This window comes from Kosakonia oryzendophytica (assembly GCF_027886705.1).
In the GTDB taxonomy this organism is placed as follows: Bacteria; Pseudomonadota; Gammaproteobacteria; order Enterobacterales; family Enterobacteriaceae; genus Kosakonia; species Kosakonia oryzendophytica.
In genome coordinates this window covers 1-57671 of record NZ_CP115659.1, presented here as the reverse complement: position 1 = coordinate 57671, position 57671 = coordinate 1, and the positions used below count along the sequence as shown (strand labels likewise).

Here is a 57671-nt window from a genome sequence, read left to right as displayed (position 1 = left end):
GCACAATCAGCGGGATATCGCGTAAATCATCAACATTGATTTCACTGCGGTTGGCCAGTGGGTGCTTATCGGAAATCGCCAGCACCACATCTTCGTAAAACAGAAACTCGCTATGCAACGCGCTGTCCATCTGGCTTTGCGGGCGAATAAAAATCAGATCCAACCTGCCGGTTTTCAGCTTTGGCAGCAAACGTGACGATTTATCTTCCAGAAAACTCAGTTCCACGCCAGGCCAGCGCTCGCGAAAATGGTGCAATACATGGGGAATAAGGCTGACCGCCGCACTGTCGATCGCGCCAATCCGCAGTTTTCCTGCGTTCTGCCGCGCCAGCGTCTGAAAGCGTTTTTCGATATCGTCTGCACGCGCCACCAGTTCCCGCGCTTCCGGTAAAAACAGCGCGCCGTGGGGCGTGAGGGAGACATTGCGCGTCGAGCGCGATAATAACCGCGTGCCGAGATCTTCTTCCAGCAGCTTAATATAGCGGCCCAGCGCAGAAGGCAGCATTTCCATTTTTTGCGCCGCGTGACCAAAATGCAGCTCGTCCGCCACGGCAATAAAGCACCTGAGCTGGTGAAGTTCCACCGGCACGCCCTCACGATATAGGTTGGATTTTATCGCTCTATAATAATCGCTCTCCTGGCGGGATCACACATTACGCCTGTGAATATGTGACGCGGTTAAACTGCGCCATACCGGCTTATTTAACAAAATAATGGGAAAACGGTTATCACCGGGATAACCGTTTTGTATCTGATGGGATTATATTGTGGCACCGTTGATCATATACCACGGTTTTTGGCCAGGGCAGTTATGGATGCCCCACTCCCGCACGGGTTGCAGCTCTGTGCGGCCAGATTCATGAACAACAACTTTGTAGACTTTTAAATACCGCTCAGCCAGGCGTGAGTACTCTGGCCGTTCAACATTGACATAGTAATAAGCGCCCGGTTCCGGTTTAAAGGTGACATAGCGCTCATTCACACGCGCCTGGTTCGTCAGGATCCCGCCGCTGCCATCCCGTCCGGCATAAATAATGCGCACGCTGATAAACTTCTCGGCGCTCACCCAGTATTCATCACGGTTTTGCGTCATATCCGCGACGTAAGGCACACCAATTCGCTTGTGATCGCCCATGAAAGAGCCGGAACCAATAAACCCGTTTTTATTGGAATAGAGATTAATACAGCGGTCGGTTTCCGGGTAAATACGTGCCTCGGTATTATTCAGATCGAACGCCACGCCCACGCGATTCGGGCCGGTATAATCTTTGATACTCTGGTTATATTCTTTCACCATTTCATAAGTTGAGCAGCCGCTGAGTAACAGCACGGCCGCTAACGCCACCATCGCTTTCATTTTTAAAACTCCTTGTAAAAACAAGATGATGTGATGGGATAAGAATAAACTCAATACGGGCAGGGAAAAGACAAAGTTGTTGCTGGCATTGCAGTTAGAGCGGGATTAAATGTCGGGAGTTTGAGGTAAGATTTAACCATGAAAAATAAGCATCCGTGACCAAAGCAGCGGTAGTGGCAGATACCTGCCCATAGCGTTAATGCCATGAGCAGTGCAATGAATGATCACTCGCTATGTCGTGCGTTATCAGTTCAGCGGTGTCAGAGCGCTCAGTTTAACAAACCCTCGTTTGTTGCTCAGATGCCCTTTTTCCGCTTCATCGTACACTGCAACATAGATCCACGCGTTATCGACGGTTCTGATTTTAGCCAGCGTTTCATTACTGTTGACCGAAGCCAAATCTGGCGCTGTTTCACTGGCCTCGCTTTTCAGGGATAACGTCTTTTCACCCTCTTTCAGCTGATATAACACGAGATAAGGCGTACCTGATCCACAGCCGCCAAAATCCTGAGCGATCATATCGTCTGCGTTTTTTGCAGTATTCTCCGGCTGGAATGACAGCAGATCGGCTTTATAGTTATCTGCGTTGCATTCCCTATATTTAATCACCGCAGGCACTTTCATCGTACCAGGTTGGTTAACGTACCACTCTTTAAAGGTAAAGAAGTTATCCGGGATATTCTTGAAGTTCTTTTTGATAAATGCGATCTTCTGCGCTTCACTGCCGTTCACAGTAATATCAATTACTTTGTTATCTTTCTTTTTATTACCCAAGGCAAAATAGCGAAATTCTAACTCTGGCGTATTGACCGTTGCATCAGCATTCCAGTTCGGTTGCCAGTAAGCCTGGAGTATACCGTTTTTTATCTCCTCCGTCGCAATCGCGCGAAGAGAGAACACAGCGAGAAAAAGAAAGAATATCAAGCTGGCGTATTTTTTCATTTTTTGTATAAGATAAAACATCAATCCTCCAAACAGTAAATTCTGCAACCTTTTTTCTATCTTACTAACATTTTCTATTTTAATGTTCTGCCACATATTCACTCTTTATTGATCAAAAAAGAAATGATTTTTAAATAATAGATCATACCGATATACTTATGATTAATATCGTAGTATGCTACTACCTTTGTATCATCACCGATCCAAGAAATAATTTCCTATTTTTTCAAGGACATACCAAGATTAATTGCGAACCAAATCTAAGGTCGGGTAATTTAGTCAATAAAATTATTTTAATGTTTTGACTATAATGAAAATTAGATTGAGTTATTTTTATCAAAAAGACCTACAGGATTTTTTGTATAGAATGAAATGCACAGGGAAAAAATGATAATTTTGGAATAACTCTAACTTCGCCTATAAATAAGTTACTGCCAGTTTTGTGTAGCATCTAAAATCTAATTAAACATGGCTTAACCCTGACAGGGTTATCAGCCTTATCTATACCTACTGCAGCCAGTACATACACAATCCAGTTATTCTCCACAATAACGATCATCTTGCTGCATTAAGGGTTCCAGTTCTTTTTCCCATATACGTTTTTGATATAGTTGCCATTCATTAGGCTCATTTCTACTATGCAAACAATTACGAACAGCCTGAATGGCGGTATTAAAATCAGAGCTACTTAATTCCGTAAAGCTAATCTGATCTAAAACTAGCATTTCCATTACGATATCATGAATGTGGCTATATTTCCCTACCAGTGCTTCATCAAGTAATGCTTCTAAAGCATCAGATTCAGTCCTGTTTAAGGTTGTATGTAAATCCTTATCTTGGGGATAGCCTATAAAAAAAGTAGCACCCATACCTTACCTCATTATAACTATTTTATCTTGTTGTGATTTAGGTAATGTTTTGATGAAGTCAGTAAATATTTTTTGATTCTCTGAATTCAACACACTGAAATCAACAGGAACAATATCAGCTTTATTTAAATGATCAATTATCTGCTGCTGCCCATTAGGTAATTTACCAGGAGCCTTAGACATTGTCATGTTCTTCTCAAAAAATTTATTAATCCCATTAACCTCTTTCTGAGACAAATTCTTTGTTGTATACATTAAATCTACAGTTTTTCCTGCATTGGATCCACTTGTGATAATAAAGTCTGCATTCTTGCCAATTGAGGCAGTCTCTGTTATCCGTTCCATTGTACCCAGAACAGTTTCCAGTCTTGCAGCTGCAGCGGCTTCAGCAGGGTTGTATTGGTTATTACCTGTAATATCTAAAGTATTTAAACGACTTTGACCTTCCAATGGGGTGGCATTTATTTTTACTTCATAAATCCCATCACTATTCTTTATCAGTGGTGGTTCAACACTTCCAGTTTTTGTAACCTGCCCTTCTTTAGACACCGCAACATTAATAACTTCGCCAGTCTTGGCCGATTTAAAGACTAGTGTTGTAGCCCCTCCCAGCCCTACGCCAGCATAGACTATTTCCGAATATTCTGGCGAAACACCCAGTGTTTCCAGTAGTTCTGCACCTGCGGTTTTGGTTGGTCTGCCAGAAGCTAAAGTCTGGGAGCCTGCTTGTAAGTTATCATAGCCTGAAGCTGCTACAATCACACCAGCGGCGCAAGTGACAATCCCTGCGCAACTGGCTCCGCCCCCAATCATTTCAGCAGCACCGCCTGCCGCCTGAAGAAGCCCTGCGCCCCGGGTGGTCAATTGGTATTCGCCATTGACGTATGAAGCGCCGTCCAGAATGGCATTAACGTCAGTGTACTGGAATAGCGCCACGGAAATAGTGACATTTTCTCCGGTTAATGGATCCTTATAGCTAACCGCAAATTTTTCATTAGCCAATTGTTCACGAAGGGCTGCATATTCCGGCTTGCTGCCAGTTTTTTCGAGATTTTCGTAGTAGGCTTTTTCTGCTGTTCCCTCCGCAAATTCAGCAGAGCATTTGAGGAGCGCACAGGCTGCTGCGTCAATTTCTTGTTTTGTCGCCACACCTTCTTTAGCCAGCCTGTCAATAACGGTTTTTTCCATGTGATTGGCTAAAGTATTATTCTCAACCTCAACCCGCGCCGCATTCCCTGCGCTGACCATGCCGTTGGTGTTGCCGGTTGCCACACCGCCGCCGACTGCCCCCACTGCCGACACCAGGTTGAGGATCACCATCTTCTCATCCGGGTTTAATTGATCTGCATCTTTGCCATACAGCGCCTGAGCAAATTGTTTCGCCCCGGCGGAGGCGATAAACCCGCCGATGGCACCTGCGGTGGCATTACCGCCCTGTGCTTTGGCAAGCGCGGCGGAAATCACCGTATGTAGCGCTATACGTGCCGCTTCGTTTTTGCCTGCGGCCTCTTTCACCAGTTTCGCCAGCACCGGTGCTGCGCCCGCCGCCATACCGCTCTGCACATTGCCGCCAAGCACACCCGCCAGTAACCCGGTCATCGCCGAACTTGCGGTCCAGAACGGGCTGCCGATGCCGTACTCCTTATCCACCTCTTTAAATTCAGCCGACGCGGTGACTTTGTCGTTGATCTCCTCATCGCTCAGCCCGTTCAGCTCGCCGCGCGCCGCCATCTCGTCACGCACTTTCTTCTTCGCAGCGTCCAGCTTGCTGTCCATATACGCCGTCATTGCCTGCGTACCCAGCGACGTCGCCTGCTGCTGAATCTCTAGCTTGTCTTTGATGGCCTGCTTGTCGAAGTTGTTTTCCAGCGCGTTGTGCGCATTTGCCGTATCACGGCTCAGGTTTGCCACATCCTGCTGCTGGTTCGCCTTGTCGCGAATGATGATGTCGCCTGCAGCAATCGCGCTGTGCGTGGTGTTGCTGGCGCTTTCCGACACGCTCGCCATCGTCATCGACGGCAGCCCGCCTGGCATCGCTTTGTACTCGCCTTTCTGGTTCTCTTTCGCGGTATCGTTGGTAGGGGTTTTGAGATCCCCGGTTTTCTCCACTTTCTCCACACCACCAGAGACGCTCAGGCCGAACTGGCTACCGCTGGACTCAGCCTTGTTATGAATATCGCTCCAACCCAGCGTATCGGTGCTGAGACGGTTTTTCGCTGCATCCGCATTCGAGGCAATCACTGCGCCGTCCAGTTGCGTGTGGCTGCCAACGTTGATATCAAAGCCGCCCTTACCGGCAAAAATCCCGCTCTGATCGATGACCGACTGGTAGTCGTTCTTCATCTTACCGTTGCTGACGCTCACGCTGCCCTGCACCGAGGAACCGGCACAAATAGGCGGCACGCAGATGCTGACGTTCACACCCGTGGAGCTGGATTTACTGTCGTATTCGGCTTTGTCCTGCTGGCTGCTGATGGTCAGGTTACGGCCCACATCGGCAATCACCCGGTCGCCATGAAGCTCCGCGCCCTGCAACGTGGTATCGCGCCCGCTATTGACGTTCAGCGTCTCATCCGCGTGGATCTGGCTATTGTGATTAACCAGGCTGCTGCCGTTCTCTTTGCTCTGCGAACGGCTGGCACCGATATCCACTGAGAAACCGTTTTGCTGACCAATCGCCGAGAAGCTCACGCCCAGGGAGTACTGACTGCCACTGCTGCTGCTCTTCTGTTTATCCGTGTCCTGCGCTGCCGTCAGCGTGATGTCGCGTCCGGCATCCAGCACCACGTTTTTACCGGTGATAGTGATGCCCTGGGCAGTGATATCCTGATCGGCTTTGACGATCACCGATTCACCAGCAACCAGGTTGCTGCCCTGCTGTTGCTGGCTGCGGTAATCGTGTTTCTCTTTCGAGGAGCCAGCAGAAACCCCCACGCTCACCCGCACCATTGACGAGTCATAGGCTTCTTTCGCCACGTTAACGGCGGTGGTCAGTCCGGCCTGTGCGGCATAGATCCCCGTCAGGCGTGGGTCGCGCCCCTCTTCTGCCGAGCGTGCAGCATTCTCCAGCGCCTGTGCCGCGGAGACGACCCAACCAGATGTCGATGCTGTCGCGGCGTATTGCGTCGAAGAGGACTCGCTCTGGGTATGCAGACGGTCTTCGCTGACATCCAGGCGCACATTCTCGCCACTGATCGCCAGCGACTTACCGGCGCTGATGTCCGCACCATTCACCGATACATCTTTTTTCGCCTGCAGCGCCACATCACCATCTTTGCTGGCAATCTGGCTACGCAGCGTGCTCTGCTGGTTGCTGTCGAGCTGCGAGGCATGTTTTGAGCTGCTGTAGCCGACTTTGCCGCTATAACCGTCGCCGCCGAGGGCGCCGACCATGCTCTGGCTGCCGCTCTGCTTGTCATAGACGGTGTTATTGCCGGTGGTGACGTTGATATCGCCGTTTTTCGCCGACAACAGCAGGTCGTTAATTGACGCCAAAGAGCTACCAGAAACATTCACATGCCCATTCTGGCTGGTGATGTAGATGTCCTTCGCAGAAATCTCGCTGCCGGTCTGCGTGGTGGTCTGCCTGTCCCCCTTGCTGCTGGATTTCTCCATGCCGAACGGCAGAATTTTAGCGCCGTGGTTCGGCCCACCACTCACGGTACGGATAGCAGAACCGATGGTGGGTGCTTGCGTTGTGATGCTCCAGCTACTGCTGCTGGCGCTGGTGCTCAGGCGTTCTTTGTCAGTTGAGGTGGCGATATCGACATTGTTTTTCGCATCGATAATCACCGCTTCGCCCGCGCCGAGGCGGCTGCCACCAATCAGCACATCGCCCGGGCTTTTTGCTCCGGTGGCATCCAACTGGATATTACCTGCCGCTGTCAGGTTGCTGCCGGTGGCGAACTCACCATAATAATGGGATTCGCTTTTTGACGACGAACGCCCGTAGCTGATCGGTAACGAGGTGCCGCTACCAAGATCGGCAAAGGTCGCTGCGGCTTCACCTGCCAGTGTTTTCCCCTGTGTGATGCCACTGCCACCCATCTTGATGATGTCACGCACGTTGCGCACCGCATCGATAATCGGGTTGGAGAGGGAGATGCCCACGCCACTGCTCTTGCTGGACTGTTTCACCGTCTCCTGCACCACATCCTTACCAGGGATAATTGCAATATCGCTGGCGGTGATGTCGATATGGCCGGTTTTACGTTCGGTATCGCCCTGTTTACGCGCTGCGACCACATCGGCGGCGCTCAGCGTCGCCTGGTTACCGGCCTTGATAATCACATTGCCGCCGGTGGTGCCGATCACGCTGCGTGCATCGCTTTGTGCGACTTCGCTGCCCTTACGCGACACCTGAGAAGACTGCGAACCAATGGTGATGCCCAGACCACCGCCAAAGACGCCACTTTTCTTCGTCTTCTTCATGCTGTAGTGAGAAGACTCTTCCGTCGCCGCTTCAACGGTGACATCGTTGCCCGCTTTCAGGGCAATATCCCCTTCAGCAGCCACAGCGGATCCTTTCACCAGCAGGTTATTACCGGCGTTCAGCGAGACGTTATCACCGCTCAGCAGCGTGCCTTTTTCGTTGGTCTGACTGTTTTCTTTGATGGTGTGGGTGGTGGTTTTTTTCAGGAAACCTTTTTTGGTTTTGGTTTCTTCAAAGTATGAATAGTCGCTTTCGGTGGCGGTGTTCAGGTTAATATCACGCCCGGCAGAAACGCCGACGTCACCTTTTGCCAGAACCTGCGCTGCGTCTGCGTTCATGTCGCGACCGGCCACGATGACCGTGTTGGTGCCGCTGCTGATTTCGCTGCCCTGCTGGCGAACCTTCTCGTTAATGACCGTTTTCTTACTGGCTTTGTAGCTGTCGCCCTGGGTGCTCGCTTCCGCCAGCAGATTGACGTCGCGGCCTGCCTGCAAGCCGACCTGCTGCTCTGCCGCCAGCCCGGCGGCCTGCGAATTGATGTCCTGGCCTGCGGTCAGCGTCAGGTTATTACCCGCGCTGACGGTAGTGCGATCAAGGCCAGTGCTATGGTTTTCGCTTTTACCGTTGCGGCTGTTCTGACTGGTCTTCTCTGCGTTCAGGTTCAGGTCATTCCCGGCTGCGAGCTGCGCGTTTTTCCCGGCGCTGACATCACTGGCGCTAAGCGTCAGATCGTTACCCGCCCGCATCGTAAGATTGCCACCTGCAGTAATGGCGCTGCCCTGGTAAGAAACATCGGCATTGCTGGTCGCAGTTGTGCGAGCATAGCCCGAAGTGAAGCCTGACTGAGCATAAGCATCGTTTTTCTGGATGGCGTTAACGGCGATATTGCCCGTAGCATCCATCAGCAGATCGCCCCCTGATTTCAGCGCGGAGCCGGTCAGGGTGATATCTTTGCCCGCCGTCAGCGACAGACCATCCTGTGCGGTAATGCTGGCGATACTGCCCAGTGTTGTGTCCTTGATGCTGACCGAACCCCGTTTACTTTTCGCATCCAGCGAGTACTGGTCGGCAAGGGTGAGGTTATTGATGCTGCCATCGAGGCTCTCAAGTACTACCGTTTTACCGCTGATGGCAGCGCTGACGTTGTTGATATCGCCAATCGCGCTGAGATCGACATTGCCGCCCGCTTTGATCAGCGCGTCGTGGGTGTTGGTGATCGCCCCGGCGCTTTCAACGCTGAGGTCGTTTTTCGCCAGCAATGTACTGCCGCTGTTGGTGACACTGCCGCCTTCCAGGCTGACATTGTTCCCGGCTATCACGCTGCCGTTGTTTACCGTCACGTCTTTTGGCGACAGGTAGACTTTGGGGATCATCACCGTTTCGCCATTAATCGTGGCGGCTTCCCACCACAAAATGCTGTGATCCAGTGATGCAATTTGATCGGCCGAAAGCGCCACGCCAAATTGCAGCCCCAGTGACTGTTGGGCATTGGCAGCGTTATCCATCAGGTAACGCATCTGGTCGAGGTCGGAACCGATACCGTTAAGGTAACGGCTGCCGGTCTGGTTCAGCACCACATTACTGACATAACGGGTATCGAATGCTGCATCACCGAGGAAGCGGTAGTCGTAGTCCGGGTTCAGTTTGATGCGGCTCAGCATGTACGAGGAGCCGAGGAATTTTTTCTCGTCGGTATAGGCGCTGTTAGTTTCACGCGGGGCGGCTGAGGGGCTGATACCCAGCAGTTTGTTGAGATCACCAAACAGGTTCGGGTCAAGCTGTCCGAGACCGTCGAGTTTCGGGTTAACAGTGATGAGGTACGGGCTTTTCGGGTTATCCGACACCACAAAATAACCGCTGTTGCCGGACGGCAGCGGATAGGCGCTGGTATCAACGGATTTGCTTTGGTGCTGGCCAGGTACGGTGTTTTTCAGCACCGCATTAGTCACGCCTGCGCTGGCGAGGCTGCCGAGATTGGCCTTGTCTTTTTGCTGTGCGCCAATGCCGCTCAGCACGCCGCCGCCGTTAATCTGTTGCAGGGCGTTGTGCAGTTGATCCTGCCACTGCGGAGAGTTCACTGCTGCCGGGCCGTTTGCCAAGGCCTGTTTTGCCACGCTACCGCCAATACGTTGATTGCTCAGAGTATTCAGTGACGGGGCAGTGAGGGTTCCTGTGACACCACCAGAGTGAGCCGTGGTGTTCGTATTACTGATATTGTTGCTGAAATTGGCAGTGACATTGCCACCCGCCTGAATGACTGAGCGGTAAAGCTGGCCCAGTGTTGTCTGTATTTCGTGCCCGATCAGGGTATAAACAATATCTGTTTCATACTCCGAATACTTGCTTCTTTTGTTATCTAACCCGCCGTCAGGAATAGCATATTCGGCATAGGTTACTTTTTTCCCCGTGCCATATTGATAAACAAGAACGTCCGCGGAGGTACTGCTTTGCCAGCTCTGGTTATTAAGCTGTGTCCCCTGTAACAACAGATCATTTGTACTAAGGATGTCACTGGCTTTGTTGTCCAGCACACCTGCCGAAATCACCGCATTCCGGCCTGATGTGATACGCGCACTTCCGCCATTACTGCTTACATCCGTCCGAGTTTCACTTAAAACAAATTTTTGCGTGCCATACCCTTTGAACGGCGCATAGTGATATGCCGTTACTATCCATGAAGTACATCCGCCATCCGCTCCCGCACAGCCCCCGCCTTTTTCCTCATAGGTTTTGGTGGTGTAATACCCATAGCTTCCCGCAGGAAGCAGAGAATAAGGAACACGGAGGATGGATTGCCCAACGCCCGGAATAACCTGAGCCGAGCTTGTTACAGTATTTGCTGTCAACCCATCCCTCTGGTTCAACAGATGCCCGGTCTTAATGGTGATATCGCCGTTTGTCGTCTCAATATTGCCGGAGGTATTGATCACCTCGCCGTTGGCATTACCGGCCGCATCCCGTTGCAGCCACAGGTTATTGCCCGCCAGCATATCGCCGCGCTGGTTGGTGATGCTGTTGGCATACAGCGCCAGGTTGTTTGCCGCATACAGCAGCGCGGTGTTGATAATTGCGCCCGGCGCGCTCAGCGTCAGGCTGCCTGTCGTGCCGGCAAAACCGTTTACGGTGATATTCCCCCGGCTGGCCAGCGTAATATCGCCGCCACCCTGAAGGGCGCTGTTGCCGTTCAGCACAATGGCGCTGCCGCTTAATGTGCTCGCGCCGCTGCCGGTGGTGATTTGCCCGCTACTGGTCAGTTGTCCGCCCGCGCTCAGGTTCACCGCCTGGCCCTGCATCACGCTCTGGTTATCTATCGCACCGTTGCTGGTGACGCTCAGGGTTTTGCCTGCCGCCAGCGTGGTTTTTGCGGTAAAGGCGTTCGTCAGTTGCAGCGTCAGGTTACCCAGCGCCACCACCTGACCCAGTGCATTCAAACCAGCCGCGCCCACAAACAGGTCGCCGCCGCTGAACAGCTTACCGCCGGTGGACTGCTCCACCTGCGTGGCGTTCACCGTCAGCTGGTTCTTACCGAGCAGTGTGCCGTTGTTGGTCAGTTGCCGGTAACTGAGCGCCAGGGTATTCGCCTGAGTGGTGCCCTGGTTCGTGAAGCTGTCGCCGGTAAGGGTCATCTGGTCGGCCAGCAGCGTGCCGGTGCCGCCGTTACGTGCAGCGTTGAGGATGAGATTAGTGGCCTGCAGCCAGCCCGCGCCGGTGTACTGCGGGGTGGTCAGCGTCAGTTGCCCGCCGGAGAGCAGCCTGCCCTCGTTGCGCGCCAGGGTGGTGCTGTCGACGCGGATGTCCCCCGCGCCCTGAATCAGCCCGTAGTTAAACAGCGACGGCGTGGTCAGGGTCAGCCCCTGCGTACTCACCAGTTCACCGCCTGCGCTGTTGGTCAGTGAATTCGCCGTGACCGTCAGCCCGTTCCCCTGGATGTTGCCGGCGTTGCCGAGCGTGTCCGCATTCAGGGTCAGCGCGCCGTTACTGGCCAGCGAACCGCCCGCCAGTTGGGTCGCATTACCCGTCAGGGCGACCGTCAGTCCGTCACTGCCGCTGACGGCTCCGCTGTTGGTCAGCGCGTCTGCGCGCAGGGTCAGGTTTTTCGCCGCCCACTGCCCCTGATTACTCAGCGACAATGCCTGCAGGGCCGCCGTGCCCAGGGCGGTGATTTTGCTGCCCGTGGCTGAATTCAGGTTGCCGGTAAGCTGAAGGTTCAGGTCGCCCGCGCTCCGGATTGCGCCGCGGTTATCCAGCGACTGTGCCGCCAGCAGAATCGCGTTGCCCTGCCAGATCCCGCCGTTGTCCACCGCCCCGGCGGTGATACTGAGCGTGCCCTGCGTTAACAGTGAACCGGTCTCGCCGTTGATCAGCGTCAGTTGCGGAGCGGCCATCGCCATCCGCGCCATCAGTCTGGCGGCAGGTTGTGCGGCGTCCAGCGTCAGGTTGTCCAGCCCGGTCAGCGTGCCGTTGTTGGTAATGCCTGCCTCATGCGCCGTCAGGGTTTTCCCCTGTACCGCACCGTTATTTTCCAGCGTCTGTCCGCTCAGCGTGACATCGCCTTCGCTGAGGAGCTGCCCGCTGTTACGCAGCGTCTGCGCCTGAATATCCGCCGTGCCCCGGCTACTGAGCGAACCCGGCAGCGTCAGTGTACCGCCCACGGTGGCGGTGAAATCCCCCAGGCTCAGCAACGAGCCGCCGAGCATCCAGTCATCTGCCGTAACGCTGACCTTTCCGCCCTGCAATGTACCCTGTGTGGACAGTTGTCCGGCATGCAGCGTGAAATCGCCGCCGCTCAGCGTGCGCGAACCGCTGGCGGTGGTGAGGGTGCCGGCGTTCAGCGTCAGGCCCTGCGTACCCTGCCACAGTCCGTTGTTTGTCAGTGTCGCAGCGCTGAAAGCCAGCTCACCGCCGGAGAGCCATTTGCCCGTCTCCGCGTTGATAAAGGTGTCCGCGGTGGCCTGCGCCTGTTGCGTTCCCTGGATCAGGCCGCTGTTGGTAACGGTGTGGCCGGTAACCGAGACGCTGCCTGCGGCAATCTGGCCGCGGTTGCTCAGCGTGTCGGCACGAAGTGTGAAGCCGTCATTCACAGACAGCAGACCCTGGTTGTCCAGCGAGGTCAGATCCAGGTTCAGGTCACCACCGCTGACAAGCTGCCCGGTGCTGCCGTTGACCAGCGCCTGCGTGTTCAGGATCAGGCTGTCGTTGCCCTGTAAAATGCCGTTACTGGTAAGACGCGGCGCGCTAATGCGCAGGTCTTTCGCCGCCAGCGTGCCGTCATTCAGTACCTCTGTGGCGGTGATATCCGCCAGATGCTGGCTCAGCATACTGCCCTGGTTACTCACCGCTGTGCCGCGCAGCGCCAGGCTGTCACCGCTGACCATCTGCCCGCTGCTGGTCAGGCTGTCGCCGTCCCACGTCAGGTTTTCCGTTCCCTGTAACAGGCCGCTGTTGCGTAAATCGCCGTGCAGGGCGAGCACCTTCGCCATCAGCGACCCGCTGTTCTGGCTTCCGGCCACCCGCAGCGTCAGCGCCTGCCGGCTCAGCAGTCTGCCCTGGTTGGTCAGATTCCCGCTGACACTGGCGTTCAGCCCGTTTTCACCGAGTGCATTCCCGGTGTTGACCCACTCTCCGGTGGCGAGGTCAAGCGTGTCGCCCTGCAATTGTCCGGCGTTGGTCAGGCTATCGTTTTTCAGCACCAGGCTGCCCGCGCTCAGCAGTAAACCACCCTGCTGGTTGGTAAGCTGTGTGCCGGTGGCGGTCAGCAGGTCTGTGCCCTGCAATGTCCCGCTGTTGGTCAGTGCGGCGACATTCAGCGCCAGCCTGTCTGCAGCAATCAAGCCGCCGTTCTCCAGCGTCTGCCCGCTCAATGTCAGTGCACCTGCACTGCGCAGATTACCGCTGTTAGCGGTGGTCTGCGCCGCCAGCGTCAGCGTCTCATCACCCTGAATATCCCCCGGGTTGTGCAGCGTGTCGGCCGTGATATCCACGGTTTTCGCGGCCAGCAGGCCGCTGTTAGTGATATTGTCCGCCGTCAGGCTCAGCCCGTTATCCGCCAGCAGCCGCCCGCTGTTGCTCAGACTGGCGTAATCGCTGAACAGGTTCACACCGTTGATTTCGCCACCGTTGGCCAGTGTGCTGCCGCTCAGGCGTAACGCACCGTCGCTGGTGATCAGGCCATCGTTATTCAGTTCAGGAAGGGTGAGCGTGAAATCACCGGCAGAGTAAAGCGTGCCGCTGGCGAGGTTATCCAGCTGCCCGGTTTGCAGGTTCAGCGAACGGGTGCCCTGCAACAGGCCGCTGTTGATGATCTGCTGCCCGCTCAGATTCAGACTGTCCGCTACCAGCGTGCCGCTGTTGGTGAACGCATCTGGCGTGGTCATCGTCACCGCAGATGCCGCCGTTTTACCGCTGTGGCGCAGCGTTTTCGCACTGACGCTGAGCGTGCCTTTTGCCGCCTGCGTGCCGTTCAGTGTGGCGTTGTCTGCCGCCAGGGTCATGTCCGCGCCGGAAATCAGCGAGCCCTGCTGGTTAATGTCGCTGGCATTCAGATGGACATTCCCCGCCGCATTCGCCTGGCTGGCGGTATCGGTGGCAATCTGCTTCCCGGAAACCGCCATCTCCCCGCCGCTGGTCAGCGAACTGCCCGTCAGCGTGGTATTGCCACTGCCGCTGAGCGTCAGTTTACCGTCCGCCGCCAGCGTGGCGCCGTTCAGCGCCACGTCCTGCGTGCTGTTAACCGCGATGTCGCCACCCGCCTTGTGGCTGCCGCTGAGCGTCACACCGTCGCCCTTCGCCGTGAGTGAACCGCCGGCGAGGCTGTTTTTCACGGTCATTCTGCCGTTTGCATCCAGCGTGATGTCGCCCTGCCGCGCCGTCAGGTTGCCGAGGTTGACCCCCACCCCTTTTTCCGTCGAGACCAGGTGAATACGGTTGGCGTACATCCCGCCCAGCGCGCCGGTATCGACCGCCACCACGGGTGCTGCCCCCTCTCCGGCACCCGCCGTCGCTTTCCCGGCGGCATCCACCCGGTTCGCCCCGGTGGTGACGGTCAAATCCTTCGCATGAATCGCGGCATTCACTTCGGTGGCGCGGGCAATCAGCGACAGCGCATCGCTGCCGCTGGCATCCAGCCCCTTCCCTTCCACGGTAATCGTGCCTTTTGTCACCTCCAGCGCCGCCAGGTTGCCCGCCGCGTCAAACTGCGGTTTACCGGTGGTCAGGGTGGCATTCGGCGTATTGATAAAGCCGCAGCCGTTACAGGTGATGCCGTACGGGTTGGCAACCATCACGTTGGCGGCTTTCCCCGCCACCTCGGTGTAACCCTGCAGCTGTGAGCGGCTGCCGCCGGTCACTTCGTTGATGATGCCTCTGGCCTCCTGCCCGGCGCGCAGGTTCGGGTTGTTCTGGATAAGCCCGCCAAGCTGCGTCTGGTTCAGTTGCCCGGTGGCGTTATTGAGGATGAGCCCCTCCGGGCCGACGTTGTACTCGTTAAACCGGTTATGCGAGATACCCGCACCATTCGGTGCGGCAATGTTCACTACCGGCACACCGTTGGCGGCTTTGTCCATGGTCGCCGGGCCGGCCGGCGTGATGGCCGCCGCGAAGGACGGGGCCACCGGCTGCCAGACCAGCAGGCCGATGATAAACCAGCTGAGTGCACGCTGAGAGAAACGAACCGGTTTATCGGTATTCATCCTTGTCTTCCTTTAAAAAGTGACAGCCACACGCCAGTTAACACTGACGTGGTCCGGTCCGAGCCAGTCGGGATAGTGCAGCGGCGTGCCGGCAGAAATCTGGCTGGCGAACCCGCGTCCGGCGCTGCCGAGGCCTGCCGACGCCCCCCACACGGTGCCGCTGGCATAGTGGTCCAGGCGGTCTTTTTCCAGCCAGCCGCCGTCCAGCGCCACGGTGGCGCTGATTTGCCCGAGTACCGGCAGGGTGAAGAGGGCGTAATTCAGTTCGTTGCGCCAGTAACCGCCGTTGTCGCCGGAGATGTACTGCTCCTTAAAACCGCGCACCGAGCTTTCGCCACCGAGCGTCAGGCGCTCGCTGCCGTAGAGCCGGTCCGGCGACCACTGCCCGTACAGGCTGGTCAGCCACAGCAGGTCGCGGGTGACCGGGCGCTGGAAACTGGCGCTCAGGCTCCATTTGCGAAACTGCGCGCGCGGCACATCGCCGGTTTTGTCTTCGTCAGTTTCGGCGTTAAACCACGGCGTGCCGTGGCTGTATGTCGGGTTAATGGTCGCCACCCCGCCGAGGATTTTCTGCGTGTGGCTGACGCCCAGCTGCAGGCTGGAGAGGTTGCGGGTGCTGCTGGTCAGCGGTGCGTCGTTCAGCCAGTTGCGCGATGAGCGCTGCGTGATGCCGGCACTGAGCGCGGTTTTGATGTCGCCGTTACGGAACACCACGCGGGAAAGGTTCAGGCGGTGGGTCTTCGTGTCACCGGTGGAAATCCACGGGTAGCCCATATTGATGAGGGTGGTACGGTAGTTGCTCCAGACGTAGCTGTAATCCAGCAGGCTGTAGCCCCAGGGGACGCTGACCCCGGTCTGGAAACTCTGCGCGTCATAACCGGTGGCGAAATCACTGCTGCGCCCGCCGCCGACAAACCATTTATCCGCCACGCCCAGCAGGTTATTTCCGCCAAGCGAGCCGTTTAACTGATTTTCACCGGTACTTTTCTGCCCGCTGTTATCCAGCGACATGCTGGCATTGAACGGGAATTCCGGCGTGGCGGTTAAATTCACCGTGGAATAACCGGGTTCGCTGTCCGGCACAATTTCAATCTGCACCGGCTGACTGCGCAGGCGGTTAATCTGCTCCATGCCCTGCTCAATATCCCGGAGATTAAGGACTTTTCCTTCCAGCCCCGGAAACACCATCTTCAGCATCCGCGGGGAGTCACCGTCGAGGCGGATATGGCGTAATTTCCCCTCCAGCACCACGAGGCGTAATTCCCCCTGCGATAAATCCTGCTCCGTGAGAAAAGCCCGGCTGGTAATATAGCCCCGGCTGATATACCAGTCAGAAATGGCGGCGGTGAGTTCCGTTATTTTCGCCATATTCAGGCACCGGTTCAGCCAGGGCGCGGTCAGTTTTTGCTGCGCCTTTGCGCTGATAAGGGTGACGCCGGAAAGGGTGATGGTGTGAACGGTAAAACAGGGGCCACCGGGCTGAGGGGCTGGCGCGCTCTGGCCTGCACGCGGCAGCGGGATGCTGCGCTCCAGTTCGTCGCGCTGTTGCTGGTTCTGCAGCAGCAGTTGTTCCTGCTGCTGACGCACGGCGTCGCGATCGGCCGGAGACAAAGGCGCGGCCTGCGCCGTTGTCGCCAGGAATAAAAATAAAACCAGATAACGCACGCGTTCATCCATGAGAAAAAAAGTCCTGACCCAATAAATAAATTTGGGTTAAGTGGTTATTAATTATTGGTTTTGAGTATATTCCTATGGAACAAATTACAAAGCAATATACTGATAAGGAAAACGGCTATTTCTCATAAAAATTTAGGATTAATTCAGGATATATCCTCATTCATATAGACGATGAGAATAATAAAGGTTTTTCACAAGGCAATAAAAAAGCCTCCATAGGGAGGCCTTAGTGCCACGTTATTACCTGACGCTAACGTTTACGAACATCGGGAATAATTAAATCCCCGCGCACCCGGTACGAACCCAGCACGCTTTGGGTTTTCTCATTCAACCAGGCAACGATTTTCGCGGCCATCGCATCCATCGAATATTCAATGGCCGGGATCGTTGGAATACCCGGTAAATGCAGCGAACCGGCAAGGCTAAACACCATAATGTCGCCAGGGACGGTTTTATTAAACGCCTGCAACTGAGGAATAACCCGCTGCGCTTCCTGCTCGTCTGCTACCAGTAATGCGTTGAAATTCAACGTCGTGGCGTTATTAAGTAACACCTGAAGCGCTACCGATGAAGAGGTATCATCCATAAACACCAGGTTGCGGTTAAACGGCAGGAAATTGTTTTCCAGCGCCAGCTTATAACCCAATAAAACCTGATCGGCTGCGGCACTGTTGGGGTGAATCAGCGCGATTTGTCGACGACCCTGGCTAATCAGATAATTACAAGCCGTTTCCGCCGCAAACGCGTGATCGAACTGAATACTGTTCGGCGTGGTCGTCGCGGATTCCACACAATCCACCAGAATGACATTTTCATCGTCGATATGAAGCGGGAAGCGCGCGCCGATAACCAACACATCGTCACACAGCCCGCAGGTCAGCTCATCCAGGGCGCTCATCACTTCCGCCTTACTGTTGGCGAAGCGTAACAGCAAATGTTTCTGGCTCTGGCTTAAATGTTTTTCCAGCGCGTAAAGGTAAGCGGTGGTTTGGTTGATATTGTCCTGAGCGCAAATAACACCGATGCAGCCTGTCGACTGGCTGAGCAAGGACTGCGCGATAACGTTGGGCCGGTAGTTCAGCTCATCAACCGCTTTCAGTACCGCGAGGCGACTGGCTTCCTTAACGCCGCGCGAACCACTCAACACCCGTGAGACTGTGGCTTTGGACACCCCAGCTAAACGTGATACATCGTTGATTGTAGACATCTTTCTCCCCAGACAGGCGCATTACCGCACCTGCAAATTCCAATTACAGCAACGACCAAAATCTAGCCGTTCGCAGTATAACGGTTTCCGTTTTTGATGGAAACCGTTTTTCCGTTTTGTCATTTTTGCTATCAATTCATCATCGAAATCTGTGATGAAAATCCAATAACCGGGCCTTGTAATCATCAGATATTGACAGCAATCACACTTCTATCCCGAAGAAATGGAAACCGGTTTCCGTATGATGTCCAATCACCTCCGCAATAACTATTTACATTTCGAGGATGAATGACGATGTACAGGATTATGTTGTGTTGCTCAGCCGGGATGTCCACCAGCTTGCTGGTGAGGAAGATGCTGGAAGCAGCGAAGGAACGCGAATTACCGGTGGAGATCGACGCGTACGGTGTGGCGGAATTTGACACGCAGTTTCCGCGTTATCAGGTTGTGCTTCTCGGACCACAAGTAAAATACATGTTAAAAACGCTGTCAGAAAAGGCCGCCGCTCAGGGCATTCCGGTACAACCCATCGACCCGATGGATTACGGCATGCAACGTGGCGAAAAGGTGCTGGACTATGCTCTGTCGCTGATTGAAGCGGCACATTAACAAGGTGTTCTTATGAGTTCCTTATATCAATCAATGATTACGGTTATTGAGCAAACCATTACGCCGCTGGCCGGTCGTCTTGGGCAGCAAAAATATGTTATCGCTATCCGCGACGGTTTTACCGCTGCACTGCCGTTTATGATCATCGGCTCGTTTATGCTGGTGTTTATCTTCCCGCCATTCTCCGCTGACACCACCGTCGGTTTCGCCCGCGCCTGGCTTGATTTCTCCACCGAGTATCGTGCGCAACTGATGCTGCCGTTTAACCTCAGTATGGGGGTAATGACGTTCTTTATCTCCGTCGGTATCGGCGCCAGCCTCGGTCGCCAGTTTAATCTCGACCCGGTGATGACAGGCTTGCTGGCGTTTATGGCGTTTTTGCTGGTGGCCGCGCCGTACGCAGACGGCAAAATCTCCACCCAGTACCTTTCCGGACAGGGGATTTTTACCGCGCTGCTGACGTCGATTTATTCCGCCCGCGTTTATGCCTGGCTGAAACAGCACAACATCACCATTCGCCTGCCGAAAGAGGTGCCGACCGGGGTTGCCCGCTCGTTTGAAATCCTCATTCCGGTACTGGTGATCATTGGGACACTGCACCCGCTGAACCTGTTTATTGAAGCGCAAACCGGCATGATCCTACCGCAGGCGATTATGCACCTGCTGGAGCCGCTGGTGTCCGCATCCGACTCTCTGCCTGCTATTCTGCTGTCTGTGCTGCTGTGCCAAATCTTCTGGTTCGCCGGGATCCACGGTTCACTGATTGTTACCGGCATCATGAACCCGTTCTGGATGGCAAACCTCTCCGCCAACCAGGCTGCACTGGCTGCGGGTGCTGCGCTGCCCCACGTTTATCTGCAAGGGTTCTGGGATCACTACCTGCTGATTGGCGGCGTCGGTTCCACGCTTCCGCTGGCCTTCCTGCTGCTGCGCAGCCGCGTCGCACATCTGCGTACTATCGGCAAAATGGGCGTAGTGCCGAGCTTTTTCAACATCAACGAACCGATCCTGTTCGGTGCGCCAATCATCATGAACCCGATGCTGTTTATCCCGTTCGTCTGCGTGCCGCTGGTTAATGCCGTACTGGCCTGGACCGCCACCAAAATGGGCTTGCTGGCGCAGGTGGTTTCGCTAACGCCGTGGACAACGCCCGCGCCGATTGGTGCGTCATGGGCCGCAAACTGGGCCCTAAGCCCGGTGGTGATGTGCCTGATTTGTATGGTGATGTCTGCGCTGATGTACCTGCCGTTCCTGCGCGCTTACGAGCGTTCGCTGATGAAAACAGAGGAACAAAAAGCGCAAAACACCGCGCCGATGACGGAAACCGTCCGCAGTAACTAAGCCGTAACGCATAAGCAGTAACGAAAAGGAGTCGGTAATGAAATACGTATTTCCCGCAAACTTCTGGTGGGGCAGCGCGTGTTCCGCACTGCAAACCGAAGGGGAAAGCCAGCAGGGCGGGAAAAGCGCCACGACATGGGATGCCTGGTACGCCCGGGAACCCTGGCGCTTTCACCAGCAGATTGGGCCGCAGGAGACGTCTACGTTTTACCGCCACTGGCGGCAGGATGTCGCGCTGTTAAAGCAGCTCAATCACAACAGTTTTCGTACGTCGCTCAGCTGGGCGCGTCTGATCCCGGACGGAACCGGCGAAGTGAATCCGCAGGCGGTGGAATTTTACAACGCGGTGATCGACGAACTGCTGGCGCAGGGCATTACGCCGTTTATCACGCTGTTTCACTTCGATATGCCGATGGTGATGCAGGAAAAAGGCGGCTGGGAAAACCGGGAAGTGGTGCAGGCATTCAGCCGCTACGCACAAATCTGTTTTGAGCTGTTCGGCGACCGGGTTCAGCACTGGTTTACCTTTAACGAACCCATCGTGCCCGTAGAAGGCGGGTATCTGTACGATTTCCATTACCCAAACGTGGTGGATTTCAAACGTGCCGCCACGGTGGCGTACCACACGGTTCTGGCCCATGCCAGCGCAGTACGCGCGTTTCGCGCCGGGCATTATTCCGGTGAAATTGGCATTGTACTGAACCTGACGCCATCGTATCCCCGTTCGCAACATCCGGCGGATCTGCAAGCGGCGCACTATGCAGACTTGTTGTTTAACCGCAGTTTTCTCGACCCGGTACTGCGTGGCGAGTATCCCGCTGACCTGGTGGCGCTGCTGAAAGAGTACGATCAGCTTCCCGCCTGCCAGCCGGAGGATATTTCGCTCATTGCAGAAGGGAAAATCGATCTGCTCGGCATTAACTATTACCAGCCGCGGCGGGTAAAGTGCCGGGACAGCGCGGTTAATCCCGCATCGCCGTTTATGCCAGAGTGGTTGTTTGATTATTACGAAATGCCAGGCCGCAAAATGAACCCCTATCGCGGGTGGGAAATTTATGAACCCGGTATTTACGATATTATTACCAACCTGCGCGTAAATTATGGCAACCCACGCTGTTTTATTTCTGAAAACGGTATGGGGGTTGAGAATGAACAACGTTTTATTGAAAACGGGCAAATTAACGACAGTTATCGTATCACCTTTATTCGTGATCATCTGATCTGGTTACATAAAGGTATTAGCGAGGGTTGTAATTGCCTCGGTTATCATATGTGGACATTTATTGATAACTGGTCATGGTGTAATGCCTATAAAAACCGTTACGGTTTTGTGCAGTTAGATTTGGAAACCCAGCAACGTACCATTAAGAAAAGCGGAGAGTGGTTCGCAGCAACCGCTGCTCATAATGGTTTTAATCAGGATTAAATTATTATGGTCGCACTTGAAGAAGCGGTAATGGAGATTATCGTCAACGCCGGACAGTCGCGCAGCCTGTGCTTTGAAGCGCTGCGTGCGGCAAGGGAAGGCAACATGGAAGAGGCGCGTAATCTGCTGCGTGAAGCCGACGGGTATTCCCGTCAGGCGCACCAGATGCAAACAAAATTAATTGAACAGGATGCCGGAGAAGCCCGACAGCCCATGACATTAATTATGGTGCATGCCCAGGATCATTTAATGACCTCGCTGCTGGCGCGTGAATTATCGGAGGAAATAATCCAGCTCTATCAACGTTAATGAATGGAGAATTGATTACGGTAAATCTTAATTATTCTGTACCCGAGTTACTAAAATAAAGCATTTTGTTTTGATGATGGCAATATTTTCTGTCCTCTGAGGAACGGAAGGTTATTGTCTGAGAACAACTTACTACATTGAGATAACCATGAGAATAAATAAAAAACTTCCAGTGGCGCTGGCGGTTGCGGCTACCCTTTGCTCTGGATCCGTCTTCGCTCAAGAATTTACCCAAGAGCAAATAGATGCCATCGTCGCCAAAGCGGTGGATAAAGCTCTGGCGGACCGTCAGGCTAAAATGGACGCCGCCATCAATAAAAAAGCGGATGTCATCGTCGAACCACAAAGCACGGCGCAAACACCGGATATGGCCATTCCCTATGGCCTGAAATTCAGCGGCTACGCCCGTTATGGTGCACATTTCCAGACTGGCGATCAGAAATATGTCGGTGTTGATGGCTCCTATAATGGCGCTTCAGCCATTGGTCGTCTGGGTAACGAAGGCAACGGCGGTGAATTCCAGCTCTCCAAGGCGTTTAAAAGCGGTAACGGCGCAATCTGGGACGTCAACGTGATGTTTGACCACTGGGGTGATGAAGTTAACCTGAAAAAAGCCTATGCCGGCGTCACCAACCTGCTGGCCTCCAACCCGAATGCGTACTTCTGGGCAGGGCGTGACTTCCACCAGCGTCCACAACAGGGGATCAACGACTACTTCTGGATGAACCACGACGGACAGGGTGCCGGGGTGAAAAACTTCGATATTGGCGGCGTGCAGTTTGATGTGGCCGCCGTCGGCGCGGTCGAATCCTGTAGCCCGGAAGTGCTGGAAGATGAAGCCAACCCGTCGCGCATAACCTGTACCGGTAGTTCGAACGTCGGTGATAAAGGCAACTATGCCGTCACCTCGAAAATTCACGGTATGAAGGTCGGGCCGCTCGATCTGGAGATTTACGCCAACTACGGTTTCGACTCAAAAGCGATTGAAAGCGAAGATCGTCTGAAAGCCTGGCAGGGCGGCGTGGTGCTCAGCCACACCAACGATCACGGGGTAAATAAAGTGATCGCCCGCTACTCCGATAACGCCGACAACAGCGTATTTAATAAAACCGACGATCTGAAAGCGATTTACACCAGCTTTGAGGGCAGTTACAAGTTCTCCCGGCAGACGCAAGTGGACTACTTGCTGGCGTTCCATGATTACGATAACAGCGCCAATAAAGCGGATAACCGCCGCAACTATGGCGTAATTGTGCGCCCGATGCACTGGTGGAACGATGTGCACTCCACCTGGCTGGAAGCGGGTTATCAGCGCGTCGATTATGACGATGGCGGCGACAACCACGGCTGGAAAGTCACCCTCTCGCAGAACATTTCTATCGCGATGGGGCCTGAATTCCGCCCGATGCTGCGCTTCTATGTAACCGGCGGCGAAGTGGATAACAAACGCACCTCACGCGTCAACGGCACGACCGACACGACGCTCGATTCCTTTAACGTCGGCGCGATGTGGGAAGCCTGGTTCTGATGTAAAAAACCGGAGGCGGTCCCCCTCAGCCGCCTCCGGCTAAACTCTGTACATGTGTTATGATGCGCGCCTTATTAATAAGCAATCAGCATGACAGAGTTGAGTTAGAAGATGGGTTCCACGAAAAAAGGGATGCTTTGTGTACTGGCAGCGGCCGTATTATGGGGCAGCTCCGGGGTGTGTGCGCAGTACATTATGGAGAAGAGTCATATTTCGTCGCCGTGGTTAACCATGACGCGACTGCTGTTCACCGGCGTGATTTTGTTAACGCTCTCGTTTGTGCATGGCGACAAGATTTTCGCGATCCTCAAAAGCCGCAAAGACACCTTCAGTTTGCTGTTTTTCTCGCTGTTTGGCGCACTGATTGTGCAGCTCACCTTTTTATTGACCATTGAAAAATCTAACGCCGCCACCGCGACGGTACTGCAATTTTTGTCGCCGACGATTATCGTGGCCTGGTTTGCGCTGGTGCGTAAAGCCCGACCAACGCTGCCCGTGGCATCCGCCATTTTCACCTCGCTGCTTGGCACCTTTCTGTTGGTGACGCATGGCAAACTGACGTCGCTCTCTATTTCTCCGGAAGCGCTGCTGTGGGGAATTGTCTCGGCATTTTCTGCCGCGTTCTATACCACCTATCCCGCAGCGCTTATCGCCCGTTACGGCACGTTGCCGATTGTCGGCTGGAGTATGTTGCTGGCCGGGCTGATGCTGACCCCGTTCTTTGGTGGGCAAGGGGGGGATTTTGTTGTCGATGGCCGCCTGTTGATGGCGTTTTTCTACCTGGTGGTGATCGGCACGGCGCTCACGTTCAGCCTTTATCTGAAAGGCGCGCAACTCATTGGCGGTTCGAAAGCCAGCATTCTCAGTTGTGCCGAACCGCTGAGCAGCGCCCTGCTCTCGGTGGTATTGTTGGGGGTGGCGTTCTCCCTGCCAGACTGGCTGGGCACGCTATTGATTGTCTCATCGGTGATGCTCATTTCGCTCGATTCCCGCCGCAAAGTACGGGTCGCAGCCTGATAGTCACAAGGCCTGATAGCGCGTTGCTTATCAGGCCTGTATGCATTCTACGTTACGCTCTGACCTTCACTTTTGCTGCCACCAACAGTGCGGTCAGTAACATCAGACTACCGGACAGTACCAGCGGCGACAGCAGCCCGTAGTGATCCAGTGCAAAACCGCCAATCGCCGCACCACAGGTATTGGCAAGCTGGATCACCGCCACCTGAATGGAACCGGCTTTCTCCGCCTGATCGGCCAACGAACGGGTGATCCACGTTGACCAGCCAACCGGCACCAGCGCAAACCCCAGTCCCCAGATAATGGCGATGCCAGCAGCAACAACTTTATCGGAACCCCAGAAGATCAATACCAACGCACTTGCCGCCAGCGTGAGTGGCGCCAGCGCCAGTGCCATTTTCACCGAGCGCTTCATCACCATCGGCGAGATCGAAGTGCCGACAAAACTGGCAATACCAAAGCTCAGCAACACCAGCGTAAGCCCATCGACATCAAACCCAGCCAGGTTCATGTACACAGGGCGAATATAGGTAAAAAACGAGAACTGCCCGGCGAAGACCATAAAGATCGCCAGCATTCCCGCCGCCACTCCCGGGCGTTTGAGCAGGCCAAACATATTCTGGTGATGCTCAGTTTTACCCGGCAACGACGGCAGCGCCATCCATACCCAGGCAATACAAGCGAACCCCATCAATGCGGCGGCATTGAACACGTTGCGCCAGCCGATAATACCGCCCAGGAAACTGCCAAGCGGCGCGGCGATCACCAGCGCAATAGACACTGCGCCAAAAATCACTGACAGCGCTTTCGGGATAGTGCGCGCCGGTACCAACCGCATGGTCAGTGAGGCCGACATTGCCCAGAAACCACCTAACGCGAGCCCGAGGCAAGCGCGTCCTGCCAGCAGCAGCGTAAAGCTATTGGCAAAAGAGACCAGCAGGCAGGAGAGGGTTAACAATACGGCAAAGGCCAGTACCACATACCGCCGGTCCATCGCACGGATCACGGTGGTAATAAACAGGCTGGCGAACATGGCGACAAAAGCAGTTACGGTCACGGTTTGCCCGGCGACCCCTTCAGAAACGCCGAGATCCAGTGCCATTGGCGTGAGCAGGCTGACCGGTAAAAACTCCACCGTGATCAGACACGCCACACAAAACGCCACAGCAAAGACGGCGGACCAGTTAGGGCGAATTACCGCATCCGTTGAAGATTGCGTCACAGATTGCTCAGTCATGTATCACCCGCTTAGTTTTTATTCGTGAAAGTCGCGCAGTGTAACATTCATAATCTGTGACGCAATTAACAATTTGGCAACTCTTTACCCGGAGGCAGTTGACCCTCACCCCGGCCCTCTCCCTGGAAGGGAGAGGGGGAAAACCACCACATATCTCACCCGCGCCCCAGAAAGTCGGGAGGTTATTCCCTCCCCCTACGGCGAGAGGCGCAGGAAGAGGAGGAAATTACGCAGTTCGCGCGTTACGCGCTGCGGTCGCCAGGCCGACTATCCACTCCTGGTGCGCGTTGATCATCGGGTTCGGTACGGTGCTGGCAAGCTGTTGCGCTGGTACGCCGCGTTGCGACTCCTGCGTCAGGATGCGGACACGCCCGCCGGGTAAATCCTCAAACAGCCAGGCGTGGATCACGTCCAGCCGTGAGCTGGCGTCACCTTCAACCCAGCCATACCAGGCAATACGCGCGGCCTGGCCTTCCACAGGCGGCACATATTCACTCACCTGCGCCTCCACCGGGAAACCGAAAGTGGTAAAACGAAAACGGGCGTTGGCGCTTAACAGCGGGCCGCTACCGTCATGGAAACGGATATCCTGCGCATTGCTGTAATAGGTCGGCCAGAGGGTAGTGTCGTTCAGTTGCGCCCAAATCTCCTGCGCCGTTAACCCCGCGACAATGATTTCGTTGGAGGTAAAGTTATCGGTGGTGCCCGGCAGGTAGTCTTGCGGCCAGATTATCGCGCTTTGGGTCAGTGATTGCGTCATGGTGTACCTCGTCAGTAATTAACGAGGGCCACTATGCGTAGCGCAGTGTTATAAATCTAATGGTTATCTTTGATAAACGTTATAACGCAGCGTGATATCAGTGCAGCCAGTGCACACCGTCTTCGGGAATAAATAACGCGTTATAGCGCATCTGGAAATTGTTCAGCTCGGCGTTATCCGGCTCCAGCTCACGTAAAAAACCGAGTGCCAGGCGTACCTGCGCATCGGTAATCGGTGCCGCCAGCCGCCCTTTTTGCATCAGCCGATGCCAGTACTGCAAGTTTTGCTCGCTGCTGTCGACAATGCATACCTGCCAGATCAGCAACACCTGCGCCGCATTTTGCAGGTGGGCCTCGTCCGGGCGCGCCAGATAAGCCAGATATTCCCCCCCTGCGGTTTTGCCCATCTGGTCGATCATCGATTCGACTGGCACGGGCTGGAGCGTAAGTCGGTCGGTGAGGCGGCGTATCGCACGGCGGGAATCGGAGGTTAATACCCTGAAACCAATCACAAAAACAACCACCAGCGTTGCCAGCATCAACCAAATCATAACCGCTCCTGAGCAGAAAAGAGGCTCATCATACGGGTAAAACGCACGCCACGGACAGTCGTAAATGCGATAATCTTTGTTATCGACTGACCGGGTCATCATCATGAATAACGATATCAGAAACCTCGATCTCAACCTGCTTAAAACCCTTGATGCGCTGCTGGATGAGCGAAACGTCACGCGTGCAGCGGCGCGTCTTTCGTTAACCCAACCGGCGGTGAGCGGCATGCTGACGCGACTGCGCGACTACTTTGCCGACCCGCTGTTTATTCGCGCGCCGCACGGTATGGTGCCAACGGTTCGCGCACACGCGCTGGCGGCCCCGGTCAAACGCATCCTCGAAGACATTGACCTGTTACTGAAACCCATCGCGTTCGACCCGCAGGTAGCCACGCTTACCTGGACGCTGGCCGCTACGGACTACGCGCTCAAAGTGGTGATCGTGCCGTTTATTGCGGCGTTAAAAACACAAGCGCCGGGCATCCGCGTACGCGTAGAACCGGTCGAGCCCCGGCAACTGGTGAGCCAGCTTGAACGCGGTGAGATTGATGTGGCCTTAATGACGCCCTACAGCACACCGCCAGAGCTACATAGCCGGGCGCTGTTTGATGAGCGTTTTGTTTGCATGATGCGCGCCAACCACCCGGATGCCGCGCGGGAAAGTTTATCGCTGGACAGATTCTGTGCGCTGGAGCATGCGCTGGTCTCGTGGGATGGCGACCGCTTTCGCGGCGTGGTGGATGAAGCGCTGGCGGCACAGGGCAGAACGCGGCGTGTGAGCGTGTCGGTGGGTAACTTTCTGATCCTGCCAGACATCCTGGCAGCCAGCGATATGGTGGCCGTTGTGCCACAGCGGCTCGCCAATCTGACCGAAGGCATGAGCACGCTGGCAACGCCTCTGCCGGTGCCGGGTTTTACGAAAACCATGACCTGGCACGAACGTACTCACCGCGATCCGGCACACCAGTGGTTGCGTAACGTGCTGCTGGAAACCAGTCAGGGCTAACGCGCCCGGATCACGGGCGCATCAACGAGAGGGTTACTCAATACCGGTTGTGACGTGGAACTGCCGCGTTTCCCCTGGCGCCAACGTCAGCAAGCTGCCATTGCGCTGCGCCGCAAGGAATCCTTCCGGGCGACAAGTGGCAGGCAGGGCAAAGGCCGCCACCTGCTGGTCGCCGTTGTAAAGGATCCAGCGGGTAGCATAGTTAAACTCACGGCTGGAAAAACGCGTCAGATACGTTACGCCATCCGGGCCGTGCATCCGGAAGGTCGGCACATCGGTGTAACGGTTGAGCTTATCGGCGAAAAAGACAATTTCCGGATCGTAAAACGCCGGTTGCGTCAGTGCAGTCAGCGTTGCTTCACCCTGCTGTAAACGGCGGTTAAAAGCCAGCCACTGCTCCGTTGGTTTCACATGTGCTGGCACCGACTCGCGCAGCGTCAATGCGTCTTCCGGCAGGTTCTGACTGAACGTTGCCTGGGGTACATACGCGTAATTCATATGGCACATGTACTGGAGCGGCATCGGGGCAGACGCCAGATTAGTCACCGCCATCTCAATAGCAAACAACGCGCTGTTGCTGCGCAGCACCACCGACGGCTGCGCCAGATAGTGATTGCCAAACCCCATCACATACTCATAGCGCCCGCTCAGGCGGAGCGTGTCCCCTTCCAGCTCCAGCCAGGCCTCGTCCATCGATGCGCACGCCATTTCACCGTGCAGGGCGTGCGTGTCTTCCGGTGATGGACAACCGTTCGCCAGCAGCCCGGAGTGGAACGCAAAGCAGCCGTAAGTTTCCACAATCTGCTGTGCTGGTTTCGGCTGGCTGAACATGTTACGCATGGTCAGGGATCGATCATCGAAATACGCATCCCAGATCATCTGCCCCAGCCAGGGCAGCACCAGCAGATGGCCGCGGGCATTCTCCATTTTCAGCGCTTCAATTCCGCCCGGATAGCGAAACGCGCTGACGGTAAAGTCACGGTTTTCCAGAAGGATGCGCGGCTGCGCAGTAAACAACTCACGCCAGAGCGCCAGACGTGTGGTCATCATCATCTCCTTAAGAAGCCGTCGCTTCGGTCAGTTCACGGCGCACTTTACTCTCACGCCAGAAATAAACACCGACGTAGACAAAGCACAGCATAGAAACCAGGAACGAGAGCTGTAGCGAGTGGAACATATCCGCCACGTATCCCTGCACCGCTGGCACCACGGCTGCGCCGACAATTGCCATCACAATCACCGCGCCCGCCATTTCGGTATGTTCGTTATCCACCGTATCCAGCGTACCGGCATAGATGGTCGCCCAGCAGGGTCCGAACAGCACACTGACCGCCACCGCTACATAGACCGCGCTGAAGCTCGGCGCCAGCGCAACATAGGCAAGGAACAGCGCGCCAACGATCGCATACATAATGAGGACTTTCGCCGGGTTAAAACGCGTCATCAACATGTTGGCGACAAACTTGCCAATAAAGAAACAGGCGAAGCTGTACACCATAAAGTTCGAGGCATCGCGCTCGTTGATATCCCCCAGTTCCAGCGCCAGACGAATGGTGAATGACCAGACAGCAACCTGCATCCCCACATACAGAAACTGCGCGAGGATCCCACGACGAAAGCGGCTATTGGTTGCCAGATAACGCAGCGTGTCCAGCGCAGACGGGCGTTTATGTGCGGCGGTTTGCGCCACTTTGCATGCCGGGAAGCGGGTGAACATAAACAGCGCCATCACCACAACCAGCACCATAATCATGTACTTATACGGTTCGAGGGTGTTTTCCAGCATCAGGACTTTAAAGTGATGGATCTGCTCCGGCGTCATGCCCGCCATCTGTTTTTGCAGACTATCGCCGTCGGAAAACACCAAATATTTCCCCAGCAAAATGCCGGATGCCGCACCAATCGGGTAGAAGGTCTGACTGATATTCAGACGCAACGTGGCCTGCGCTTTTGGCCCCAGCATCGAACTGTAAGTATTGGCGGCGGTTTCAAGAAAACTCAGACCGATGGCAATGGCGAAAATCGCCGCCAGAAACATGGTGTAGGTCGCCATATGAGAGGCAGGAAAGAACAGCGTACAACCCACGATATACAACGTCAGGCCGATTAAAATCGCCATCTTATAACTGCTGTTTTTGATAACCAGCGAGGCCGGAAGGGCAATTAAGAAATAACCACCATAAAATGCACTCTGTACTAATGCGGAAGCAAAATTACTTAATGAGAAAACACTTTTAAACTGTGTAATTAATATGTCATTTAATGCAGCGGCACATCCCCATAACGGGAATAAACAGGATAACAGAATAAACTGGAACAATGGCGTTTTATTCAGATAGCCATCGGGCATCTGAACGATATTTTTTTCGTTCATAGTGCTACCTTTAATTTTGCAGGGTACCGGCCTGAGGTATTACCGGCTGTATTTTATTAAACACAGCCGCAATAATTCAGGCGTGATTATTCATTGAACGTCAGAAACTCATTAAACTGCTCAATACTCGGGTAAGATGATTGTGTGCCTTTACCCGTCACGCTGAACGCGGCGAAGAGTGAGGCCTTCTTCATGGCGGTTTCCACATCACCGCTTTGTACATAGTAGTGGGCAAAACAGCCGATAAACGCATCACCAGCGCCGCTGGTATCAATAGCATTCACTTTTATGGCCGAAATATGCAACTCACGATCGCGGGTCATCCACAGTGCGCCTTTTTCCCCCATAGTGACAATAATATTGTTCAGCCCTTTATCAATCAGGCTGCGGGCCGCCACACGAATATGGTCATAATTATCCACCGGCATGCCAGTAAGAATTTCCAGCTCAGTTTCATTCGGTATAAAGAAATCACACTTGCAGGCATAAGACATATCTAATTCACGCAGTGCCGGTGCCGGATTTAATAATACGTCGATGCCATGTTTTTTACCGAATTCAATCGCGTGGTAAACCGTCTCTAATTGAACCTCCAGTTGCAGCACAATCAGTTTGCATTTTTTAAGGTCTTCCGCAGCGCGATCAATATCTTCCGGAGAAAGAAATTTGTTCGCCCCTTTGATAATTAAAATACTGTTACTGGAGTTAGGGTTAACAAAAATCGGCGCGACGCCGCTGCTGGTGCAGGGGACTTTCTCAACATAGGTGGTGTTAATGCCCCAGGACTCGAGGTTGCGGATGGTGTTGTCGGCAAAAATATCATCGCCCACTTTGGTCAGCATCAACACTTTCGAGTTGAGTTTCGCTGCGGCAACCGCCTGGTTTGCGCCTTTGCCGCCACAGCCAATTTTGAAGGCAGGTGCTTCCAGCGTTTCTCCCTCTTTCGGCATCTGATGGGTATAGGTGATGAGATCCACCATGTTGGAGCCAATAACGGCGATATCCATTTTAGTCCCTCTCTGAAACAATCACATAACAATGATATTATCGTAACATTATCATGTTATTTTAGTATCATTTGTGACTCCGCTCGCGATTACGGGATCCGGCTTTGCCTGCCACTTTCGTCACAGTTACTGCATATCCTCGGATTAAGCACATATCCAGCACGAACATTTAAATGTTACTATAGGAACATAAGAGGTGAGCAGGAGAACAACTGAATGGAAACCAAGCAAAAAGAGCGTATCCGCCGCCTGGTGGAACTGCTGAAAAAGACGGACCGTATCCACCTGAAAGACGCAGCGCGGATGCTGGAAGTGTCGGTGATGACGATCCGCCGGGATTTCAGCCAGGAAGATGAACCGCTGCCGCTGGCGCTATTAGGTGGTTACATTGTGATGGTGAATAAACCAGCCGCTCCCACCCCAGCGACGAACGCTATTGCTGCTCGCCCGCACCATAAAGATGATTTACCGATCGCCATCCTGGCCGCCGGACTGGTGAACGAAAACGATCTGGTCTTCTTTGATAACGGACCGGAAATGCCGTTGGTCATCAGCATGATACCGGATGAAATCACTTTTACCGGCATTTGCTATTCCCACCAGGTGTTTATGGCGCTGAACGCCAAACCGAACGCCACCGCCATGTTATGCGGCGGTACCTATCGCGCTAAAAGCGATGCCTTCTATGCGCCGGACAACCACTCGTTGCTGGATGCGTTGAATCCGCGCAAAGCCTTTATTTCCGCCAGCGGCGTGCATGAACACTATGGCGTAACCTGGTTCAACATTGATGATTTACCCATCAAGCGCAAAGCGATGGCGCACGGCATGCGCAAAATTTTACTGGCGCGTTACGCACTGTTTGATGAAGTGGCGCCTGCCAGCATTGCCCCGCTTTCAGCGTTTGACGTGCTGGTGAGCGATCGGCCGCTGCCGCCAGAGTACCCGGCGCACTGCCGCAATGCGTTTGTGAAAGTGATTACACCGGATTCCGACAGCGAAGCGACCCTCTGACCCGGTGCACAAGGCACCGGGTTACGTCCACGGTTACTCGAAAAACAGGCCAAGCTTATTAAACACACCGGGATCGGTCGGGTGACGGATGATTTGCACCACGTCTTCGAGTTTATCTATCTGACTGATCATCTGCTCCAGACGCTGATCGTTAGCGACCTGTAGCCAGATGCGGCTCTGCTCACCACGTTGTAGCGGCAAACAGAGAATGCCTTCCACGTTAAATGCCCGACGGGCAAACAACCCGCAGACGTGAGTCATGACGCCCGGATGGTTGCGCACGGTGAGTTCAAGAATGACGTTATCAGTTGCATGCATGGCTTATTCCCCCACCATTTCTGTATTCGCCGCGCCTGGCGGCACCATCGGGTACACTTTTTCTTGCGGGTCGATGCGTACATGGACCAGTGCGGGGCCGGGACGATCAATGATCGCCTGCAAGGCCGCCTGAGGATCGGCAACGGCGTTTAAATCGCAGGTATGCAGACCAAAACCGGCGGCAATCTGGGTGAAATTAATCATTCCCGGATAGGTTGCCGCAAACACGCCTTGTTTGTAGAACAGGCTCTGCTGCTGGTGTACCAGCCCCAGCGCTTCGTTATTCATCAGAATGATTTTCACATCCAGATTGTTTTCCGCAGCGGTGGCCATCTCCTGGATGTTCATCATCAGGCTACCGTCACCGGAGAAGCAAATAACCTTGCGCGTCGGGTTCGCCAGTGCAGCACCGATCGCGGTGGGTAAACCGAAGCCCATGGTTCCCAGACCGCCAGACGTCAACCACTGGCGTGGGCGGTTCAACGGATAAGCCTGCGCCGCCCACATCTGATGCTGACCAACGTCCGTGGTAATAATGGCCTCATCGTCCACACACGCGGCAACCGCGTTGATCAGCCCATAGTGGGTTAACGGATCGCCCGCCTGAGGAATGTTGCCCGGAAACTCCTGCTGTAACTGCGCTACCAGGTTGCGCCAGCTATGACGCGACTGCGCTTCCACGTGCGGGATCAACGCATCCAGCACTTCGCCCACATCCCCCTGGATAGCCACATGCGCCTGCTTGATTTTCCCCAGCTCCGCACGGTCGATATCCACATGAATGATATTGGCGTTCGGACAGAACTGCTCAGTTTTACCGATCGCCCGGTCATCAAAACGCGCACCCAGCACTACCAGCAGATCCGCTTCCTGCAGGATATGGTTGGTACTGCGTGCGCCGTGCATACCCAGCATGCCCAATGACAACGGATGTTGCTTCGGCAGCATGCCCAGCGCCATCAGCGTCATGGTGGTCGGCAGATTGGCTTTCTCCGCGAGCAGGCGAACCTGTTCCGGCGCGTTAATCACCCCGCCGCCCAGGTACAACACCGGGCGCTGCGCGGCATTAATCATGTCAGCGGCGTCACGCACGCTTTGCGCATTATACGCAGGTGCAGGGGCTTTACCGCCCGCTTCCGGCAATTCGCTCAAGGTGATTTCTGCGGTCTGCACATCTTTAGGAATATCTATCCACACCGGGCCAGGACGACCAGACTGCGCAATGCGGAACGCATCGCTGATCACCTGCGGCAGTTCGGCAATGTCGCGCACCAGGTAGTTATGTTTTGTGATGGGGATAGAGATGCCGTAAGTGTCGACTTCCTGAAAGGCGTCTGTGCCAATCATTGAAGCCGGAACCTGGCCGGTAATGCAAATCAGCGGAATAGAGTCGAGGCGCGCATCGGCGATGGCAGTCACCAGATTGGTAGCACCCGGCCCGCTACAGGCCATACATACTGCCGGTTTTCCCTGCGTGCGGGCCATGCCCTGGGCGATAAATCCGGCCCCTTGCTCGTGACGGGCGAGGATATGGCGGATCTGCTTACTCTGACTTAATGCGTCGTATAAAGGGAGAACCGTACCACCAGGGATACCCGTTACCGTGGTAATGCCCTGACGTTCCAGTAAATGAACTATCAGTTGCGCGCCGGTGTAGCGCGTCGATGGTGATGTTGTGCCCGAACTTGCCATGCTCCAGTCCTTATTGTTCTGGGCCGACTTTCCAGGGAGGCTAAAACAAGAAACCCCGCCCGGTTTGCGCCGGCGGGGTTTTGGAATCGTGTGTTGTTCCGGACCCTACGGCGCATTGCCGACGACCACCACCACACGCACGACGACCACCGCGGCGTTATGCGCGGTTTTTAGTAGGTTCATCGACATCGTGGAAGTGTTCATTAGGGACCTGTCTGTCATAAGTTAACAGGATTTATACAAGCACAGGTTTTAGCCGCCGACAACTGCTTTTTACGCACCGGCAGAAAAGTGAGCCATAGATCACGTTTGTTTGCACAGGGCATGAAAACAAAAAACCCCGCCGGAGCGAGGTTTTTAACAGCTTTTCGCGGTTGGTCGCCGCAAAACACACTGCGTTACGTCAACAGCGAAACTATACGGCAATTTTAGTATTCGCGCAATTTTCGGGCGGTTTACCCCGCATTCATTATGGTTCACGGCGCGAAAATCGTCCAGATAATACTGTATATATAAACAGTATTAATATATACTGACCTTGTAATCGGTGTGTGGGGGCCGCTGTTCTACGGCGCAGATAAAGTCCTGGCTGAAACGGGTGGTGCCGTCAGTACCTTAACCCTAATGAGAGCACACTGCGTTACGCCAACAACAAGGCTGACAACAGGCAGCGGAAAGGTACGTCAGCCGGTGCTCCTTAACCCGAGGAGAAGCGTATGGGCGGAATGGAGATGACGATTCTGATCCTGAAACTCATTGTTGCGTTACTGCAACTGCTTGATGCCGTCCTGAAATACCTGCGGTAATTCAGGTTCAAGCCGCACAAAAGAGGGGCGGGAAACCGCCCCTCTTTAACACCCGTCATCTGGCTTCAATGCACAGCAGCATGTTACCTTTTGCTGACACTCCACTGACGCAACCCATTATGACTTTTTCTGTTTTCTGCATTCTGCTGTTCGCCGCCCTGCTACACGCAAGCTGGAACGCCATTGTGAAAGCAGGCAGCGATAAACTCTATTCTGCTATCGCCGTAAGTGGCTCTGCGTCATTCATTGCGCTGATTTTACTCCCCTTTTCCCCCCAACCTGACCTTGCCAGCGCGCCGTATCTCGCGGCAAGTTGCGCGTTGCAGGTGGTTTACACCGTACTGGTAGCAAAAACGTATCAGGTTTCAGACATGAGCCAGACCTACCCCCTGATGCGTGGCACTGCACCATTGCTGGTGGCGGTGATAAGCGTGCTGATATTGGGTGATTCGCTTTCCTTCACCGCATGGGGAGGGATTGCCGTGGTTTGCCTCTCCATTCTCGGCATGGCGTTTAATGGGCGAAACCAGTCACGCAAAGGAATTTGGCTGGCGCTGCTCAACTCCTGCTTTATTGCCGGGTATACGCTGGTAGACGGTACCGGCGTGCGCCTCGCAGGATCTGCGCTGGGTTACTCACTGTGGACCTTTTTCCTCAACGGATTTTGCTTGTTGTGTTGGGCAATGCTGGCGCGGCGGCAAGCGGTGAGCCGTTATCTGGTTGCCAACTGGAAAATAGGTCTGCCTGGCGGTATTGGCACCATGGGATCTTATGGGCTGGCCCTGTGGGCCATGACGCAAGCGCCGTTGGCGGTGGTGGCCGCACTGCGCGAAACGTCGATTCTGTTCGGCGCGATTATTGCCTTTGTGCTGTTAAAAGAGAACGTCGCCGGACTGCGTATAGCCGCAGCGTTTGGCATTGCCGCCGGCGCTATTTTGTTGCGCCTTTCATGATGCAAACTGGCAACAAAAGTTGCCGAATATTGTTTACAAATCCTGCCTGATGCAGCGTTGTCTTTGCTGCCTTCCATAGTGGTTCTGTCATCTTACTGTGGTAGATTCCTCTCGCATTAAGGCTGTACAGCAGCAACTTATTCTTTAATTTCCCATTTTCTAAAAGTAATCAGCGAAATGAAAAGGCAGAGAAACGTCAATTTGTTATTGATGCTGGTGCTCCTGGTCGCCGTCGGGCAGATGGCGCAAACCATTTATATTCCGGCCATTGCCGATATGGCACACGACCTGAATGTCCGTGAAGGAGCGGTGCAAAGCGTGATGGCGGCCTACCTGCTGACCTACGGCGTATCACAGCTTTTTTATGGTCCGCTGGCGGACCGCATCGGGCGTCGCCCGGTGATCCTCGCCGGGATGACCATCTTTATGCTGGCGACGGTGATTGCCATCACCACCCACAGCTTAACGGTGCTAATCCTCGCCAGCGCGCTTCAGGGCGTCGGTACCGGCGTCGGCGGTGTGATGGCTCGAACGTTGCCGCGCGACCTTTACGCCGGTACCGAACTGCGGCATGCCAACAGCCTGTTGAATATGGGCATTCTGGTGAGTCCTTTACTGGCGCCGTTAATCGGCGGGGTACTGAATACGCTGGTGAACTGGCGCGCCTGTTTTGTTTTCCTGCTGGCACTGTGCGCGGTGGTGACCTTCAGCATGGCGCGCTGGATGCCGGAAACCCGGCCCACCGAAGCGCCACGCATGCGACTGATGGACAGCTACAAGGTCCTGTTCGGCAATACCGCATTTAACTGCTATCTGCTGATGCTGATTGGCGGACTGGCGGGGATTGCGGTGTTTGAGGCCAGCTCCGGCGTATTGATGGGCGGCGTATTAGGTCTCAACAGCATGACGGTAAGCATTCTGTTTATTCTGCCAATCCCGGCGGCGTTTTTCGGCGCGTGGTTTGCTGGTCGGCAGAACAAACGTTTCTCTTCCCTGATGTGGCAATCGGTGATCAGTTGCCTGGCGGCCGGGTTAATGATGTGGATCCCCGGCTGGTTTGGGGTGATGACCATCTGGACGCTACTGGTTCCCGCTGCACTGTTCTTCTTCGGTGCCGGGATGCTGTTCCCTCTGGCGACCAGCGGCGCAATGGAGCCCTTCCCGTTTCTGGCAGGCACTGCCGGTGCGCTGGTCGGCGGCTTACAGAACATCGGCTCCGGTGGTCTGGCGTGGTTGTCAGCCCAACTGCCGCAAAACGGCCAGTTTAGCCTTGGGATGCTGATGACGCTGGCGGCTCTTTTGATTCTGTTGTGCTGGCTACCGCTGGCGTCGCGCTCTGCGCGCCATGAGCAGATGATCTAGCTTCATGGTGGCCCGGCTTCACGTCGGGCTTTTCACACTCCGGCGTGATCATCACTTTCAGCAGCGGCTCCGGCGCGGGCCGCCATGCACCCTCTTCGCCATCGTAAAACTGCGTGTCCGCATTAATGGCATAAGGGATTTTCGCCCGACTCAATTCGCAAGCCATAAAGTTGGCGAACGCCATTTGCGACTCCGTGGGCATGCTTTTCATCGACTCACCTACCGCCCATCCCCCAACCCAGCTGGCATGACCGGTTTTCTGCTGCCAGTGCAGAGCAAGGTTAATGCGCCCGCGGATCGCTGCTTTCTCCGCCGCCGTGCCCGACGTCCACGGGTATTTACCGTTATTTTTCAGCGGTCCCCACGGGAAGATATGCCACTCCGCCAGTAAATAACTCTGGCTGCGTGCTGGCAACTTCAGAGAAGTCAGGTCTTCCGGTGCTGCACGCATACGCGGCGCAATAAAAATCATGCGCTGAGGATCGATATCGTGCAGGGTTTTGACGACTTTTTCATAGGCGCGGTTGAGCGCAGGCAAATCATGGTTGAGTTTATCGGCCGGTTCATAAATGACATCAAAACCGAGCATCGGGTGATCTGTGCCAAAAAACGTGGCGACGGTGCTCCACCATGCCACCAGTTGAGCTTCGTTTTTTGCATCCGGGTCGGCTTTAAAGCTGTCTGCCTGGTAGGAGATCACCGGGATCACACCGTACTCTTCACAAGCTTCCACCAGTTTACGCAGGTGGATTAAGCGAGCTTCCGTCATCGGGTCAGCCACACGAATGCGGACATGGCGGATCCCAACGTTATAAAAGTCGCGCACAATCAGCGGATCAAATTCGCGGATACCGCGGTCAGTGCGCGCCCAGTCGACGTCCATTCCCACCCCTAACTGTTGCGCGTAATGCGCCGCCGTTAGCGGAGTATCGGCGGCAAACGCAGGGGTTGTCGCCAGCAACATAACAGCAGTAATCAGTGGCTTTAACACAGTTGACCTTGCGAAAATTAGGGGTGATTACATGTATTTATCATGCTTTGGCGCCCCAGGTGTAGCGCCAAAGCGTAATAAATTCTCACTGACTCTCCATACTTGCGCCCACAGCGTATTCCTGTTTTCTTTACGCATCCACTCCCGACAAAAGTGAACCGATGAAAAACGCCGATATTGAGAAACTCATCCAGCAGTACCCGCTGGTTAAGCAACTGATCGACCTGCAAGAAACGCGCTGGTTTAACCCTAATACTACCTCTGTTGCGCAGGCTTTGCCGCATGTTGGCCTGAGTGCGCAAGATGTTCACGACGCACACGCACGTCTTGCCCGTTTTGCGCCGTTTCTGGCGCAGGCCTTTCCGGAAACGGCCGTAAGCCAGGGCATTATTGAATCGGAGGTGGTGCCGATCCCCGCGATGCAGCGTCGTATTGGCCCGGCAGTAACCGGCGAATTATGGCTGAAAAAAGACAGCCACTTGCCGATTTCCGGCTCGATCAAAGCCCGGGGTGGCATTTATGAAGTTCTGACGCATGCAGAAAAACTCGCTATTGCCGCCGGGTTACTGAGTGAACAGGATGATTACGGCAAGCTGTTGTCACCGACGTTCGCACGCTTTTTCGGCCAGTACAGCATTGCCGTCGGCTCCACCGGCAACCTCGGCCTGTCGATTGGCATCATCAGCGCGCGCCTCGGTTTTAACGTCACTGTGCATATGTCTGCCGATGCGCGGGCGTGGAAAAAGGCCAAATTGCGCAGCCACGGCGTGAAGGTAGTGGAATACGCAGAGGATTACGGTGTCGCCGTTGAACAAGGGCGGCTGGCGGCGGCGAACGATGCAAACTGCTTTTTTATCGATGATGAAAACTCGCGCACGCTGTTTTTAGGCTACGCCGTCGCCGGGCAGCGCCTCAAAGATCAATTTACCCGCCTCGGTAAAGTCATCGATCGCGCGCACCCGTTGTTTGTCTATCTGCCTTGCGGCGTGGGCGGCGGCCCCGGTGGTGTGGCATTCGGTCTGAAACTGGCTTTTGGCGATGATGTACACTGTATTTTCGCAGAACCGACGCACTCCCCGTGCATGTTGTTAGGGGTTTATACCGGCTTGCATGACGGCATTGCCGTGCAGGATCTGGGGATAGATAACCTGACTGCCGCCGATGGACTGGCGGTAGGGCGCGCCTCCGGCTTTGTCGGTCGGGCAATGGAGCGCCTGCTGGATGGTTTCTACACCGTCGATGATCGCACGCTTTATAGCCTGCTCAGTTGGCTTTCGCAGGAAGAGGGCATTCAACTGGAGCCCTCGGCGCTGGCAGGGATGGCCGGGCCACAGCAGATCTGCACCGATACGACTTACCATCGGCTACACGGGTTCAGCAACAGTCAACTCGCACAGGCCACGCATCTGGTATGGGCGACCGGCGGCGGTATGGTGCCTGCTGACGAGATGGCACAGTATCTGGCAACAGCGCGATAAATCAGCCCGATTTGCGCAGAATTGCCATCAACTCCATTGGGGAACGCCGCTGGCGAAGCAGGTCACGCATCACGCGCATGTGCGGCGCGGTGTGGCTGAAAAAACGGCGATAGCCTTCGCACAACGCGCTCTTTCCCCGCTGAATGCGGTGCTTCGGGCAATCGCCCTGGCAAAACCGCAGCACTTCGCAGTGGCGACACTCATCGCTGAGGGTGGTTTTTTTGCTCTGCCCGAAAGCCGTGGCGTCGCGGCTGGCATTGATCTCGCTAATCGGGATCTGATGCAGATTGCCCAGGCGATAATCAGGGTAGACATAGTGATCGCAGGCATACATATCACCATTGGCCTCCAGTGCAAACGCATGGCCGCAGGTTTCACCAAACGTGCACATTTGCGACGGGTAGCCGCTCCACACGCCCAGCGTCGAATCAAAAAGCTGGACGTACACCCGACCAATATCGTCCAGCGCCCATCTATCAAACACCGTATTCAGGAAGGTTCCCCACGCATCGCCGCTCACCGACTCAGCGGTTAATTGCCCCTGCGCATCCTGTTCGACCAGCGGGATAAATTGCAAAAATGGCGTGCCAAGACTGCGTAAATAGCGGTACAGGCGTTGCGGCTGCTGGCTATTCAGCGCATTGACGACGCACAGCAGATTGAACTCAACCCGGTGTTTCACCAGCAACTGGATGGCATTCACGACATGATGATGCGAAGGTTTACCGCTGCGATTAACGCGATAGGCATCATGCAAATCCGCCGGGCCATCAATGGAAATCCCCACCAGCCAGCCATGCTCGCGAAAAAAGCGACACCAGTCGTCGTTCAGCAAGAGGCCATTGGTCTGAAAGGCGTTTTCGATACGTTTGCCGTCAGCGTACTGCTTTTGCAACGCGGCAACGCGGCGGAAAAAATCCAGCCCGCAGAGTGTTGGTTCCCCACCTTGCCAGGCAAACGGCACAATGGCGTTGTCGGGTTGAGCCGCGATCTGCTGGCGGATAAATGCCTCCAGCGTGGCGTCGTCCATAACGCTTTGCTGCTGTTTTTCAATATAAAAACAGTAACGGCAGTTAAGGTTGCAGCGCGAACTGGCGGGCTTGGCCATAACGTGACAGCCTGGCATGCAATCTCCTCAAAGAAATAGAAGTAGCTGGCGTATATGGGTTACAGCAAACAGTAACGCGAGGGAGAGCACCGCGAGGGAGATCAATAATTTGTCACGTATTGCGCCCGCCTGGGCAAAATCATCTTTTTCAACATCCATGACGATACGTTTGCGCGTATAGCGCCACAGCAAACCCGCCGCCAGCGCCAGCACGGCCAGCGAGATCCAGAATGGCATACCGGAGTGCTGCCAGTTGTGTCGAACCGCCAGCGCCATCAACGCGCCATAGCCAAATAACGTGCGCAGCCACGCCAGCGACGTACGTTCAGGTTGCAGCCCGGGATCGCCCTCACGGCGGGCCTTACGGCTACCCGCCATAGAACACCAGCCCCATCACTACCAGCGCCACCATCAGCAGAGCAACACTGATGACCAGTAACGCTCCGGTGTAAGGCAGATCCTCTTTCAGGCGCATCGCTTTCTCATTACGTAGCCAGCGCAGATAACCGTACAGCGCCAGAGCACCGGAAAACAGGCACAGCAACAGCGCCAGCACTTCGCGGATCAAGGGGGTGGCAAACTGCGGGGCAAGTTGGTCCAGACCCACGCCCGCCGCCAGAAAGCCCAGCGCCGTGCGGATCCATGCCAGAAAGGTGCGCTCGTTAGCCAGCGAGAAGCGATAATCCGGCGCTTCGCCGACGCGGGAGATCTTCATGGGGACTCCTTGTTGTGGTTCTGGTCAACAAAGTAGCGGATACGACCGTTTTTTTCGACACGTTTCACGTAAAGGACCGGCATCCTGATGATGCCGGTCGCGAGGATTAATGCAGTTCAGGCCAGTAATCTCTGTTTGCTTCTACCAAATCATCAAGGATGGCTTTGGCGACAGAGGCGCTGGGGACGGTTTTCGACAGGGTGAGAGCCTGCCACAACTTCTGGTAGGAATGCTGTTCCCAGGCGTCCACCACCAGTTTCTCTACCGCCACCTGCTGGCTCATCAACCCTTTCTGGAAGTGTGGAATATCGCCGACCGTCAACGGTTCCGGGCCGTTTTTCCCCACAAGGCAAGGGATCTCCACCATCGCGTCGGCGTCGAAGTTATGGATCGCGCCGTTATTCGGCACAATCAATAGCATTCGCGCCTGGGTGTTAAAGGCAATGGCGGTCGCCAGATCAACGATGTAAGACGCATGTTCGTCGATCTCCAGCTCACCGGCAGATGATTTCCCCGCTTCAATAATCGCGCGGCATGCACTAAAAACCTGTTTTTCACGGTGATCCATCACTTCATTCGCACGGGTACGTTCAGGGTTAGAGTGAGCGACAACGTAATCCGGGAAGAGGTAATACTTCAGGTAGGTGTTCGGCATGGTATCCGGATCCAGCGCCTGGACATCTTTTGCTTTGGCAAAAGTGTCGTTCCAGCTCGCTTCGGTATGTTCATCTTTTGCGGGTGGAACATAACCATTTTTCGCGACATATTCGCGTAATTTCGGCATTAAATCGTTGCCGTTCTGATCCTCAATCGATGTCCACCAGCCAAAATGATTAAGCCCGTAGTAACGCACCCGCATTGCTTTACGATCGGGCAGGCCGACTATCTGCGCCATCCGGCCTTCGATGCCGATAGGCATATCGCAGATATTGAGGATTTTCGCCTGTGGGCGCAGGCGACGGGTTGCTTCCGCGACAATCGCCGCCGGGTTGGAGTAGTTGAGCATCCAGGCATTGGGCGAATACTGCTGCATATAATCCACCAGCTCCAGTACGCCGCCAATAGAACGCATACCGTAAGCGATCCCACCCGGACCGCAGGTTTCCTGCCCCACCACACCGTGGCGCAGCGGGATTTTCTCGTCTTTTTCGCGCATCGGGTATTTGCCCACGCGAATATGCGCCATGACAAAATCCACATCGCTAAAGGCGGTTTTCGGATCGGTGGTGTAGCTAAAGTCGATGTCTGGTGCCTGCTCACGGAGAATAATTTTACAGGCCTCGGCGATGGTTTCCTGACGCGCGCCATCGTTGTCATAAAATTTAAGCGCGCGGAGAGGAAAGCGATCGCGGTTAGCCAACAACATCAGGACGATACCCGGTGTAAAGGTGCTACCGCCGCCGGCGATTACCACAGAGAATTTTTTCATTATACAGCCTCCGACAGAGTGGATAGTTCGTTCGTTACAGGGATTTTCATAAGGAATTCAAGCTGTTCACGCACTTGAGGAACATGCAGCCCGACAATCACCTGAATGCCGTTACCGCGCCGCACTACGCCATGCGCGCCCAGCGCTTTGAAAACATCGTCGCTGTCGGTTTTCGCCATATCATTCAGCGTGATACGTAACCGTGTCGCACAGTTGTTAATGCTTTCAATATTCGCCGTGCCGCCAAGTGCTTTCAGGAAACCAGCAGCCTGGCTCGTTTGCGCCGCAACCGGAGCCGTGGTGTGACCTCGCGCTGCTTTATAGTCCGCTTTGCTGTAGAGCTTCACTTCACTCGCTTCCCGCCCCGGCGTTTTGAGGTTGAGGCGTACAATCAGCGTGCGGAAAACCAGGAAATAGAGCGCGGTAAAACAGAGACCGATGCCAATCTGTGTCAGCACCATCGCCGCATGGTTATGAAACATGGGGATCCAGTTCTGCGGTAAGAACTGGTCAAGCAGGCCGCCCCCCATATTGCCCACCACGCCAAAGCTGTACATCACCGTCGCCATACTGGCGGCCAGCACGGCGTGAACAGCAAATAAGAGCGGGGAGATAAACAGGAAGGTAAACTCAAGCGGTTCGGTAATGCCCACCAGCACTGCCGTGAGTGTGGCGGGGATCAGTAAGCCTGCAACTTTAACACGGTTTTCCGGCGATGCGGTGTACCACAACGCCAGCGCAATACCGACGGAACCGAACACTTTCGAGTTACCGTGCAGGGCAAAACCACCTTGCGGGAAGAGGGTTTTCAACGCTTCGGTGCTCTGGCTAAATTCCTGTAAATGCTGCGCCCAGTACACCTGAATGCCGCCTTCCACTGCCGCCGGACCAAAAACAAACGGCCCATAAACAAAGTGATGCAGCCCGGTCGGGATCAGGATGCGCTCCAGGAAGGTGTAGACCCACACGCCCAGCGCCCCGGCGGAACGTAAGAACGCCTGTAACGACTCAATGCCCAGTTGCACTTTCGGCCAGCCCAACAGCGTTAACCAGGCGCAGGGGATCATCGCCAGGAATGCGATAATCACCACAAACGATGTCCCCTGGAAAATGCCGAGGAAGACCGGCAATGGTTTATCGAAGTAGCGGTTATGTATCGCCGTCACAAGGCCGGAAATAGCGATCGCGCCGATAATGCTGGTATCAAGGGTTTTAATACCGGCAATCAGTGTTAATCCGCTACCGGTAACAGGGTCTGCTGCAAAGTTGACACCAAAGAAATGGCCCCAGGTCATCCCCATGGCATTAATAAAATAGTTCCAGGTCAGGAAGCTAATCAACACAGCGAGACAGGCGCGGCCCTGGGCCTGCTTCGCCAGGCCAATGGGTAAACCGACGGCGAAAATCAACGGCATATTACGAAACACCGCCCAGCCGCCTTCTTCAATAATGTGAACGATCTGCGCAAAGAGGTTGTCGGGTGTGGTCAGTGCTTCTCCGACGAACAGCGGGTTGCGCAGCATGATAGCGATCCCAACCACCATACCGGCGAAGGGAAACAGCAACACCGGGGTAAACATGGCGCCGCCAAAACGTTGTATTTGACTGAGCATTTTCAAATCCTCATTGAACAACCTGTAGGGGTAGAGGCCTTGTTATGGTGTATTGGCCTGAAATGAGCATAAGAATTTGCTTCAGTGCGAGCAGGGTGCGCCGCTGCGATCCGTGATAGCCCTCATGGTTTTATTTGGCTCTGTCAGGTCTACTTTTCATCATAAAAATAGACAGGCTCACCCCCTATTCCCGGCGTTATGCCCCTAAAGAGGTCTACAGGTGATCTATAAATCCATTGCCGAACGATTACGCCTGCGGCTGAATTCGTCGGATTACCACATTGGCAGCCCGCTGCCTGGTGAAAAAATACTGGCGCTGGAATTTGGCGTGGCGAGGATGACCATCCGCAAGGCGATCGACTTGCTGGTAGGTTGGGGATTGGTGGTGCGCCGCCACGGCAGTGGCACCTATGTGACGCGCAAAGATGTACACCACGAAACCACCAATCTGACCGGACTGGTGGAAGTACTGCGTCAACAGGGGAAGGAGGTACACAGCCAGGTGCTGCTGTTTGAAGTGATGCCCGCGCCGCCCGCTATCGCCAGCCAGTTACGCATCCAAATTAATGAGCGGATCTACTTTTCGCGCCGGGTGCGCTATGTCGAAGGCAAACCCTTAATGCTGGAAGATAGCTATATGCCGGTGAAGCTGTTCCGCACTCTCTCGCTGGCGCATCTCGAAGGGTCTAAATTCGACTATATCGAGAAGGAGTGCGGTATTTCCATCAGCGGCAATTACGAAAGCCTGACGCCGGTGCTGGCGGATAAACAGGTAGCAATGGTACTTAATGTTGAAGAACACACGCCGCTGCTGCGTATTACCTCTCTGTCCTACAGCGACAGCGGCGAGTTTCTCAACTATTCCGTCATGTTCCGCAATACCCGTGATTACCAGGTGGATTACCACCTACGGCGCATCCACCCTGATATGTCCTTACCCCAGCCCCCAGAAGATCACCGCCAGTAGCTGCGGGGTGATAATGCGCAGAAACATCACCAACGGATACACCGTGGCATAGGAGAGCGCAGCCGCCCCGCTGGTGGCATGCAGGCCGTTAGCAAAGGCCAGCGCAGGGGGATCGGTCATTGACCCCGCCAGCATGCCGCACAGGGTCAGATAGTTCATCTTCGCCAGCATCCGCGCCAGTACGCCAACGGTGATCAGCGGAATGGCGGTGATAAAAATGCCGTAACACATCCAGTTCAACCCATCGCCATGCGTCAGCGTGGCGATAAAATCCCCCCCGGATTTCAGCCCAACCACCGCCAGGAACAGCACAATCCCCAGCTCACGCAACGCCAGGTTAGCACTCGGCGGCATAAACCAGTACAGCGTGCCTACGCTGCCAATACGCCCGAGGATCAGCGCCATAATCAGCGGGCCGCCCGCCAGACCTAATTTCAGTGCGACCGGAAAACCCGGCACAAAAACCGGTACTGAGCCCAGTAACACCCCCAGCCCGATACCGATAAACACCGGCAGCATTTGCACCTGTTGCAGTTTATGCTGCGCATTGCCGACTTCATTGGCTACCGCTTCAATAGCCGACGGACGGCCGACCAGATTGAGAATGTCGCCAAATTGCAGGCCAGCATCGCTACTGGCGACCAGCTCCACCCCCGCACGATTAAGCCGGGAGATCACCACGTCGTACCGCTCTTTAAAGTGCAGGTCGCGGATTTTTTTCCCCAGCACTTTCTCGTTAGTCACCACCACCCGCTCAACGCGTAAATCCGTCCCGCGTGTCGACAACGAGGTGTCCACCTCCTGGCCGATGACCAGTTGTGCGTTGTGCAGGTCTGCTGGCAGCCCGACCAGGTGTAGCAAGTCCCCGGACTGAATCAGTGTCGTGGGCGAGGGCACCATCAGCAAATCAGCCCTTTTTAACCGCGAGCAGATGATTTTATCGCTGTTGAGAATGGGCACATCCTGAATCGCCATATTGTTGAGGTTCGGGTTTTCGACGCGAATATTGATGGTGCGGATAAGCGACGTGCCGTGACTCAGGGTGGCGTCATGCTGCCGCGCTTCGTCCTCAACGTTGACGCGAAACAGCACCCGCAGCAGCCACATGGTCAGCAAAATACCGCAAATCCCAAACGGGTAGGCCATCGCATAGCTCATCCCCATTTGATCAACCGCTGCGCCGGGTACGCCCAAATCGCGCAGGATCTGCTGCCCGGCCCCGAGCGCTGGCGTGTTAGTGACCGCGCCGGAAAAAATACCGAGCACCACTGGTAATGGAATGGCAAAAATTTTATGCAGGATAGCGGTTACCAGGCCGCCGAGGATAACAATCAGAATGGCAAACAAATTGAGCCGCAGACCAGAAACACGCAAAGAGGCAAAAAAACCCGGCCCCACCTGAATGCCGATGGTATAGACAAAGAGGATCAGACCAAACTCCTGCACGAAATGGAGCATCGGACTGCTTAAGGGTACACCCAACTGGTCAACAAAGTGCCCGACAATGATCCCACCGAATAACACGCCGCCAATGCCAAAACCGACGCCGCGTATCTTCACATTACCGATCCACAAACCGACAACCGCGACCAGCGCCAGTATGCTTACTGTTAACGCGATATCACTCATGAATGCTTCCTTCCACATGATGACTATTTCGATTCTGGCAGAGGCAGCCGTGCTTGTATGGGTGATGGCGCACAAAGCGCGCGGCTTTTGTTGCCTCTCGTGATAGCGTCAATGCGGGGGAAGGAGGATATTGGTACAAACGGCGCGCATAAAAAAAGCGCCGACGGGCGGCGCTTTCTTATCGCTGACATTAGCTGGTTAAGGCCGGGCGCTCGCTAATGGCGATACGCTGTGGGGCTGCCGTTTCCGGGAGATTTCGCAGCAGATCAATATGCAGTAAACCGTTATTGAACGTAGCGCCGGAAACTTCCATAAAATCAGCCAGCGTAAAGCTCAGGCTGAACGGCTGGATGATCAGCCCTTGATGCAGCCATTTCGGTTCGTTGGCGGGTTTTTCCGGCGTCCCTTTGATAGTCAGACGACCGCTTTCCAGTTGGATATCCAGCTCTTCCTGACGGTAGCCCGCCAGCGCCAGGGTAATGCGGTAGTGGTTGTCATCGCCCTTTTCAATGTTGTAAGGCGGAAAGGTCTGTTGCTCAGTGGTGCTTTGCAGCGCGTTGGCCAGTTTGTCGAAACCGATCCACTGACGCAGCAGGGGGGATAAGTCGTAATTACGCATTGTGTTTCTCCTTCAAAGAAGCGAGTAAATACCTGCGAGCACGCGGCTCGCATATGCTCCCTGTCGGCGAGCATGTTCGGAATGGGCCGCCAGCGCGACCCGGAATAAATCAGTTAATTTCGATGCGACGCGGTTTTTTCTCTTCCGGGATCACGCGTTCGAGTTCGACGTACAGCAGACCATTGACCAGGTTAGCACCCTGGACATGGATATTTTCGGCCAACTGGAATTTACGCTCAAAGTTACGTTCGGCGATGCCCTGATAGAGATAGGTACGTTCTTTTTGCTCGGCGGTATGGGAGCCTTTTACCACCAGCAAGTTGTCCTGCGCGGTGATCTCCAGTTCACTTTCAGCAAACCCCGCCACGGCGATAGCGATGCGGTAGTGGTTTTCGTCCACTAATTCCACGTTGTACGGAGGGTAACCGCCATTGCTTTGGCTTTGATTGTTTTCCAGCAGATTAAACAGACGGTCGAAACCAATAGCAGAACGGTAAAGCGGAGAAAGATCGAAGTTACGCATACATAAAGCTCCTGACATCAGCGAGATTGTTATTTGCCTTCCACAATGGACAGGCCATGCAACAGTAGCCAAACACCCTTACGGCGTGTCCCCGGCTCTATTCCTAAAATGTGGCTGGCAGTAATGATTTCAAGGGGCAAATATCGACTTTTTTTTGCACTTTCTGTGGCAACGCTTAGACTGGGGTTACAGCACAAATGGTCAAAGTGCGAATGCCGCCACAGAGCGGAACCCGAACGCTGATTTTTTACTCTGCGGAAAAGCCATAATCGCGGAACGGTGTTCACACTGCCAATAACGATGATTAGCCAATGATGAAAAATATTCTGGTAGTTTTTGTGTTGTTCTGCGGAATGGTGTTATCGGGATGCTCCAGCGTCATGTCGCACACCGGCGGCAAAGAAGGGGTTTATCCCGGCACGCGAGCCAGTTCGGCCATGATGGCGGACGATGACACCGGTATTGGCATGAAATCGCTGGTGGTTCTGGATATGCCTTTCACAGCGGTGATGGACACCTTACTGCTGCCATGGGATCTGTTTCGTCGTGATAACTCAATAAAATCGCGGGTGGAAAAGAGCGAACAGGAAAACTTTGCCACCAATTCCGTTATCCCGCCCGCACCGATGCCCACCCACTAAACTACAGCCCGGTTTCCGTCATCCATAACTGGCGGAAACCGTCCACGTCTTGCATCCACGCAATCTTTTTGCCATCCGGCGAAAAGACCACCGCATCTGCCGACGGCGGATTTCCATGATCGGAAGTCAAAAAGGTTATCTCTCCGCGTTGCGCGTCGCACAGCGCAATACGGTTTTCCAGAACAAATCCCAGCGCCTTACCCGAAGGATGCCAGTTAAACGCCGACTGGATCCCGCTGGTGGTTTGCGTCAGCTGGCGCGGCTCGCCGCCATTCGGGCTGATTAACCAGAGTTGAACAATGCCCTGGTCGTCGCGCATCAGAAACGCAATCTGCATCGCTTGCGGATGGCTGCGCACCCAGTGACGCGGCACATTCACCAGACCCGGAAAAGGTTTATGGTGGGTAAAGGTCAGACGTTGTTGCACCACGCCCTGCGGCGGTGCGGGCAGGGTATCCGGCGTTCCTTGTAGCGGTGCGTCGCCCGCTGTTTTCCAGCCCTGTTCATTGTGAGGGAGCGTAACAATGAATAGCTCCGGCACTTTTTCACCGGTCAGCGACAGCGTGTCGCCAATAAACGCCAGCTGCTGGTTGCTCACCCAGCCCTCTTCGTACGCCCGGTTAATCTGGTCACTACCCGGAACAGGCGCAGGCGTCGTGCGGCTTACCAGCACGCTCCAGTGGCTGCCGCCGTACTCACGAGCATGCGTGCAGGGTGGGTTAACCGGGCCAAATGGCGCAGCAACGCCGACGTTGCGTAAATCCAGCGCCGGGGAACGCTCATGCATAACGTGGTCGTTATAGGTAAAGCTGATGAATTCGCCATTCGGGCTAAAGACATGCACATGTGAGCCACCGCGCAGCGCGCCGGGGGTGTAAGGCGCGGTGATATCCATTGCATCGAGATTATGGGTTGAGCCATTTTCCGTCACCACACCACGGCGATGATGAAAGTCGTATTGCCAGTCGGCGTCCGGGTTCTCCGGGCCATGAATGAAGACGTACTTTTCAGTCTGCGGATTTACCGTTACCACCCCCACATGCGCGCCATCAGGAGCGGTATACAGCACCTCCACCGCCCCGGTCTGCACATTGACTCGCTCGATGGTTTTACCGGTAAACGATGCGCCAGAAGGGCGGACGTCAAACACCAGCCACTGGCTGTCCGGTGTCCAGGTTTGGGTGTTGGTCAGTTGATGATTGCGGGGGGCAAAGGTGAGTTGTTTCATGAAAGTACCCTGAAGCCAAAATATCGCTTCAGGGTATAGCAATGCGCGGCGTTAGCCTACATCTCACTTTATGGTTCTTCACGCGCGTGTTGGCTGAACTCAGTTCAGCGCAAACTTCTCAATCGCGTAAGCAACGCCGTCTTCCAGATTGGATTTGGTGATAAAGTTCGCCACCTCTTTCACCGATGGGATTGCGTTGTCCATCGCCACGCCAACGCCTGCGTATTCAATCATGGCGATGTCGTTTTCCTGATCGCCAATCGCCATGATCTCGTCCGGTTTGATGTTCAAAGCCTCTGCAAGGGATTTCACACCGGTGCCTTTATTGACGCGTTTATCGAGGATTTCGAGGAAGTACGGCGCGCTTTTCAGCACCGTGTATTTCTCTTTCACTTCCTGCGGGATGCGGGCAATGGCCTGGTCCAGGATTACCGGGTCGTCAATCATCATCACTTTGAGGAACTGGGTCGCCGGATCCATTTTTTCCGCTTCGCAGAAGACCAGCGGAATGGTGGCAACGTAGGATTCATGCACCGTGTAGTAGCTGATATCGCGGTTGGCGGTGTAAAGGGTGTTGCGATCCAGCGCGTGAAAGTGCGAACCCACTTCACGGGACAATTTTTCAAGATAGCGGTAATCGTCATAGCTCAGCGCCGTTTGCGCTACGGTGCTACCGTCGCTGGCGTTCTGCACCAGTGCGCCGTTATAGGTGATGCAATAATCGCCTTCCCTCTCCATATGCAGCTCTTTCATATAGCTGTGAACGCCTGCGTATGGCCGACCGGTGGTGAGCACGACATTGACGCCGCGTTCGCGTGCCGCAGCAATGGCATTTTTAACAGCGGGAGAGATGGTGTGATCGGGCAGCAACAGCGTGCCGTCCATATCGATTGCAATAAGTTTGATAGCCATGAGGTCCCCAGGTGAGATATTTCCGGACTCATGCTAACGCGATTCCGCTCAAAAAACAGCAGCGCGACGGGAGGAAAAAGGGGCCGAAAAGGGGAACCTGGATTCCCCTTTTTCATGCCGGATGGCGGCTTATACCGTATCCGGCCTCTGTTACCCGGTCAGAAAGACGATTAAATATCGATATTCGCGGCTTTCAGGGCGTTCTCTTCAATAAAGGCGCGACGCGGTTCTACGGCATCCCCCATCAGGGTTGTGAAGAGCTGATCCGCAGCAATCGCATCTTTTACCGTGACGCGCAACATGCGGCGGCTGTCCGGATCCATGGTGGTTTCCCACAGCTGTTCCGGGTTCATTTCACCCAGACCTTTATAACGCTGGATAGCAAGACCACGACGTGACTCTTTCACCAACCAGTCCAGCGCCTGTTCAAAGCTGGCAACCGGCTGACGACGCTCACCACGTTCGATAAAGGCGTCGTCTTCCATCAGACCGCGCAGCTTCTCGCCGAGGGTGCAAATACGGCGGTATTCGCCACCGGTAACGAATTCGTTATCCAGCAGATAATCGGTATCCACACCGTGAGTACGTACGCGAATGATCGGCTCGAAATGGTTCAGCTCGTTGTTCTTGCGCACATCGAACTTCCACTGGCTACCGTGCTGCTCATTCTCGTTCAGATCGCTGACCAGCGCATTTACCCAACGCGTAACCTTCTGTTCCTCAGCGAGATCGGCTTCTGTCAGCGTCGGTTGATAAATCAGCGCTTTCAACAGCGTACGCGGGAAACGACGCTCCATGCGACCAATCATCTTCTGCGTGGCGTTGTATTCAGAGACCATTTTTTCCAGCGCTTCACCCGACAATGCAGGAGCACCTTCGGTGGTGTGCAGCGTTGCGCCATCCAGCGCGATGGAAATCTGATACTGATCCATCGCATCGTCATCTTTGATGTACTGTTCCTGCTTGCCTTTCTTCACTTTGTACAGTGGCGGCTGAGCAATGTAGACATGGCCACGCTCAACGATTTCCGGCATCTGACGGTAGAAGAAGGTCAGCAGCAGCGTACGGATGTGCGAACCATCGACGTCCGCATCGGTCATGATAATGATGCTGTGATAGCGCAGTTTGTCCGGGTTGTACTCATCGCGCCCGATGCCGCAGCCCAGAGCGGTGATAAGCGTCGCCACTTCCTGCGAAGAGAGCATCTTGTCGAAGCGCGCTTTCTCAACGTTAAGGATTTTACCTTTCAGCGGCAGTATCGCCTGATTTTTACGGTTACGGCCCTGCTTCGCAGAACCGCCCGCGGAGTCCCCTTCCACCAGGTAGAGTTCGGACAGAGCCGGGTCACGCTCCTGGCAATCCGCCAGTTTGCCCGGCAGGCCGGCCAGATCCAGCGCACCTTTACGACGGGTCATTTCACGGGCTTTACGCGCCGCTTCACGGGCACGCGCCGCATCGATAATTTTACCGACGACGATTTTCGCATCAGACGGGTTTTCCAGCAGGTATTCCGCCAGCAGTTCGTTCATCTGCTGCTCTACCGCCGATTTCACCTCAGAGGAGACCAGTTTATCTTTGGTCTGTGAGGAGAACTTCGGATCCGGCACTTTAACGGAAACCACCGCAATCAGACCTTCACGGGCATCGTCGCCGGTCGCGCTGACTTTGGCTTTTTTGCTGTAGCCTTCTTTATCCATGTACGCGTTCAGCGTACGGGTCATCGCGGCGCGGAAACCGGCAAGGTGAGTACCACCGTCGCGCTGCGGAATGTTGTTGGTAAAGCAGTAGATATTTTCCTGGAAACCGTCGTTCCATTGCAGCGCAACTTCAACGCCGATGCCGTCTTTTTCGGTAGAGAAGTAGAAGATATTCGGGTGGATCGGCGTTTTGTTCTTGTTGAGATACTCAACGAACGCTTTGATGCCGCCTTCGTAGTGGAAGTGATCTTCTTTGCCGTCGCGCTTATCGCGCAGGCGAATAGAAACGCCAGAGTTCAGGAATGACAGCTCGCGCAGGCGTTTCGCCAGAATTTCATACTCAAATTCGGTGACGTTAGTGAACGTTTCATAGCTCGGCCAGAAACGCACCATGGTACCGGTTTTTTCGGTATCGCCCGTTACGGCCAGCGGAGCTTGCGGCACGCCGTGTTCATAAATCTGACGGTGGACTTTGTTATCGCGCTGGATAACCAGCTCCAGTTTCTGCGACAGGGCGTTTACCACGGAAACGCCTACACCGTGCAGACCGCCGGAAACTTTATAGGAGTTATCATCGAATTTACCGCCTGCGTGCAGTACGGTCATGATCACTTCCGCCGCAGACACGCCCTCTTCCGGGTGAATACCGGTCGGAATACCGCGACCATCATCCTGTACGGAGACGGAGTTATCGCTATGGATGGTGACAACGATGTCTTTACAGTACCCTGCGAGCGCTTCGTCGATAGCGTTATCTACCACCTCGAATACCATATGGTGCAGACCGGTGCCGTCATCTGTATCGCCGATATACATACCCGGGCGCTTACGCACCGCATCCAGCCCTTTCAGGACTTTGATACTGGAGGAGTCATAAGAATTCGACATCAACGTTTCTCGCTCATTTAGTCTTGGGTTAATCCGTTATTTTACCCTTTTCCACGGTGAACATCTTCGAATTTTTGTCCGACATGTCCATCACGTGTTCGGCGCTGATCGCGCTGACAAAAACCTGTGACTGCGTCGCTTTCAGGCGGCTGGCTAACAACCCACGCTTCGCGTCATCAAGTTCTGAGGCAAAATCATCTATCAGGTATAAACAGCGTCGTCCGCTCTCGCGGGTTAAAAACTCCCCCTGCGCCAGACGCAGTGCGCACATCAGAAGTTTCAACTGCCCGCGCGACAGTGTATCTTCCACCGGCGCGCCGTCCGCACGAATGCGGAAATCCGCTTTATGCGGGCCGTGAGCGGTGTAGGTCAGCATGCGGTCGCGCTCAAAATTGCGCTCCAGCACCTCACCGTAATCGGTCTCTTTTTCCCACCCGCGCTGAAAACCAAACGTCAGGGAAAATTCAGGTAAAAATTGTTGGCAGGTATCGGCCATATCTTCGGCAATGGCTGCGCTGTATTCGGCGCGCCAGCGGCTGATCTGCTCAGCCAGGGGGATCAATTCTTTATCCCATGGGCGTAACTGTGCGTAATGCGTTACCTGGCGCAGTGCGGCATTGCGCTGTTTCAGCAAGCGTTTGAGATTGCTCCAGGCGGTGAAAAAACCGGCTTCGTTGTGAAAACATCCCCAATCAAGGAACGCTCTTCGGTATTTGGGGCCACCGTTAAGGAGGGTAAACCCCTCGGGCGTAATCAGTTGCATCGGCATTAACAGCGCCAGTTCCGCCACTTTGTGGCCGTCGGTGCCATCAATACGTACTTTGCTGTCGCCGAGCTTATCTTTTGTCAGACCAATAGCCGTTTCGCGCTCTTCCCCCTGCAAACGACCATGCAGAACAAACGCTTCCTGTTCATGACGGATCACACGACCGATTTGCAAACTGCGAAACGCCCGACCATGTCCGAGCGTATAGATAGCTTCGAGAACGCTGGTTTTACCGCTCCCGTTGGCGCCGACCAGGAAATTAAAGCCTGGAGATAACGCGAGATCTGCGTTCTCGATATTACGGAAGTCTTTAATCAGAAGGCGGGTCAGTGACATAGTTCAGGGCATCAGTCCAGGGGCGTGAGTGTCGCAGCCAGTTCGTTTACCGCCAGCGCACAGAAAGCGGAGCGTACACGAAGTACGCGAGCATTTCGAGCACTGCCGGAAGACGAAATGGCAAGTAAACCAGCCCCTTTACAGATTCTACAAGCGCATTGGCATAACGACATAGGCCGCGCTTTGGCTCGCCGCATCTTCAATCTGTACGCTGGAAACGGAGTCAGTCAGCAGTATACGGACATTTTCGCACTTCAGCGCATTCAGGACATCCAGCACATAGCTAACGTTAAAACCAATTTCCATCTCGCTACCGGCATAGGTGACATCAAGAAACTCTTCTGCTTCTTCCTGTTCCGGGTTATTGGCAGTGATTTTGATCTGATTCTCGCTCACGTACAGACGCACGCCGCGGAATTTCTCGTTCGAGAGAATAGCGGCACGGGCAAAGGCCTGCTTCAGCAAATCACAGCCTGCTTCCAGCGTTTTGTCCGGATTCTTCGGCAATACGCGGCGATAATCCGGGAAACGGCCATCAACCAGCTTGGAAGTAAAAATAAAATCGCCAACGTGTGCGCGAATATTGTTGCTGCCAATCTGCACGCGCAGCGGGGTATCGCCGCCATCGAGCATGCGCATCAGCTCAATCACGCCTTTACGCGGCACGATCACCGAATGGTTTGGCAATGATTCGCCAATCGGCATGGAGCAGACAGCCAGACGGTGCCCATCCGTAGCAACGGTACGCAGCTCTTCGCCTTCAGTTTCGAACAGCATGCCATTTAAGTAGTAACGCACGTCCTGATGCGCCATGGAGAACTGCGTCGCTTCGATCAGGCGTTTCATTGTCGCCTGCGGTAGCGTGAACTCCACTTCGCTTTGCCAGTCATCCAGATTCGGGAAGTCAGCAGCGGGCAGCGTGGAAAGGGAGAAACGGCTGCGCCCGGAACGGATCAGCATACGCTCGCCTTCCAGCTGCACGGCGATTTCCGCACCTTCCGGCAAACCACGGCAGATGTCGAAAAACTTACGCGCCGGAACCGTTGTCGCACCTTGTTCATGTGGCTGGATCAACGCAAGGCGTGCCACCATCTCCATTTCGAGATCGGTTCCGGTCAACGACAGCGCACCTTCGGTCACCTGAAGCAACAGATTTCCGAGGATCGGCAACGTAGGGCGTCCACCCAGTGGGCCGCTTACCTGTTGCAGCGGCTTTAATAAATGTTCACGTTCAACGGTAAATTTCATAGCGTCACGAAGATAATGTTCTGATTAAATTGGAAAAATCTTCTTTGATATCATGGCTTTCTTCACGCAACTGCTCAATCTTACGGCAGGCATGCAGCACGGTAGTATGGTCGCGGCCGCCAAACGCGTCGCCGATTTCCGGCAGACTGTGGTTGGTCAACTCCTTTGCCAGCGCCATCGCCATCTGGCGCGGGCGGGCTACCGAACGGGATCGGCGCTTGGACAGCAGATCCGCCACCTTGATCTTGTAATACTCCGCCACCGTCTTTTGAATATTGTCGATGGTGACCAGTTTTTCCTGTAGCGCCAACAGATCCCGCAGCGCTTCGCGCACGAAATCGATGGTGATCGCCCGTCCGGTGAAATTGGCGTTAGCAATCACGCGGTTCAGCGCCCCTTCCAGCTCACGCACGTTAGAACGCAGACGTTTCGCAATAAAGAAAGCCACTTCCCCCGGCAGACGAATGTCGTTCTCGTCTGCTTTTTTCATCAGGATCGCCACGCGGGTTTCCAGTTCCGGCGGTTCGATCGCAACGGTCAGGCCCCAGCCAAAGCGCGATTTCAAACGATCCTCAACACCGTTGATCTCTTTCGGATAACGATCCGAAGTGAGAATGATCTGCTGATTACCTTCCAGCAGCGCGTTAAACGTGTGGAAAAACTCTTCCTGGGATCGTTCTTTATTAGCAAAGAATTGGATATCGTCAATCAACAACGCATCTACGGAACGGTAGTAGCGTTTAAACTCTTCGATCGCATTGTTTTGCAGGGCTTTTACCATGTCCTGGACAAAACGCTCGGAGTGCATATACACCACTTTCGCATTGGGCTTGCGCGCCACAATGCCGTTGCCCACCGCATGCAGCAGGTGAGTCTTACCGAGACCAGTTCCGCCATATAAAAACAGCGGGTTATAGGCGCCGCCGGGGTTGTCTGCCACCTGGCGGGCTGCCGCACGGGCGAGCTGGTTTGATTTACCTTCAACAAAGTTATCAAAGGTATGTTTGACGTTAACGTTGGAGCGGTAAGTCGGTTCCGCCGGTGCGGGCACATTGTCCCAGCCTGGACGCGCTGCAGGCGCGGCGCGCTGTACAACCACTTGCGCTGCTTGCGCTGGCGCGGCAACGCTGGCGGGTTCCCTCAGCGTCTGGCTGACCGGGCGGGTGCCGACTTCAAAATGCAGTTGTGGGGCGTCCGTACCGCAGAAGTCATTCAGCAGTCCATTGATATTGTTGAGATACTTGTCTCTAACCCAATCGAGGACAAAACGGTTTGGCGCATACAAAGCCAGCGTGTTATCGCTCAATTCCGCCTGCAAAGGGCGTATCCACATACTGAATTCTGTGGCTGGTAACTCATCCTGCAATCGGGCAAGACACTGCTGCCAAAGCGAAAGTGACAC

At 54.6% G+C, this 57671-nt stretch carries 45 protein-coding genes (1 of these 45 running past the window's edge); 14 read left to right on the top strand and 31 right to left on the bottom strand.

The annotated features are described in order from the left end of the window. The 7 genes from O9K67_RS00225 to O9K67_RS00195 form a co-directional block, all read right to left on the bottom strand. Nucleotides 1-583 carry the 5' portion of a LysR family transcriptional regulator gene (locus O9K67_RS00225; protein ID WP_061492439.1) on the bottom strand. It extends 332 nt beyond the left edge of the window, so the window shows 583 of its 915 coding nt (coding positions 1-583); the start codon lies at nucleotides 581-583; the stop codon falls past the left edge of the window. Nucleotides 584-760: 177 nt separating this feature from the next. Then, nucleotides 761-1357: a hypothetical protein gene (locus O9K67_RS00220; RefSeq protein WP_061492438.1), complete on the bottom strand. Its 597-nt coding sequence runs from the start codon at nucleotides 1355-1357 to the stop codon at nucleotides 761-763. A gap of 246 nt (nucleotides 1358-1603) precedes the next feature. Beyond that, nucleotides 1604-2395: a hypothetical protein gene (locus tag O9K67_RS00215; protein ID WP_061492437.1), complete on the bottom strand. Its 792-nt coding sequence runs from the start codon at nucleotides 2393-2395 to the stop codon at nucleotides 1604-1606. 440 nt (nucleotides 2396-2835) lie between these two features. Continuing rightward, nucleotides 2836-3168 (bottom strand): hypothetical protein, encoded by a 333-nt coding sequence (locus O9K67_RS00210; RefSeq protein ID WP_061492436.1) that lies wholly within the window; start codon nucleotides 3166-3168, stop codon nucleotides 2836-2838. A 3-nt stretch (nucleotides 3169-3171) separates the two neighbouring features. After that, nucleotides 3172-15288 carry a hemagglutinin repeat-containing protein gene (locus O9K67_RS00205; protein ID WP_271044628.1) on the bottom strand — a complete coding sequence of 4039 codons (12117 nt, stop codon included), beginning with the start codon at nucleotides 15286-15288 and terminating at the stop codon, nucleotides 3172-3174. Nucleotides 15289-15300: 12 nt separating this feature from the next. Beyond that, nucleotides 15301-16965, bottom strand: coding sequence for a ShlB/FhaC/HecB family hemolysin secretion/activation protein (locus O9K67_RS00200; RefSeq protein WP_271044627.1), 1665 nt, complete (start codon nucleotides 16963-16965; stop codon nucleotides 15301-15303). 250 nt (nucleotides 16966-17215) lie between these two features. After that, entirely contained in the window at nucleotides 17216-18172 is a 957-nt protein-coding gene (locus tag O9K67_RS00195; protein ID WP_061492433.1) for a LacI family DNA-binding transcriptional regulator, read from the bottom strand. A gap of 294 nt (nucleotides 18173-18466) precedes the next feature. Here O9K67_RS00195 and O9K67_RS00190 point away from each other — a divergent pair, with 294 nt between their 5' ends. The 6 genes from O9K67_RS00190 to O9K67_RS00165 all read left to right on the top strand — a co-directional run bounded on the left by O9K67_RS00190 (nucleotide 18467) and on the right by O9K67_RS00165 (nucleotide 24402). Further along, a complete protein-coding gene (locus tag O9K67_RS00190; protein WP_061492432.1) occupies nucleotides 18467-18781 on the top strand; it encodes a PTS sugar transporter subunit IIB in 315 nt (104 codons plus the stop codon). 12 nt (nucleotides 18782-18793) lie between these two features. Beyond that, nucleotides 18794-20122 carry a PTS sugar transporter subunit IIC gene (locus O9K67_RS00185; RefSeq protein ID WP_061492431.1) on the top strand — a complete coding sequence of 443 codons (1329 nt, stop codon included), beginning with the start codon at nucleotides 18794-18796 and terminating at the stop codon, nucleotides 20120-20122. A 37-nt stretch (nucleotides 20123-20159) separates the two neighbouring features. Next, nucleotides 20160-21548: a glycoside hydrolase family 1 protein gene (locus O9K67_RS00180; protein WP_061492430.1), complete on the top strand. Its 1389-nt coding sequence runs from the start codon at nucleotides 20160-20162 to the stop codon at nucleotides 21546-21548. Between the two features lie 6 nt (nucleotides 21549-21554). Beyond that, nucleotides 21555-21857, top strand: coding sequence for a PTS lactose/cellobiose transporter subunit IIA (locus O9K67_RS00175; protein ID WP_170933823.1), 303 nt, complete (start codon nucleotides 21555-21557; stop codon nucleotides 21855-21857). A gap of 148 nt (nucleotides 21858-22005) precedes the next feature. Next, nucleotides 22006-23385: a carbohydrate porin gene (locus O9K67_RS00170; RefSeq protein ID WP_061492428.1), complete on the top strand. Its 1380-nt coding sequence runs from the start codon at nucleotides 22006-22008 to the stop codon at nucleotides 23383-23385. A gap of 111 nt (nucleotides 23386-23496) precedes the next feature. After that, the gene (locus tag O9K67_RS00165) at nucleotides 23497-24402 is read left to right on the top strand and encodes an EamA family transporter (RefSeq protein WP_061492427.1); all 906 of its coding nucleotides are present in this window, start codon (nucleotides 23497-23499) and stop codon (nucleotides 24400-24402) included. Nucleotides 24403-24454: 52 nt separating this feature from the next. Here O9K67_RS00165 and nepI read toward each other — a convergent pair whose 3' ends face one another. From nepI to O9K67_RS00150, 3 genes are all read right to left on the bottom strand, one after another. Then, nucleotides 24455-25639, bottom strand: a complete 1185-nt coding sequence (gene nepI, locus O9K67_RS00160; protein WP_061492426.1) for a purine ribonucleoside efflux pump NepI — start codon at nucleotides 25637-25639, stop codon at nucleotides 24455-24457. A gap of 226 nt (nucleotides 25640-25865) precedes the next feature. Next, nucleotides 25866-26399: an SRPBCC family protein gene (locus O9K67_RS00155; RefSeq protein WP_061492425.1), complete on the bottom strand. Its 534-nt coding sequence runs from the start codon at nucleotides 26397-26399 to the stop codon at nucleotides 25866-25868. Nucleotides 26400-26496: 97 nt separating this feature from the next. Further along, the gene (locus O9K67_RS00150) at nucleotides 26497-26949 is read right to left on the bottom strand and encodes a DUF1198 domain-containing protein (protein WP_061492424.1); all 453 of its coding nucleotides are present in this window, start codon (nucleotides 26947-26949) and stop codon (nucleotides 26497-26499) included. 103 nt (nucleotides 26950-27052) lie between these two features. Between O9K67_RS00150 and O9K67_RS00145 the strand changes: the two genes are divergently transcribed. Then, nucleotides 27053-27955, top strand: coding sequence for a LysR family transcriptional regulator (locus O9K67_RS00145; protein ID WP_061492423.1), 903 nt, complete (start codon nucleotides 27053-27055; stop codon nucleotides 27953-27955). 33 nt (nucleotides 27956-27988) lie between these two features. Here O9K67_RS00145 and O9K67_RS00140 read toward each other — a convergent pair whose 3' ends face one another. The 3 genes from O9K67_RS00140 to rbsK all read right to left on the bottom strand — a co-directional run bounded on the left by O9K67_RS00140 (nucleotide 27989) and on the right by rbsK (nucleotide 31336). Beyond that, nucleotides 27989-29002 (bottom strand): aldose 1-epimerase family protein, encoded by a 1014-nt coding sequence (locus tag O9K67_RS00140; RefSeq protein ID WP_061492422.1) that lies wholly within the window; start codon nucleotides 29000-29002, stop codon nucleotides 27989-27991. 10 nt (nucleotides 29003-29012) lie between these two features. Next, complete coding sequence (gene fucP, locus O9K67_RS00135) at nucleotides 29013-30329, bottom strand: L-fucose:H+ symporter permease (RefSeq protein ID WP_061492421.1); 1317 nt, start codon at nucleotides 30327-30329, stop codon at nucleotides 29013-29015. Nucleotides 30330-30415: 86 nt separating this feature from the next. Beyond that, nucleotides 30416-31336 carry a ribokinase gene (rbsK, locus tag O9K67_RS00130; RefSeq protein WP_061492420.1) on the bottom strand — a complete coding sequence of 307 codons (921 nt, stop codon included), beginning with the start codon at nucleotides 31334-31336 and terminating at the stop codon, nucleotides 30416-30418. A gap of 216 nt (nucleotides 31337-31552) precedes the next feature. Between rbsK and O9K67_RS00125 the strand changes: the two genes are divergently transcribed. After that, a complete protein-coding gene (locus O9K67_RS00125) occupies nucleotides 31553-32350 on the top strand; it encodes a DeoR family transcriptional regulator (RefSeq protein ID WP_061492419.1) in 798 nt (265 codons plus the stop codon). A gap of 33 nt (nucleotides 32351-32383) precedes the next feature. Here O9K67_RS00125 and ilvN read toward each other — a convergent pair whose 3' ends face one another. The 3 genes from ilvN to ivbL all read right to left on the bottom strand — a co-directional run bounded on the left by ilvN (nucleotide 32384) and on the right by ivbL (nucleotide 34564). Next, the gene (gene ilvN / locus O9K67_RS00120) at nucleotides 32384-32668 is read right to left on the bottom strand and encodes an acetolactate synthase small subunit (protein ID WP_061492418.1); all 285 of its coding nucleotides are present in this window, start codon (nucleotides 32666-32668) and stop codon (nucleotides 32384-32386) included. 3 nt (nucleotides 32669-32671) lie between these two features. After that, nucleotides 32672-34360: an acetolactate synthase large subunit gene (gene ilvB / locus O9K67_RS00115; protein WP_061492417.1), complete on the bottom strand. Its 1689-nt coding sequence runs from the start codon at nucleotides 34358-34360 to the stop codon at nucleotides 32672-32674. 105 nt (nucleotides 34361-34465) lie between these two features. Continuing rightward, nucleotides 34466-34564 (bottom strand): ilvB operon leader peptide IvbL, encoded by a 99-nt coding sequence (gene ivbL / locus O9K67_RS00110; protein WP_134319157.1) that lies wholly within the window; start codon nucleotides 34562-34564, stop codon nucleotides 34466-34468. A 512-nt stretch (nucleotides 34565-35076) separates the two neighbouring features. On the opposite strand from ivbL, the gene tisB reads away from it, so the two are divergent. From tisB to emrD, 3 genes are all read left to right on the top strand, one after another. Then, nucleotides 35077-35166: a type I toxin-antitoxin system toxin TisB gene (gene tisB, locus O9K67_RS00105; RefSeq protein ID WP_061492416.1), complete on the top strand. Its 90-nt coding sequence runs from the start codon at nucleotides 35077-35079 to the stop codon at nucleotides 35164-35166. 119 nt (nucleotides 35167-35285) lie between these two features. Then, nucleotides 35286-36119 (top strand): DMT family transporter, encoded by an 834-nt coding sequence (locus O9K67_RS00100; RefSeq protein ID WP_061499667.1) that lies wholly within the window; start codon nucleotides 35286-35288, stop codon nucleotides 36117-36119. Between the two features lie 177 nt (nucleotides 36120-36296). Continuing rightward, the gene (gene emrD, locus O9K67_RS00095; RefSeq protein ID WP_061492415.1) at nucleotides 36297-37481 is read left to right on the top strand and encodes a multidrug efflux MFS transporter EmrD; all 1185 of its coding nucleotides are present in this window, start codon (nucleotides 36297-36299) and stop codon (nucleotides 37479-37481) included. Here the strand turns inward: emrD and O9K67_RS00090 are convergent. Next, nucleotides 37384-38472 (bottom strand): cellulase family glycosylhydrolase, encoded by a 1089-nt coding sequence (locus O9K67_RS00090; RefSeq protein WP_170933824.1) that lies wholly within the window; start codon nucleotides 38470-38472, stop codon nucleotides 37384-37386. The two genes, emrD and O9K67_RS00090, sit on opposite strands and share 98 nt — an antisense overlap. A gap of 161 nt (nucleotides 38473-38633) precedes the next feature. Here O9K67_RS00090 and O9K67_RS00085 point away from each other — a divergent pair, with 161 nt between their 5' ends. Continuing rightward, nucleotides 38634-39950 (top strand): D-serine ammonia-lyase, encoded by a 1317-nt coding sequence (locus tag O9K67_RS00085; protein ID WP_061492414.1) that lies wholly within the window; start codon nucleotides 38634-38636, stop codon nucleotides 39948-39950. Between the two features lies 1 nt (nucleotide 39951). On the opposite strand, the gene O9K67_RS00080 is transcribed toward O9K67_RS00085, so the two are convergent. The 5 genes from O9K67_RS00080 to O9K67_RS00060 form a co-directional block, all read right to left on the bottom strand. Further along, nucleotides 39952-41076 carry an anaerobic sulfatase maturase gene (locus O9K67_RS00080; protein ID WP_271044626.1) on the bottom strand — a complete coding sequence of 375 codons (1125 nt, stop codon included), beginning with the start codon at nucleotides 41074-41076 and terminating at the stop codon, nucleotides 39952-39954. Nucleotides 41077-41085: 9 nt separating this feature from the next. Next, nucleotides 41086-41436: a DUF202 domain-containing protein gene (locus tag O9K67_RS00075; RefSeq protein WP_061492413.1), complete on the bottom strand. Its 351-nt coding sequence runs from the start codon at nucleotides 41434-41436 to the stop codon at nucleotides 41086-41088. Further along, complete coding sequence (locus tag O9K67_RS00070; RefSeq protein ID WP_061492412.1) at nucleotides 41426-41773, bottom strand: YidH family protein; 348 nt, start codon at nucleotides 41771-41773, stop codon at nucleotides 41426-41428. The genes O9K67_RS00075 and O9K67_RS00070 overlap by 11 nt, the downstream gene beginning before the upstream one ends. A 106-nt stretch (nucleotides 41774-41879) precedes the next feature. Then, the gene (locus O9K67_RS00065; RefSeq protein WP_061492411.1) at nucleotides 41880-43202 is read right to left on the bottom strand and encodes a 6-phospho-alpha-glucosidase; all 1323 of its coding nucleotides are present in this window, start codon (nucleotides 43200-43202) and stop codon (nucleotides 41880-41882) included. Continuing rightward, the gene (locus tag O9K67_RS00060; RefSeq protein WP_061492410.1) at nucleotides 43202-44815 is read right to left on the bottom strand and encodes an alpha-glucoside-specific PTS transporter subunit IIBC; all 1614 of its coding nucleotides are present in this window, start codon (nucleotides 44813-44815) and stop codon (nucleotides 43202-43204) included. Before O9K67_RS00060 ends, O9K67_RS00065 begins: the two co-directional genes overlap by 1 nt. Nucleotides 44816-45035: 220 nt before the next feature. Between O9K67_RS00060 and O9K67_RS00055 the strand changes: the two genes are divergently transcribed. Beyond that, the gene (locus O9K67_RS00055; RefSeq protein ID WP_061492409.1) at nucleotides 45036-45782 is read left to right on the top strand and encodes a GntR family transcriptional regulator; all 747 of its coding nucleotides are present in this window, start codon (nucleotides 45036-45038) and stop codon (nucleotides 45780-45782) included. On the opposite strand, the gene O9K67_RS00050 is transcribed toward O9K67_RS00055, so the two are convergent. From O9K67_RS00050 to ibpA, 3 genes are all read right to left on the bottom strand, one after another. Next, complete coding sequence (locus tag O9K67_RS00050; RefSeq protein ID WP_061492408.1) at nucleotides 45750-47411, bottom strand: putative transporter; 1662 nt, start codon at nucleotides 47409-47411, stop codon at nucleotides 45750-45752. The two genes, O9K67_RS00055 and O9K67_RS00050, sit on opposite strands and share 33 nt — an antisense overlap. 190 nt (nucleotides 47412-47601) lie before the next feature. Beyond that, complete coding sequence (gene ibpB, locus O9K67_RS00045; protein ID WP_061492407.1) at nucleotides 47602-48030, bottom strand: small heat shock chaperone IbpB; 429 nt, start codon at nucleotides 48028-48030, stop codon at nucleotides 47602-47604. Nucleotides 48031-48139: 109 nt separating this feature from the next. Next, on the bottom strand, nucleotides 48140-48553 hold the full coding sequence (gene ibpA / locus O9K67_RS00040; RefSeq protein ID WP_061492406.1) for a small heat shock chaperone IbpA: 414 nt from the start codon (nucleotides 48551-48553) through the stop codon (nucleotides 48140-48142). Between the two features lie 311 nt (nucleotides 48554-48864). Here ibpA and O9K67_RS00035 point away from each other — a divergent pair, with 311 nt between their 5' ends. After that, entirely contained in the window at nucleotides 48865-49194 is a 330-nt protein-coding gene (locus O9K67_RS00035) for a YceK/YidQ family lipoprotein (protein ID WP_061492405.1), read from the top strand. A 1-nt stretch (nucleotide 49195) separates the two neighbouring features. On the opposite strand, the gene O9K67_RS00030 is transcribed toward O9K67_RS00035, so the two are convergent. From O9K67_RS00030 to dnaA, 6 genes are all read right to left on the bottom strand, one after another. Next, nucleotides 49196-50422: a DUF3748 domain-containing protein gene (locus O9K67_RS00030; RefSeq protein WP_061492404.1), complete on the bottom strand. Its 1227-nt coding sequence runs from the start codon at nucleotides 50420-50422 to the stop codon at nucleotides 49196-49198. 99 nt (nucleotides 50423-50521) lie between these two features. After that, nucleotides 50522-51334, bottom strand: a complete 813-nt coding sequence (gene yidA / locus O9K67_RS00025; RefSeq protein ID WP_061492403.1) for a sugar-phosphatase — start codon at nucleotides 51332-51334, stop codon at nucleotides 50522-50524. 170 nt (nucleotides 51335-51504) lie between these two features. Continuing rightward, on the bottom strand, nucleotides 51505-53919 hold the full coding sequence (gyrB, locus tag O9K67_RS00020) for a DNA topoisomerase (ATP-hydrolyzing) subunit B (RefSeq protein ID WP_061492402.1): 2415 nt from the start codon (nucleotides 53917-53919) through the stop codon (nucleotides 51505-51507). Nucleotides 53920-53947: 28 nt separating this feature from the next. Then, nucleotides 53948-55021 (bottom strand): DNA replication/repair protein RecF, encoded by a 1074-nt coding sequence (gene recF / locus O9K67_RS00015; RefSeq protein ID WP_061492401.1) that lies wholly within the window; start codon nucleotides 55019-55021, stop codon nucleotides 53948-53950. A 147-nt stretch (nucleotides 55022-55168) separates the two neighbouring features. After that, a complete protein-coding gene (gene dnaN / locus O9K67_RS00010) occupies nucleotides 55169-56269 on the bottom strand; it encodes a DNA polymerase III subunit beta (protein ID WP_061492400.1) in 1101 nt (366 codons plus the stop codon). Between the two features lie 4 nt (nucleotides 56270-56273). After that, on the bottom strand, nucleotides 56274-57671 hold the full coding sequence (gene dnaA / locus O9K67_RS00005) for a chromosomal replication initiator protein DnaA (RefSeq protein WP_061492399.1): 1398 nt from the start codon (nucleotides 57669-57671) through the stop codon (nucleotides 56274-56276).

What these genes read in the sequence shown, in the direction of transcription:
- O9K67_RS00220 (WP_061492438.1), bottom strand. Translation starts at nt 1,357, where the DNA reads ATGAAAGCGATGGTGGCGTTAGCGGCCGTGCTGTTACTCAGCGGCTGC.
- O9K67_RS00215 (WP_061492437.1), bottom strand. Translation starts at nt 2,395, where the DNA reads ATGTGGCAGAACATTAAAATAGAAAATGTTAGTAAGATAGAAAAAAGG.
- O9K67_RS00210 (WP_061492436.1), bottom strand. Translation starts at nt 3,168, where the DNA reads ATGGGTGCTACTTTTTTTATAGGCTATCCCCAAGATAAGGATTTACAT.
- O9K67_RS00205 (WP_271044628.1), bottom strand. Translation starts at nt 15,288, where the DNA reads ATGAATACCGATAAACCGGTTCGTTTCTCTCAGCGTGCACTCAGCTGG.
- O9K67_RS00200 (WP_271044627.1), bottom strand. Translation starts at nt 16,965, where the DNA reads ATGGATGAACGCGTGCGTTATCTGGTTTTATTTTTATTCCTGGCGACA.
- O9K67_RS00195 (WP_061492433.1), bottom strand. Translation starts at nt 18,172, where the DNA reads ATGTCTACAATCAACGATGTATCACGTTTAGCTGGGGTGTCCAAAGCC.
- O9K67_RS00190 (WP_061492432.1), top strand. Translation starts at nt 18,467, where the DNA reads ATGTACAGGATTATGTTGTGTTGCTCAGCCGGGATGTCCACCAGCTTG.
- O9K67_RS00185 (WP_061492431.1), top strand. Translation starts at nt 18,794, where the DNA reads ATGAGTTCCTTATATCAATCAATGATTACGGTTATTGAGCAAACCATT.
- O9K67_RS00180 (WP_061492430.1), top strand. Translation starts at nt 20,160, where the DNA reads ATGAAATACGTATTTCCCGCAAACTTCTGGTGGGGCAGCGCGTGTTCC.
- O9K67_RS00175 (WP_170933823.1), top strand. Translation starts at nt 21,555, where the DNA reads ATGGTCGCACTTGAAGAAGCGGTAATGGAGATTATCGTCAACGCCGGA.
- O9K67_RS00170 (WP_061492428.1), top strand. Translation starts at nt 22,006, where the DNA reads ATGAGAATAAATAAAAAACTTCCAGTGGCGCTGGCGGTTGCGGCTACC.
- O9K67_RS00165 (WP_061492427.1), top strand. Translation starts at nt 23,497, where the DNA reads ATGGGTTCCACGAAAAAAGGGATGCTTTGTGTACTGGCAGCGGCCGTA.
- nepI (WP_061492426.1), bottom strand. Translation starts at nt 25,639, where the DNA reads ATGACTGAGCAATCTGTGACGCAATCTTCAACGGATGCGGTAATTCGC.
- O9K67_RS00155 (WP_061492425.1), bottom strand. Translation starts at nt 26,399, where the DNA reads ATGACGCAATCACTGACCCAAAGCGCGATAATCTGGCCGCAAGACTAC.
- O9K67_RS00150 (WP_061492424.1), bottom strand. Translation starts at nt 26,949, where the DNA reads ATGATTTGGTTGATGCTGGCAACGCTGGTGGTTGTTTTTGTGATTGGT.
- O9K67_RS00145 (WP_061492423.1), top strand. Translation starts at nt 27,053, where the DNA reads ATGAATAACGATATCAGAAACCTCGATCTCAACCTGCTTAAAACCCTT.
- O9K67_RS00140 (WP_061492422.1), bottom strand. Translation starts at nt 29,002, where the DNA reads ATGACCACACGTCTGGCGCTCTGGCGTGAGTTGTTTACTGCGCAGCCG.
- fucP (WP_061492421.1), bottom strand. Translation starts at nt 30,329, where the DNA reads ATGAACGAAAAAAATATCGTTCAGATGCCCGATGGCTATCTGAATAAA.
- rbsK (WP_061492420.1), bottom strand. Translation starts at nt 31,336, where the DNA reads ATGGATATCGCCGTTATTGGCTCCAACATGGTGGATCTCATCACCTAT.
- O9K67_RS00125 (WP_061492419.1), top strand. Translation starts at nt 31,553, where the DNA reads ATGGAAACCAAGCAAAAAGAGCGTATCCGCCGCCTGGTGGAACTGCTG.
- ilvN (WP_061492418.1), bottom strand. Translation starts at nt 32,668, where the DNA reads ATGCATGCAACTGATAACGTCATTCTTGAACTCACCGTGCGCAACCAT.
- ilvB (WP_061492417.1), bottom strand. Translation starts at nt 34,360, where the DNA reads ATGGCAAGTTCGGGCACAACATCACCATCGACGCGCTACACCGGCGCG.
- ivbL (WP_134319157.1), bottom strand. Translation starts at nt 34,564, where the DNA reads ATGAACACTTCCACGATGTCGATGAACCTACTAAAAACCGCGCATAAC.
- tisB (WP_061492416.1), top strand. Translation starts at nt 35,077, where the DNA reads ATGGGCGGAATGGAGATGACGATTCTGATCCTGAAACTCATTGTTGCG.
- O9K67_RS00100 (WP_061499667.1), top strand. Translation starts at nt 35,286, where the DNA reads ATGACTTTTTCTGTTTTCTGCATTCTGCTGTTCGCCGCCCTGCTACAC.
- emrD (WP_061492415.1), top strand. Translation starts at nt 36,297, where the DNA reads ATGAAAAGGCAGAGAAACGTCAATTTGTTATTGATGCTGGTGCTCCTG.
- O9K67_RS00085 (WP_061492414.1), top strand. Translation starts at nt 38,634, where the DNA reads ATGAAAAACGCCGATATTGAGAAACTCATCCAGCAGTACCCGCTGGTT.
- O9K67_RS00080 (WP_271044626.1), bottom strand. Translation starts at nt 41,076, where the DNA reads ATGCCAGGCTGTCACGTTATGGCCAAGCCCGCCAGTTCGCGCTGCAAC.
- O9K67_RS00075 (WP_061492413.1), bottom strand. Translation starts at nt 41,436, where the DNA reads ATGGCGGGTAGCCGTAAGGCCCGCCGTGAGGGCGATCCCGGGCTGCAA.
- O9K67_RS00070 (WP_061492412.1), bottom strand. Translation starts at nt 41,773, where the DNA reads ATGAAGATCTCCCGCGTCGGCGAAGCGCCGGATTATCGCTTCTCGCTG.
- O9K67_RS00065 (WP_061492411.1), bottom strand. Translation starts at nt 43,202, where the DNA reads ATGAAAAAATTCTCTGTGGTAATCGCCGGCGGCGGTAGCACCTTTACA.
- O9K67_RS00060 (WP_061492410.1), bottom strand. Translation starts at nt 44,815, where the DNA reads ATGCTCAGTCAAATACAACGTTTTGGCGGCGCCATGTTTACCCCGGTG.
- O9K67_RS00050 (WP_061492408.1), bottom strand. Translation starts at nt 47,411, where the DNA reads ATGAGTGATATCGCGTTAACAGTAAGCATACTGGCGCTGGTCGCGGTT.
- ibpB (WP_061492407.1), bottom strand. Translation starts at nt 48,030, where the DNA reads ATGCGTAATTACGACTTATCCCCCCTGCTGCGTCAGTGGATCGGTTTC.
- ibpA (WP_061492406.1), bottom strand. Translation starts at nt 48,553, where the DNA reads ATGCGTAACTTCGATCTTTCTCCGCTTTACCGTTCTGCTATTGGTTTC.
- O9K67_RS00035 (WP_061492405.1), top strand. Translation starts at nt 48,865, where the DNA reads ATGATGAAAAATATTCTGGTAGTTTTTGTGTTGTTCTGCGGAATGGTG.
- O9K67_RS00030 (WP_061492404.1), bottom strand. Translation starts at nt 50,422, where the DNA reads ATGAAACAACTCACCTTTGCCCCCCGCAATCATCAACTGACCAACACC.
- yidA (WP_061492403.1), bottom strand. Translation starts at nt 51,334, where the DNA reads ATGGCTATCAAACTTATTGCAATCGATATGGACGGCACGCTGTTGCTG.
- gyrB (WP_061492402.1), bottom strand. Translation starts at nt 53,919, where the DNA reads ATGTCGAATTCTTATGACTCCTCCAGTATCAAAGTCCTGAAAGGGCTG.
- recF (WP_061492401.1), bottom strand. Translation starts at nt 55,021, where the DNA reads ATGTCACTGACCCGCCTTCTGATTAAAGACTTCCGTAATATCGAGAAC.
- dnaN (WP_061492400.1), bottom strand. Translation starts at nt 56,269, where the DNA reads ATGAAATTTACCGTTGAACGTGAACATTTATTAAAGCCGCTGCAACAG.